This window comes from Paraburkholderia sp. NMBU_R16 (assembly GCF_013282575.1).
GTDB lineage: Bacteria > Pseudomonadota > Gammaproteobacteria > Burkholderiales > Burkholderiaceae > Trinickia.
In genome coordinates this window covers 1-56790 of sequence record NZ_JAAAYE010000013.1, presented here as the reverse complement: position 1 = coordinate 56790, position 56790 = coordinate 1, and the positions used below count along the sequence as shown (strand labels likewise).

The following is a 56790-nucleotide window of genomic DNA, read 5'->3' as shown; positions in this document are numbered from 1 at the left end:
CAATATGCCGAAGGACAACATCAACCGTGCGATCCAGCGCGGCGTGGGTGGTGTCGATGGCGCCAGCTACGAGGAAATTCGCTACGAGGGCTATGGTATCGGCGGCGCCGCGATCATCGTCGATACGATGACCGACAATCGCACACGTACGGTCGCCGAAGTGCGGCACGCGTTCTCGAAGTTCGGCGGCAACATGGGCACGGACGGTTCGGTGGCGTTTCTCTTCGATCATGTCGGCCAGTTTCTGTTCGCGCCCGGCACGCCCGAGGACAAACTGATGGAAGCGGCACTCGAGGCCGGCGCGAACGACGTCGTCACGAACGACGACGGCAGCATCGAAGTGCTGTGCGCGCCGAACGACTTCTCGAAGGTCAAGGCGGCGCTCGAAACGGCCGGTTTCAAGGCCGAACTCGCGGAAGTCACCATGAAGCCTCAGACGGAAGTCGAATTCACGGGCGAAGACGCAGTGAAGATGCAAAAACTGCTCGACGCGCTCGAGAACCTCGACGACGTGCAAGAGGTGTACACGAACGCGTCGATTGCCGAGGAATAACGCGCGCGCTCGAAGCATGCGGCGCAAGGCTGCGCCCATGCGTTCGGGCCAGCGCGCATCGAATGCCGATATTGCGGCCGGCGCCCTGCGCCGGCCGTCCCTTTTAGGTTCTCGGGGATTGATATGAAACTACTCGTCGTCGGTTCGGGCGGCCGCGAACATGCGCTGGCCTGGAAGCTTGCGCAATCGCCGCGCGTCCAGCTCGTCTATGTCGCGCCCGGCAATGGCGGCACGGCCCAGGACGAACGTCTGCGCAATGTGCCGATCACCGATCTCGATGCCCTCGCCGACTTCGCGCAGAAGGAGCAGATCGCGCTGACCGTCGTCGGTCCCGAGGCGCCGCTTGCCGCGGGCATCGTCAACCTCTTTCGCCGTCGTGGCCTCAAGGTCTTCGGGCCATCCAAGGAAGCCGCCCAGCTCGAGAGCTCGAAGGACTTCGCCAAAGCGTTCATGAAGCGCAATGGCATTCCGACGGCCGAATACGAAACGTTCTCCGACGCGGCAGCGGCCCACGCCTATCTCGACAAGCAAGGGGCGCCGATCGTCATCAAGGCCGACGGCCTCGCCGCGGGCAAGGGCGTCGTCGTCGCCACCACGCTCGACGAGGCACATGCGGCCGTCGACATGATGCTCGCCGACAACAAACTCGGCGATGCCGGCGCGCGTGTCGTCATCGAGGAGTTCTTGCAAGGCGAGGAAGCGAGCTTCATCGTCATGGTCGACGGCAAGCATGTCCTGCCGCTCGCGTCGAGCCAGGATCACAAACGTCTGGGCGATGGCGATGCCGGCCCCAATACCGGCGGCATGGGCGCCTATTCGCCTGCGCCGATCGTCACGCCGCAGCTGCACGCGCGCGTGATGCGCGAGATCATTCTGCCGACCGTGCGCGGGATGGAAAAGGAAGGCATCCGCTATACGGGCTTCCTCTATGCGGGTCTCATGATCGATTCCGAGGGCAACCCGAAGACGCTCGAATTCAACTGCCGTATGGGCGACCCCGAAACGCAACCGATCATGGCGCGTTTGAAGGGCGATTTTTCGAAAGTGCTCGAACAGGCCGTGGCCGGCACGCTCGACACGGTCGAGCTGACGTGGGACCGGCGTACGGCGCTCGGTGTCGTGCTCGCCGCGCACGGCTATCCGGATGCGCCGCGCAAGGGCGATACGATCGGCGATATTCCCGCGGAAACCGAAAACGCGGTAACGTTCCATGCCGGAACGACGCTCGCCGACGGCAAGCTCGTCACCTCGGGCGGGCGCGTACTATGCGTCGTCGGCCTGGCGGATTCCGTGCGCGGCGCGCAATCGGCCGCCTACGATGTGGTCAATCGTATTTCGTTCGACGGCATGCAGTATCGCCGCGATATCGGCTACCGCGCCCTGAACCGGAAATCGTGACCATGGACGCAACGAACTTCGATCCGGCGGCCGTTCGCCGCTACCTGCAGGGCTTGCAAACGAGCCTGGCGGACGCCATTGGCGCGCTCGACGGCGCGTCCTTTGTGGCGGACGCCTGGCAGCGCCCGGCTGGCGGATCGCTGCGCGGCGAAGGCGTCACGAAAATCCTCGAAGGGGGCGAACTGATCGAGCGCGGGGGCATCGGCTTTTCCGATGTAGCCGGCGATGCGCTGCCCCCCTCGGCGAGCGCGGCCCGGCCACAACTCGCCGGCCGCGGCTTCGAAGCGATGGGCGTATCGCTCGTCATGCACCCACGCAATCCGCACTGCCCCACCGCGCACATGAACGTGCGCCTGCTCGTGGCGACCAAGGCCGGCGAGGCGCCGGTGTTCTGGTTCGGCGGCGGCATGGACCTCACGCCCTATTACGGCTATGAGGAAGATGCGAAGCACTTTCACCGCGTTTGCCGCGACGCGCTCGCGCCGTTCGGCGACGATCTCTATCCCCGCTTCAAGCACTGGTGCGACGAGTACTTCTTCCTCAAGCATCGAAACGAAACGCGCGGCGTGGGCGGGATATTCTTCGACGACTTCGATGCGCTCGGCTTCGAGCGCTCGTTCGCGATGATGCGCAGCGTGGGCGACGCCTTCGTGAACGCGTATTTGCCGATCCTGCGCAAGCGCCGGGCGACACCCTACGGCGAGCGCGAGCGTGCATTCCAGAACTACCGGCGCGGCCGTTACGTCGAATTCAATCTCGTCTTCGACCGCGGCACCCATTTCGGCTTGCAAAGTGGCGGGCGGGCCGAATCGATTCTGCTGTCGATGCCTCCCGTCGCGAACTGGCGTTATGGCTGGCAGCCGGAGCCCGGCACGCCCGAGGCGAAGCTTTATACCGATTTCCTGCGGCCGCGCGCATGGCTCGACGAACCCAACGAAGGGACCGCACCCTGAATCCGCCCGTCGCCCACCCCTCAGTCGACGCCTCAACCGATGGCGCGCGCGAGCTGCCACGCCGTGTAGGATTGCTCGGCGGCACGTTCGATCCTATCCATAACGGCCATCTGGCATTGGCCCGGCGCTTTGCCGAGTTGCTGAAGCTGACCGAACTCGTCCTGCTGCCGGCGGGGCAGCCCTGGCAGAAGGCCGACGTCAGCGCCGCTGCGCACCGCCTCGCCATGACACGCGCCGCCGCGGCAACGCTCGTGCTGCCCGGTACCGCCGTGAGCGTGGCCACCGATGAAATCGAACAGGCCGGTCCCACCTACACGGTCGAAACGCTCGAGCGCTGGCGCCTGCGCGAGGGCGCCGACGTCTCGATCTCGCTTTTGATCGGCGCCGATCAATTATTGCGGCTCGATACCTGGCGCGACTGGCGGCGCTTGTTCGACTTCGCGCACATCGCGGCGGCTACGCGGCCCGGATTCGAGCTGACGAGCGCATCGCCCGCGCTGGCCCGCGAACTGGCCGCGCGCCAAGCCGATGCGACGGTGCTGCGTGCGCGGCCTGCCGGCCACCTGTTGATCGACGCGACACTCGCACTGGACGTATCGGCAACCGATATTCGCGCGCACATGCGGGAGCGGCTCGCCGCGCGGGGCAACGACGATGCCGTCCCACCCCGCGCGCCCGCCTCGGTTCCCGAGCCCGTCTGGCGCTACATTCTCCAACATCACCTGTACCATCGGTAACCATGGATATTCGCAAACTGCAACGCGCGATCGTCGACGGCCTCGAAGACGTCAAGGCGCAAGACATACGTGTCTTCAATACGACCCATCTGACCGAGCTCTTCGATCGCGTCATCGTGGCGAGCGGCACCTCGAACCGGCAGACGAAGGCGCTGGCCTCGAGCGTTCGCGACAAGGTGAAGGAAGCCGGCGGTGAAATCGTCAGCACGGAGGGTGAGGACATCGGCGAATGGGTGCTCGTCGATTGCGGCGACGCCGTCGTCCATATCCTTCAACCCGCGCTGCGGCAGTACTACAACCTCGAAGAGATCTGGGGTGACAAGCCTGTGCGCGTGAAGCTCTCGAGCCCGAACCCGTTCGCCGGCGCGCGTGCGAGCGAGCCGCTCGGAGACGAGGAGGACGAAGGCGACGACGAGGACCCGACCGACACCCGGCCAGCGCCTGCTCGCAAAACGACGGCAAAGCGACGCGGCAAGCCGTCGTAATCCCTTTCGCGCGCTTCGGGATGAAACTGCAGATACTCGCGGTCGGACACAAGATGCCGGGGTGGATAACCAGCGGCTTCGACGAATATGCGAAGCGGATGCCGCCCGAGTTGCGTATCGAGTTGCGCGAGATCAAGCCCGAACCGCGCACGGGCGGGCGAACGGCGCAAAGCGTCATGGCGGCCGAGCGTCAGCGGATCGAGGCGGCCCTGCCGAAAGGGGCGCGCATCGTCGCCCTCGACGAACGCGGGCAGGACTGGACTACGATGCAACTGGCCGCAGCCCTTCCGGGCTGGCAGCAGGAAGGCCGCGACGTGGCGTTCGTGATCGGGGGCGCCGACGGTCTCGCGCCGGAGCTGAAGGCGCGAGCCGAACTGATGCTGCGCATATCCAGTTTGACGTTGCCGCACGGCATGGTGCGCGTGCTGTTGGCCGAACAGCTTTACCGCGCGTGGAGCATCACGCAGAATCATCCCTATCACCGCGTCTGACGCGCCGTCTCGGGAGCGCGCCGGCGCATCACGAGAACGACAAATGCCTCCATCGACGTCCGGCTCTTCGCTGTACCCCTTCATCTATCTCGCTTCGCAAAGTCCGCGCCGACAGGAACTGCTCGGTCAGCTCGGCGTGCGCTTCGAACTCTTGCTACCGCGGCCCGACGAAGACGCCGAAGCGCTCGAAGCCGAACGCGAAGGCGAGCCGGCCGAGCAATACGTGCGCCGCGTGACCGTCGCGAAAGCCGAAGCGGCCCACGCGCGCCGCGTCGCCGGCGGCCACCGCACCGCGCCCATCCTCGTGGCCGATACCACCGTGGCAATCGACGGCAGGATTCTCGGCAAGCCGACCGACGTCGAGCATGCGGTGACGATGCTTACACGCCTCGCCGGGCGCGATCACGAGGTGTTGACTGCGATCGCGATCGTCGACGGTACCGGTGAATTGCTGCCCCCCGCGCTTTCGCGCTCGGTCGTGCGTTTCGCCTCGACCACCCTCGATGCGCTACGCCGCTATGCGAGCACGGGCGAGCCGCTCGGCAAAGCCGGTGCGTACGGCATTCAAGGCCGCGCAGCCGAGTTCATCGAGCATATCGACGGATCCTATTCGGGTATTATGGGTCTGCCCCTTTTTGAGACGGCTGCGTTGCTGCGCGCGGCACGTGTCGACTTCTAAGGCGTCCGAAGGCTTCCGATGAACGAAGAGATTCTGATCAATGTCACTCCGCAGGAAACGCGCGTCGCGCTCGTCCAGCAAGGCGCCGTGCAGGAACTTCACGTCGAGCGCACGGCATCGCGCGGGCGCGTCGGGAACGTTTATCTCGGTAAGGTCGTGCGGGTGTTGCCAGGGATGCAATCCGCGTTCATCGATATCGGTCTCGAACGCGCGGCGTTCCTGCATGTTGCCGATATCTGGCAGCCGCGCGCCGCGGGCGAACACGGGGGGCCGCTGCAGCCGATAGAAAAGACGGTGTTCGAGGGCCAGACGCTGATGGTCCAAGTGATCAAGGACCCGATCGGCACGAAGGGGGCACGCCTGTCGACGCAGGTCAGCATCGCGGGCCGCACGCTCGTCTATCTGCCGCAAGAGCCGCATATCGGCATTTCGCAGAAGATCGAAGACGAAGCGGAGCGCGAGGCCATTCGCGCGCGCTTGACCGCAGTGCTGCCCGCCGACGAAAAAGGCGGCTATATCGTGCGCACGATCGCCGAAGATGCCACGAGCGAAGAGCTGGCCGGCGACGTGGCCTATCTGCGCAAGACCTGGGCGACGATCGTGGCCCAGGCCCAACGCCTGCCGCCCACGAGTCTGCTCTATCAGGACCTCAATCTCGCACAGCGCGTATTACGCGATTTCGTCAACGACGAGACGACGCGGATTCAAGTCGATTCGCGCGAGACTTATCAAATGCTCGTGGAATTCGCGACCGAATTCACGCCGGCCGTCAGTGCGAAGCTCAATCACTATGTCGGCGAGCGGCCTTTGTTCGATCTTTATAACGTCGAAACGGAAATTCAACGGGCGCTGTCGCGGCGCGTCGATCTGAAGTCCGGCGGCTATCTGATGATCGATCAGACCGAAGCGATGACAACGATCGACGTGAACACCGGCGGCTATGTCGGTGCGCGCAATTTCGACGATACGATCTTCAAGACCAATCTCGAAGCCGCGCACACGATCGCGCGGCAACTGCGGCTGCGCAATCTTGGCGGCATCATCATCATCGACTTCATCGACATGGAAAACGCCGAACATCGCGATGCCGTGCTCGGCGAGCTGAAGAAGGCGCTGTCGCGCGACCGCACGCGTTCGACGGTCAACGGCTTTTCGCAACTCGGGCTCGTCGAGATGACGCGCAAGCGCACGCGCGAATCGCTGGCGCACGTGTTGTGCGAACCGTGCCCCGTGTGTCAGGGCAAAGGGCAAGTCAAGACCGCGCGCACCGTCTGCTACGACGTGCTGCGTGAAATCCTGCGCGAGTCCCGGCAGTTCAATCCGCGCGAGTTCCGCGTCATCGCCTCACAGCAAGTCATCGATCTTTTTCTCGATGAGGAATCGCAACATCTCGCGATGCTGATCGATTTCATCGGCAAGCCTGTGTCGCTGCAGGTCGAGTCGAACTTGAGCCAGGAACAGTACGACATCGTTCTGATGTAGCTCCATGGAGAGCCATTGAGTTCCGGAAGGCTGATCTCGGCGGCGCAGGTCGAAAACGTGGGCACCGTTGAGCGGCCGTCTGGAGTGCTTTCGGCAACCGATGTCCACGTAGGCGCTTATTGCTCTTTGCGATATACCTCGGTGCTCAGGTATCGAAGTCCGGAATCGATCATGATCGTTGCGACCGTCGCGCCGGGACCGAGGCGCTCTGCCACGCGTAGCGCGGCGATGACATTGAGTCCCGACGATATGCCGGCGAAGATGCCCTCCTCACGGGCCAGGCGGCGGCACATTTGGGCCGCTTCCTCGGTGGTCGCAGACTCGATGGCATTCACTTTGTCCGGCCGCCAATGCGGCGGAATAAAGCCGATGCCAATGCCTTCAATCCTGTGAGAACCTTTCGATCTACCGGACAATATGGCTGATTCGGCAGGCTCGACAGCAGCAACGTAAAGATCGGAATTCCGTTTGCGCAGGGCGTCCATCACGCCGTTGAGTGAGTGAGCAGAACCTACCGACTGGACGAGCGCATCGACCTTGCCCTCAGTCTGATTCCAGATCTCCTCCCCCATCGAATGATAGCCACTCGCCGCGTCCCGATTGTTAAGTTGATCAAACCACCAATGCTGCGGCTCCTGGCTGATCCGCTGAGCGGTGTCGATCATCTTTCTGATCAATTCCTCGGTGATTTGCCTGTTGACGCTTGGGATGGAGATGATCTGTGCACCGAAAGCCAAGGTGGTTCGGGTCTTTTCTTCGCTAAACGCATCCGAGGTCACGATCTTGAGTCGATACCCCTTGGCAGCACAGACCAACGCCAGCGAAGCTCCGGTGGAACCTCCCGTGTACTCGACGACGGTGCTTCCCGGCTGCAGTCTTCCATCCGCTTGTGCTGCTTCGATTGCGGCCCGGGCCATCCTGTCCTTCATATTACCGGTCGGATTTGCGCCTTCCAGTTTGACGACAACACGACCACAGCCGCGCGGCACCACTCTCCGGAGCTCGACCAGTGGCGTGTTACCGATAGCTTCGAGTACATTCGTGGCGATTTTCATGAACTGCCTCATTTCAGAGTGCAACAAGATGAAGGACTATCCCTCGTCACATGCAGCGACGGTCCCGCCACCTCAGTCTGCGAATACGGTCTGCTTCACCCCGAGCACCTCCATTGCCTCGATGGTGGGCGGCACGGCCAATAGTTCGGCAGTCTTGGCCATCAGGGCCCGCGCGATCGGTCCTTGCAGATGCGTCTGCCGGCCAGCCTCATCGGCAAACGCATCAAAAATCGCAAAGGTGGTCGACGATATCCGCAGCGCGAACCACAGCGGTGTGGTGTGCTCCTGGTTGGCCAGCGCCAGTCCCGTAGCGAGAAATTCGGCAACCGCCTCCTCCTTGCCCGGCTTGGCTTCCAGCCTGGCGAACTACGCATACTTCAGCATGACTGCGCTCCGATAAAAGTCTTCCGGGCCCCGACCGCTCGCGCAGCGATGCGATGAGCGCCGGGGAACGTGAGCACTTTACAGGCGCCCCGAGCTACTCGAAACTGTCACGATTGACATTTTTAATAGCGATCGCGCCATGAATATCGCCATCCTCGCGCTAGATGGGTGCTTCGATACCGGACTCAGCAGCGTTCTTGATGCCCTGGCTACGGCCAACGAACTGGCGCAGTTGATGGACATTCAAACTACCGGCTATCAGGTGAGCGTCGTGGGCATGCGCCGCGAGGTCCGTACCGCACAAGGCCTGCGTATCCCCGCGACGCCTTACCGCCAAAGCACTGAGCCGGACTGGGTGATCGTCCCCGCGTTGGGCTACAAGATGCCGGACACGCTGGTGCCGGCACTCGATCGCCCCGACGTGTGCGATGCCGTGGTCGCGCTGCGCGATTGGGCTCGGGGCGGGGCAAGAATCGCTGCGGCCTGCATCGGCACCTTTGTGCTGGCGGAAAGCGGCCTGCTCGACGGCGGTGAGGCGACTACAACCTGGTGGCTCACACCGCTGTTCCGTCAACGCTATCCGCGCGTGCGCCTCGATGCGCACCGCATGATCATCCCTAGCGGCAAGATGTTGACGGCCGGTGCGGGTTTTAGCCACGTCGACCTGGCGCTCTGGCTGATCCGCCAGAACAATCCCGAACTGGCCAGTTTGGTGGCGCGCTATCTAATCGTCGATAACCGCCCCTCCCAGGGCGCCTATATGATCTCGGAACATCTCGCGCACGCCGATCCACTGATCGAGCGCTTCGACCACTGGGTGCGCGACCGTCTTGATCAGCCGTTGACGCTGGACGCTGCCGCGACGGCCCTTGCGATCAGCAAGCGCACCCTGACGCGCCGCATGCGCGACACAATTGGCAAGACCCCGATCTCGTACATTCAGGACTTGCGCATCGAACGTGCCGTACATCTGCTGAGGACCAGCGTCCACAGCGTGGAGCGCATCGCTGGGATGGTCGGTTACGCAGATGGCACAACCCTGCGCACCCTGCTGCGGCGTCGCCTGGGGCGGGGTGTACGGGAATTGCGGCGATAGCCGGGTCACTCATCGTTCGAAGAGACTAGAGAACTGTACGACATCGTGCTGACGTAGCGCCGCCGGGGTTGCCCGCTTGCGGGCTCAATGGCGTCCGTGCCAGCCGCCGTGACGATGGTGGCCGCCGCCGCCGAACACGCCAACGATGCCGACCGACGGTCCGGCGTAGTAACCGGGCGCATAGTAGCCCGGCGCGTAATACCCCGGTGCGTAGTAATACCCCGGATCGTAGCCGTAGTAGGCCGGCCCCGGATCGACCACGCAACCGGCCAGCCCGGCGGCGAGCAAGACGGCAACGATTGATCTGACCATGATATGTCCCCTTCGTACAGCTTAGAGCGCGTCGTCGCGCATAGCGTTCGAGAGGACTTGTGTCATCCCGTTACAGACGTAACGCGGCCAGTCCCTCAGCCCCCCGTTCGCAAATCACCTAGAATTGACTGACGCAGGTGAGTCATCGGGAGGTCCTCATGGCCCAATCGATCGAAAGCATCGTGACCGGCCTCGTCTTACTGATTGCCGCCGTCGTCATCGTGGCGTCGCACTATCAACGCGAGCACCGCCGTGAACGATGGCTCGGCCGCACGAGCGGTCATCGCCTATGGGATAGGGTTCGGCATCGGCACTGAGACCCGCGCGGCAACGCAACATTTGCGGCCGGCGCGGCAACCGCGCTGTCGCCCGACCGCTCCTTGCAGGGAGACGGTGCCATGTCTGATGAAACCCTCGCGTGGCGGATGACCGAATACGAAGGCTTCGAAATCCATGTCGCCACGCCACTGAAGGAACCGGAAGCTGCGCCGGCTGCAGGCCGGTCATCCGTGGCCTCGTCACCTTATACGTACATCGGTTACGTCTGCCATCCGGGCGCCGACCCGAAATTACCCGGTCACGCCGTTCCGTTTCATGCCGATGGCGAGGAAGCCTTCGAGAGCGAAGCCGCGGCGTGGGAAGAGGCGGTGCACATCGGGCGCAGCATCGTCGACGGCACCCATCCCGATCTCACCGTCTTACCGCTCGTGACCGGTGGTGTCTGAGCGTGGGCGGGAGGGTATGAGCGTTTCGAGCGAGCGGTCATACCCCGCTCAGGCGGCCTGCTGCTGGTACTGGATGCGATGCAGATGCGCGTAAAGGCCATCGCGTCGCAGCAGATCCGCATGGCTGCCCTCTTCCGCGATGCGGCCCGCTTCCATGACGAGAATGCGATCGGCCCGCTCGATCGTCGAAAGCCGATGCGCAATCACGAGCGTCGTACGGCCTTCCATCAGCGTCTCCAATGCGGCCTGCACATGGCGCTCGGACTCGGAATCGAGCGCTGAGGTCGCTTCGTCGAGAATCAGGATCGGCGCATCTTTGTAGATCGCCCGCGCAATCGCGAGACGCTGCCGCTGTCCGCCCGAAAGCCGCATGCCATTGCCGCCGATGACGGTATCGATGCCGTTCGGCATGGCTGCGACGGCATCCGCCAGGTTGGCCGCCCGCAGCGCCGCGTCGACGCGCTCGCGATCGGGCGTCTCGCCGTACGCAACGTTAGCCGCGATGGAGTCGTTGAACAGCACGACGTCCTGGCTCACCATCGCCATCTGCGCGCGCAAGGCGTGAATGTCGTATTCGGCAATCGGCACACCGTCGACGAGAATCGTTCCGGCGGTCGGATCGAAAAAGCGCGGCAACAGGTTGACGAGCGTCGTCTTGCCGCTGCCCGACGGCCCGGCGAGCGCCACCATCTCGCCCGGCGCCACTTTGATCGAGACGTTTTTAAGAATCGGCTGATCGGTGGTGCCGTAGGAGAAAGATACGTCGCGGAACTCGATCTCGCCGCGCGAGGTCGGCAGCTCGCGGGTACCGCCGTGGGGCTCGGCCGGCTCGTCGATGAGGCCGAAGATCAGCTCGGCTGCGGTCATACCGCGCTGCAGCGGCTGATTGACGTCGATCAGATGCTTGAGCGGCGAAATGACGAGCAGCATGGAAGTGACGAATGCGACGAAGCCGCCCACCGTCGTCTGGTCGTTTGCCGATTGCACGACTGCAATCGTAATGACGATGGCAAGCGCGATCGACGCGAGGAACTGCGTGAGCGGCTGCGCGAGACCGCCGGAGACCGTCATCCGCATGGCATAGCCCCTCAGGCGTTTGCTCATTTCGGTGAAACGATCGATTTCGTAAGGCTCGCCGTTATGGACCTTGACGACTTTATAGCCGCCCACCGTCTCTTCGACGATATAGGAGAGTTCGTTGGTGAGCGTTTGTTGCTCGCGTCCGAGACGGCGCAAACGCCGGTTGATCTTGCTGACGATCCAGCCGATGCCGGGCAGGATCACCGCCACGATGAGCGTGAGCCGCCAGTTCAGATAAAACAGGTAGCCGAGCAGGAAGACGACCGTCAGCGTATCGCGCACGAGCGTCACCATCACGCCGGTCAGCACGCTCAGGATCTGATTGACCTCGAAGACGATCGCGTTGATGACGGTGCTTGCCGTCTCCCGCTGAAAGAACGATGCGCTCGTGTGGATCATCCGCTCGAACATCGTGAGCCGCAATTGCAGCAAGATGCGGTTCGACACATACGAGAGCAGATACCCGGACGCATATTGCGACACGCCGCGTACGAGCGCGAGCCCGATGACGGCCAGGGGCACGAGCCATTTCGCGCTCACACTCGCCTTCGCGCCGAAACCGTGGTCGAGCAGCGGCTTGAGCAGCGCGGGGATGCCCGCGTCGGTCGCGGAGCTCACGCCCATTGTGACGACCGCCAGCAGCACGACCCACACGTTCGGTTTGATGTACGGCCAAAGCCGTTTGAGCACGGATGCGGGCGACGTTCCGCTCTCGCCTATCGCCTTGCGCAGGGTGTTTTCGGTTTCCAACTGATTCCTTCGCCCGTTCCTTCGTTGCCGTGCCCGTATGCGCGCGAGAGCGCGTGCAGCCTTCAAAACCGGTGCATTATAGCTGCCCGGCCGCCGGCGCGCGGCCGCGGGGCGCCGACACCCGAAGCATGCGGGACCTTCGAGACACGCTCCGGACTGTATACTCCGCTCACTTTCCACGACGCGACCCATGCCCGCCGTGTCCGCCACGAACCCGCCCCCAGCCCGTCCGACGCTCGGCGTCGCCATCATCGCGCTCGACAGCGAGGCGCGCCTCGCGCAATGCCTTGATGCCGTGGCATTCGCCGACGACATCGTCGTCGTCGACGGCGGCAGCCGCGACGCCACGGTCGCCATCGCGCGAGCGCGCGGCGCGCGCGTGCTCGTCGAGACGGATTGGCCCGGCTTCGGGCCGCAGAAAAACCGTGCCGTCGCAGCGCTCGACACCGACTGGGTGCTATCGATCGATACCGACGAGATCGTGTCGCCCGAGTTGGCCCGTTCGATCGACGAAGCGCTTCGCGCGCCGCGCGCGAGCGTCTATGCGGTGGACCGGCTCTCGAGCTTTTGCGGCGACTGGATCCGCCACAGCGGCTGGTATCCGGACTGGATACCGCGCTTGTTCAGGCGTGATGCCGCTCGCTTTTCCGACGATCTCGTTCATGAGCGCCTCGTCTTCGATGGGCAGGCCGAACGGCTCGAAGGCAAGCTGCTGCATTACTCGTACGAAGACTTCGAGACGGTGCTGCGCAAGCTCGATGCCTACTCGAGCGCCGGAGCACGCCAGCGTTTCGCCGCAGGCGAGCGCGGAGGGCTGGGCGTGGCACTCGCGCGCGGACTGTGGGCCTTCGTGCGCACGTATGTGCTGCGCCGCGGCTATAGCGACGGGCGCGCGGGCTTCATGATCGCGGTGTTCAACGCGCAGACGGTTTATTACCGGTTCGTCAAACTCGCGTGGCTGGCGCGGCAAAACGAGCGGCGCTGAGGTTCAGCCGCGTTCGACCGGGAGGCGAACCAGCGGCTGTGTGTCGCCAGCGGCTGATGCAGTCGGAAGACCGAGCATGAGCTTCGCCGCATCGATTACCCGCTTCGCGTCGAGTTCGGTCAGACAGCGGCTCTCGCTCGCGAGGTGCCGCTCGCACCCTTCCGCCTTGCATGGCACACAATCTCCCTCGCCTTGCAACAGGAACACGTTGCCGCGGCGGCCCGACCCGCGCAGCGGCCAGGGTTCGTTGCCGGCAGGCCAGTCGCGCGGCCACGGCCCCCAACGACAAGGATTTGACGGCCCGAACAGCGCCACCGTCGGTGTACCGCACGCGGCGGCGATATGCGTGACACCGGTGTCCGGCCCAACGAAAAGTACGGCGCGCCTGATCATTTCGGCGGTCTCGCCAAGGCTCAATTGGCCGACGAAGTTCATGACCGGCTCGCCCGCCGACTCGGCAATGCGTCGCGCGTACTCGACCTCGGCGGACGCCGGCCCGCCGCTCAGCGCAACGACAAAGCCCTGGGTGCGCAGCCAGTCGATCAGTTGCAACCATCCTTGCGCATGCCACTGCTTGTAGGCAAACATCGGATAGGGATGGACGACGACAAGCGGACGCGGCGGCGTGCCACGGCCTGCCGCGAACCGGGCGTCGAATGCGGCCCGGCGGATAGGATCGTCGCCGATCCCCGGAGCCACCACCTCGCCCACCGGTGCGACGCCGAGAACCGGCGCCAGGGCAAGATAGCTCGTCACCGTATGAACGCGCCGATGCTCGTCCGGCGCCAGACGATGCAACAAAAACCGGGTCGCGCGTTTTGGACGATCGGGATCGAAGAGTCCGACACGCCACCGCCCGGCTGCCCAGGCATAAAAACGGCAACGGCTCGAGTCGAGCGTGGCGCAGGCGATATCGTAGCTGCGCCAAAGACGCGCCGCGCTCGCGAGCCGCTCGCGCCACGACGCGCGGCGCGCAACCGTAACGATCTTTCTGAGGTCGGGATTGTGCTCGAGTACACCCTCGGTACCGCGATAGACGATCATATCGATCTCGGCGTTGGGCCACTGTCGCTTGATCGATCGCACCAACGCCGTGGCGAGCAAAACGTCGCCGATGCGCTGGGTGCACACGACGGCGACCGTGCGCGGAGGATTGGGAGGGGCAGCCGACTCGTTCACGACGCGAAGAATGAATTACGCCGGTTCAACCGGCGATTGCGGCCGAACTGCGGCCCGATGCCTCGAAGATACCCGGACAGAATCGCTGCGCGAGCGCGAGCATGCGCGCGTTCGCACTCGACGGCGAAAATGTCCGGACCTTGTCTTGCGCGCGTCGTCTCACGGTATCGCGCAACTGCCCATCGACACTCAAGCGAATCATCGCCTCGCACATGCCGTCCGCGTCGCCCGGCTTCACCAGCAGCCCGGCTTCGCCGCCTTCGAGCAAATCGCGCGGCCCCGTCGGGCAATCGGCCGAGATGACCGGGGTGCCGAGCGCCATGGCCTCGCCGAGAACCATACCGAAGCCTTCGTACCGGCTGCTCAGCACCAGCATCTCCGCAGCGCGAATGTAAGGGAATGGGTTACTGCAAAAACCGAGAAAGCGAACCGCATCGTGAACACCGAGTTCCCTAGCCAATGCCTCGAGCGAGGCACGGTCAGGGCCTTCGCCGATCAGCAGCAGTTGGCCGATCCCCGGCAATCGCTCACGCGCTTTCGCGTATGCACGCAACAGCGTCCGATGATCCTTTTGCCCTTCGTCGAGGCGCGCAACGGATACGATAAACGGCGAGTCGGGCTTGGGCACGGGTTCCTCGGCGCGCCGACGGATCGAGTCGATCTGAATTACGTTCGGCAGTTCCTCTGCACGCGCCCCGGTGCCGCGGAAAAGGCCGCGCGCTTCCCTCAACATATCCGGCGTGAGCACCGCCACGGCGGCATAACGCTCGAATTGCCGGATACGCCGGGTCCGGTGGCCTACCGACTTGTTTCCGAGTCGGGCGGCAAAGCTGTAATGACTGACGCCGATCCACGGTACGCCCGCCCGTCCGGCAATGTGCCGCAACGAAAGGTCGAAATCGCAAACGATGTCATGCCGGCTCGCGAGCTGCAGGAAACGCCTCGCGACCAGGGGGCGGATCGCGGCATGCGTACTCAGCTTATGCACGAGCTTCTCGAATTTACCAAGCTTGCGATACCGCTGCGCCTGATGCAATACATGGCTCCAGCGCGACCGCGCGAGGACATGCACCTTTACGTCCGGGGGCAACGAATGCCCGCGCCAGAAATCGAGATCGTCAGTCGGGTACGCCACCGACACCGCCGGGACGAAGCATCGCCTGTCCAATGCATTGATCCATGCGAGAAGCGCCGTCTCGGTGCCTCCCCGCCCGAAATCGTTGATATGGAAGAGAATGCGTACCGGACGCACGGGGCGGGCGGCATCGCCCCGTGCGTCGCTCCCTCCCAATGCGCCGGCGCTAGTTCGATTCATGGCGTCCGCGTTCGCCTGCGCCCAACAGCAGACCAGCGAACGCCCAAAAAGCAAGCATCGTCGTCTTCCACATGAAGTCGTCGGTGAAATTCTTCGTGACCATGCCAACGACGAGCGCGATACCAGCCGCGGCGATACACGGATCGGCTCGCCGCAGCCGCCAGTAGCGCAGCATCAACGCCACGAGCAGCACACTTTGCAACACCACCCCGACCACCCCGCTCTGCAGCCAGGTATTCAGGAACAGATTGTGGGCATGCGTGGGAGCCTGGGGCTCGAGAGCGAGCAGCTCCGGCGGCATGTCTGAACGCAGCGCCAAGCCCGGCAACGGTTTGCCGAATCCTACACCGAGCCAGGCATGACGAAGCGCCTCGCGGCCGTAAAAGGCCCAGAGTTTGGGCCGCGTATCGGAGCGGACCGCATCGTCGAACGCCACGAGCGACGGCGGCACCTCGTGCGGCTGCGCGGCCGCTCCGGCCTGACTCGATGCTGCTGCCGCTGCCTGCTCGCCAAAGCGTAACGCGCCACCGTAGATCGCCAGCATCCCGCCAATTGCGGACAAGGCTATCAAAACGGCCAGCGCGTATTGGAGACGTCGCCGATAAATCGGAAAAGCCGCGACGAAAAGCGTCGCTGCAACAGCCGGCCAAAAAAACCGATTCAACGTGGCAAAACCGATAAACACACACAATGCCACGCCCACCAGCCCGAAGGGCCGGGTGCGCTCGCCCATCATGAGCCCCGCGAACAACGGAATCGCAAAAATCGCTAGCGTGCTCGTATGGCCGACGCGCGCGTAGAAATGCAGCGGGAAAGTCTCGGGCGTGGGAGGCTGTAAATGCCCGAGATAGATAGCGCTGATCGCCGCGAGCAGCAGGCAGGCGGCCCAGCACGCCCACGCTGCCCAGACGGGCCGGCCAACGCGTTGCGCGAACAACCAAAAGCCCCAAAACGTGACGAGCGGATACAAAACCTCGTCGAACCATGCGTGCCGGCTCAACGCAGGATAGGCAGACCATGCGACAGCCGCGAGGCTCCATGCCGCCCACAAGCCGATCGGCAAGGCGAGCGGCCATCGAGCCAACGATCGAGGCTCCGACCCGGCAGCGACGGCCACGCCCAGGCCGGTCAGCGCGAGACCCGTATTGATGATTCCCGTCATATGGCCGAACATCGCCGCGAACGCAATGAGCGGACAAGAAAGCCACAGCGAGCGGACAAGCGCCGCGCGGATGTTCGTCATGCCGCCTCCAGTGCGGCTTTCAATGCCTCGTTCACCGCGTCGACGCTGAGCCGTCCCATGCAGCCCGCGTGGTCGCCGCGCCAATCGAGGCAAGTCGTCGTATCGCGATCGCAGCGCCGCACCCAGGCGAGTTCGCGGCGAAAGATACCCGGCTGATTGCGGCACGGCATGTCCGCAATCGTCACCGGCACGAAGGGCGCGGCGCTCCAATAACGTCCGGCCCCATGAATCTGCGCGTTGCCAGGACCGAAAAGCGTGATGGCCGGCGTGCCGATCAGGCGGGCGAGATGCGCCGTTCCCGTGTCCGGGCAGACTAGCGCCCTGGCCCCGGCAAACAAATGCCACAGATCGGCCAGGCCGAGACGCCCTGCGAAATTCAACCGCGACGAATCGGGATCGATTTGCCGGACGAGTTCGGCTTCGCTCGCCCCTCCGCTCCAGACGACACGATAGCCGAGCGCTTCGACACGCGACGCGAGTTCGCGCCAGCGCTCGATCGGCCACCGCTTGACCGCCGTACTCGCCCCGGGGTGCAGCACGACATAGGGCGTATGCGGCCGCAATGAATCGTCGAATATCACGGGCGCGGGCGCAGGCCAGAATTCGGGGCGGTAAAGGGGCGGAGCCTCGCCCGGCACGAGATCGGCCGCGAGATCGGCCCACGCCGCCGGTTGCTCCGGATAGGCGATCAGTTCGTCGACGGGCCAGTTCTTCCATGCCGGTCTGTCGCCGGCATGCGCGACGATCCAGCGGCAGCGCGCAGCGTACGCAAGCCAACTATGACGATTGTCCCCGGTGACGATGCCGAGATCGTAGGGGCCCGAGCGCAACACGTTACTGACGGTACGCGGGTCGCGCGGATCGAACGGCAGGGCATCGAGGCCGAACGGGCGGCCCGCGTAGAGCGGCACGATCGCCTTCGGACAAGCGAGCGCGATTTGCGCGTCCGGATAAAGACCGCGCAGCTTCGCGAGCAACGGCGTGAGCAAAAGCGTATCGCCGAGCAAGAGATGATGCGCAATCAAGATTCGGCGAGGCCGCAGGCACTTGCGGCGAAAAGGCTTGAGCGCGAGCCGCGGCAATGCACGCGCAAAGATCTGAATACGTCCTAACAGTCGACTCATTGGCTAACTAATCCCGCCCCGCCATTCGTTGTGTAGTCCTCGAGGCGAGACACACCGTCGCACCGCAACCAGCGGTCCGTACTGTCGCGGCGTCACTCCTTTATGGGATACGCTCGATGCTCAGGACCCGGCATGGCCGCCGTCGGCCCCGTTCGGAAGCTTGCCAGTATACCGTACGCCGATAGGCCGGATCCCGTCCAACCGCACGGTGCACAACCACCGCCCTCCGGCCTCGGCCAGACGGCGTAACGAGGCACGCGATCAGACCTCGATGCTCGAGGCGGCGATGCGTGGCGTTTGTCCGGTTTCGGCCGGCCGCCATACGGAAGCGACGGCGTCGGCAACTGCGCCGACGGATGGCACGTCGCCCTCGTCTCCGACCGACACCGCGGTACCGGGCAGGCTGACACCGAAATGGCGGCGCGAAGTCGCCGTAAAGATCATGACCGTAGGCTGACGGAGCGCGGCGGCAAGGTGCACGAAGCCGGTATCGGTGCCGACGATGAGCGACGCGAGTTCGATGTGCTGCGCGATTTCGAGCACCGACAGTCGCGGCAGCACGAGCGCATCGGGGATGCCCTCCGCAATGGCGAGGGCTTCGGCATATTCGGCCTGCGAGCCCCAAGGGAGCAGAGCCCGAAGACCCTGGGCCCGCAACTGAATCCCGAGCCGCTGCCAGTGCTGAAGCGGCCACTTCTTGTCATCGCACGAGGTCGCGTGAAAAAACATCGCGAACGCCCCATGCCGGACGGCAGCGGGAATCGCAGCGGGAGCCGGTATCTTCAGGCCGAACCGAGGCGGCGTGTCGATCGAATAGCCGAAAGCCTGCCCGACGCTCTCGCGCAAGCCTTCCCACGCGTTGCGCTCGGCAGGCCGAGCGAATCGCCTCGAATAAGCGAACGCCGCACCTTTTTCGCCCAGGTCCGCCGACCGGTAGCCGTATCGTGCGCGGGCGCGGGCGAGAAACGCAATGATGGCGCTCTTGTAGACGCCGTGCACGTCGATGACCGCGTCATACCGGACGCGCCGTAATTCCGCAATCGATGCGGCGATGCGCTTGAAGTCAGTCAAACCGCGCTGCGACTTGAAACGACGCAAAGGCGCGCAAAGCACACGATCGATCCCCGGATTCCATCGCAAAACCTCTGCGAACGCGGCGTCGGCGGCCCAGTCGATGCTCAGCCCGGGAAAGTTGCGGCGCAAATCGTCCACGAGCGGCTGCGCGTGCACGATATCGCCGAGCGATGTGACCTTCACGATGAGAACGCGATCCATGGCGCTTTCCGGTGGTTTGGGATTGACGGTGCGGATCCGGCCCGCTAGATGAGCGCATGCTCTGCTCTGCTCGCGCATCCTGCCGCCATGCGCGCAACCGCAAAAGTATACTGGATCGGCGAAACGGCGCGCGCAGGCTCCAATAAGCAAGCCGCTAAGTCGATGGCCGGTGGGCATCCGCCGCGCGCGTCGCCGGTTGGCGGCGCCGTGCGTCGATCTGCCATGCCAGTCCGAGCAGCGCATTGATATGGGCCGCCACATCGGGGTCGTAGGCCAGGGCGGCTCGGCCACCCGTCGTCCAGGCACGCTGCGCGCCCGTGCGAGCGAGACGGGTCGCGCGCTCGAGCACGGCATGCAAGTCCGCGGCATCGTCCGGTGCGAAGACGAACCGCTGCTCCGGTGCAATGGCATCGCAGCAACCGATGTTCCCTGCCAGAATCGCGGGCGTGCCGCACATCGCCGATTCGATGGCGACGAGGCCGAACGGCTCGTACTTCGAAGCAAGAATGGTGAAATCCGCAGCCCGGTAACCGTCTTCCAGGTCCTTGAGGTAGCCAATGTAGCGTATCCGGTCGCTCGTGCGCGCGGGCGGCCGCCCGGCCACCGCAACCACGACCGGCAGCGGCGTGTGCCGCACGACCGCCTCGATGATCGGCAAGCCTTTGCGCGCGTGAGAGCTCGAAGCGAACAGCAGAACGACCTCATCGTCGGCAAAGCCGAAGCGCCGACGTAGGTTACGACGCGCGTCCATGTCGACGGCGTGAAACCGGGTGGCGTCGACGGGCGGGTAGACGAGGCGGATCTTGTCGTCGGGCAAGCCATAAAGCGAACGCAACTCGTCTCGCATCAGCTCGGAGTGAGCGACGACGATTTCGGCGTTGGCGTATTGCCGTGCTTCGAGCGAGATCTGCCAATGATCCGCGCGCGTCGGCGCGCGGCCCATCGCGCGCAAAAAGCCGCGGTGCGTGCCGCCGCAAACGGCGATTTCGGACGAGTCCACGCGATTGCAGCCAATCAGCACGTCCACGCCTGCCGCACGCTTGGCACTACGCAGCCTCCAGGAAAACCAGTGGTCGCGCAGTTTTCCCGGCAGCCACGAAACGCCGATCCTGTGGGGCTCGACAAGCGCGAACTCGGGCAACCCCGTATCGAATCGACGCGCGAAAAAATCGGGCTCGATGCCACGTGCTGCGAAGCCTCGAGCCAAATCCATGGCATAGCGCTCGAAACCGCCTCCATGTTTGAGCGCATTGGCGGAAATGCCGATATGGATCGATCGCCCCGCTTCGCCGGATGTCGGAGGGGGCATATCAATAGACGATTTCGACAGTGCTCGATGCGAATTCGCTGCGTAGTGCGCTCAGCAGGTCGTCGCTGGGACGCACACGCCACGCGTCGCCGAGCCTCACTTCGCCTTGCGCGTGCTCGTTGCAGTAAGCGATCTGCACGGCAAGTCCGTTCGGCGTCGCCGTCGTACGTGTACGCGCGCCGTCTCCACCGCCGCGCGGCCCGAACCGCCCGGCCGCTGACGGCGCCGCTGCGGGCGCATTCGCCTGCGCCTCGGCCGGCGGCGCGCAATGCGCCTCGAGCACGCGCCGCAAGGTCACCGCATCCGCATTGCCGTTCATGCTGACCTTCACCGCCTGCGCGTACCGGCTGCGGGCACGCTCGAGATCCATGACCGAATCCACGGTGAAACGAATGCCGCCCGTGAACGCATCGTTGCGCGCCTGCCCTTGCACGACGAGCAACTCATCCTCCTTGAACACGGCCTTGTTCGCCTCGTATTGCTCGTTGAAGACCGTCACTTCGCACTGCCCCGAGCCATCGTCGATGAGCGCGATCAACATCTTGCCGCGCTGAGTCATCTGCGTGCGCAGCGAAACGATGATCCCCGCCACGAGCTTGTCGCGCCCTTCCTTGAGTTCGCCGAGCTTTTGACGCACGAACCGGCGCACCTCGTCCTTGTAGGCATCGAAAAGATGGCCCGATAGGTAAAAACCGAGCGCTGTCTTCTCTTCCTGCAGCTTGCGCTTTTCGGGCCAGGCCGGCTCGTCGACGAGCTCATGCCCTTGCGAAGGGCCATCGTCCATTTCGAACAGCCCCGCCTGCATCGCGTTGGCGCTCGCCTGATCGGCCGCCTCCATCGCGAGCGGCACCGACGCGATCAGCTGAGCCCGATTGGCGTGCAGCGTGTCGAACGCGCCGGCACGGATCAGCGCTTCCACGGTGCGCCGATTGACGACGCGTCGGTCGATGCGGGCACAGAAATCGAACAAATCGACGAACGGCCCCGCCTCGCGCGCGCGCAAGATTTCCTCGATCGCATTCTGGCCGCTGCCCTTCACGGCGCCCAGACCGTAGCGAATCGTGCGGGCGCGCTTGCCATCGGGCTCGGCGACCGGCTCGAAACGGTAGGCCGAGCAATTGATGTCGGGCGGCAGCACGCTCATGCCGTTCGCCTTGCAATCCTCGTAGAGGATCTTCACCTTGTCGGTATCGTCCATGGCCAAGCTCATGTTGGCTGCCATGAATTCGGCCGGATGATGCGCCTTCAGCCACGCGGTGTAGTACGCGAGCAGCGCGTACGCAGCGGCGTGCGACTTGTTGAATCCGTAGCCGGCGAACTTCTCCATCAAGTCGAAGATCTCGTCGGCCTTCGCTGCGCTGAGCCCGTTTTTCGCGGCGCCCTCGCGAAAGAGCTCGCGATGCTTCGCCATCTCCTCGGCCTTTTTCTTGCCCATCGCCCGGCGCAGCAAATCTGCGCCGCCGAGCGAATAGCCGCCGATGATCTGGGCCATCTGCATCACCTGCTCCTGATAGACCATGATGCCGTAGGTCTCTTTCAGAACAGGTTCGACGCGCGGATCCGGATAGTCCACCGTCTCGCGACCGTGCTTGCGCGCGCAAAAGCTCGGAATCAGATCCATCGGGCCCGGACGGTACAGCGCCACGAGCGCGATGATGTCCTCGAAGCGATCGGGCTGCGCGTCCTTCAGCATGCCTTGCATGCCGCGGCTTTCCAACTGGAACACGGCGACTGTGTTCGCTTTTTTGAGGATCGAGAACGATGCTTGATCGTCGAGCGGTACTTGCGCGAGCGACCAGTCCGCTTTGGTGGGATCCAGCCGGCGGATGTAGCGCTCGGCCCAATCCAGGATCGTCAGCGTCGTCAGCCCGAGAAAGTCGAACTTCACGAGGCCGACCGCTTCGACATCGTCCTTGTCGTACTGGCTCACGACGCCGCCGTCGTCGCCCTGCGTGTAGAGCGGACAGAAGTCGGTCAGCTTGCCGGGCGCGATCAGGACGCCGCCCGCGTGCATGCCCACGTTGCGTGTCAGGCCCTCGACGCGCTGCGCGAGATCGAGCAGTTGGCGGACCTCGTCCTCGTTGTCGTAGCGCTCTTGCAGGAGCGGCTCTTCCTTCATCGCGTCGGCGATCGTGACATGCTTGCCCGGCTTGAACGGGATCAGCTTCGCCACGCCGTCCGTGAACGTGTAGCCGAGATCGAGCACGCGGCCGATGTCGCGCACGGCGGCCTTCGCCGCCATCGTGCCGAACGTCGCGATCTGCGACACGGCGTCCGCGCCGTACTTGCCCTTCACGTACTGAATGACGCGATCGCGTCCTTCCTGGCAAAAGTCGATGTCGAAGTCCGGCATCGACACGCGTTCAGGGTTCAGGAAGCGCTCGAACAGCAGGTTGTAGCGCAGCGGATCGAGATCCGTGATGCCCAGCGCATAGGCGACGAGCGAGCCCGCGCCGGAGCCGCGCCCGGGACCCACCGGCACGCCGTTGTTCTTCGCCCAGTTGATGAAGTCCGCGACGATCAGGAAGTAGCCCGGGAAGCCCATCTTGACGATCGTGCCGCACTCGAACTCGAGCCGCTCGAAATAGCTTTCGCGCGCTTCGTTGCGTTTCGCTTCGTCGGGATAGAGTTCGACGAGCCGGCTCTCGAGCCCTTCTTTAGAGAGCTGCACGAGGTACTCGTCGAGCGACATGCCATCGGGTGTCGGGAAGAGCGGCAGCTTGGGCTTGCCGAGTTCGAGCGTGAGGTTGCAGCGCTTCGCGATTTCAACCGTGTTCGCGATGGCGGACGGGATGTCGGCATAAAGCCGCGCCATCTCGTCCTGAGTCAGAAAATGCTGAGCCGTCGTAAAACGCTTTTGCCGGCGCGGATTCGCCAGCATATCGCCTTCCGAAATACAGACGCGCGCCTCGTGCGCGGTGAAATCGTCCGCTGTCATGAACTGCACGGGATGCGTCGCGACGACGGGCAATTGCAGCGCCGATGCGAGCTCGACCGCTTCGTGCACGTACGTCTCGCCGCCCGGCTGGCCGCAGCGCTGCAGTTCGATGTAAAACGCGTTCGGAAAGCGCTCGGCCCAGTGCATGGCGTGGCGTCGCGCGGCTTCCTTGTTGCCCGCTGCCAGTGCGAGGCCTATGTCGCCCTGCTGCGCCCCCGAGAGCGCAATGAGCCCAACGGCCAGCGGCGTGTCGAACCACGCGGGATCGACTTCGGCACGCCCCCGGTATTGATTCGTGAGCCACGCCCGCGTCAGCAGCTCGCAAAGATTCAGATACCCGCGGCGATCCTTGACGAGCAGCAGCAGGCGCGACGGCTTGTCGCGATCGGCGGCATTGGTGACCCACACGTCGCAGCCGGCGATCGGCTTGACGCCCCTGCCGCGCGCTTCCTTGTAGAAACGAACGAGCCCGAAAGCGTTGGCGAGGTCGGTCAGCGCAAGCGCACCCTGCCCGTCCTCGGCGGCGGCTTTGACGATGTCGTCGAGGCGCACGATGCCGTCGGCGATCGAGAATTCGGAATGAACGCGGAGATGGACGAAACGTGGATCTGGCATGGGCGGTATTGTACATCCGAGCAGCCCCGGCTTTGCCCGTCCGGTTCGCCCCGGTCGGCGTCGAATCGACCGCATTCGAGCTTCGTGCAGGGCGCTCGCTCACGTCCCGCGCGCGAGCCGGCGCCCGTTTGCGGGATAATACGCGTTTTCCGTGTTTACGCGCCCTCGCGCCCGCTCCTATGCGCGCGCCCTCGCGCTCGCCCCAGTTCGCATTGCCATCATGAGCATCGTCAATCTCGCCGCCTATCGGTTCGTCACACTCAACGCCATCCAGGCCTGGCGCCCGCTCGTCGCGGAACGCTGCGCAGCACTCGGTCTGCGCGGCACCATCCTGCTCGCGCCCGAAGGCATCAATCTGTTCGTCGCGGGCACACGCGAAGCCGCCGATGCCTTCATCGATTACCTCCGTCACGACGCCCTGTTCGAGGGCAAATTCTCGTCGCTGACGTTCAAGGAGAGTCTGTCGCCCGCGCAGCCGTTCCGGCGCATGCTCGTCAAGCTCAAGCGCGAAATCATCACGATGAAGAAGCCGGCAATCCAGCCCGAGCTCGGCCGCGCCCCCGCGGTCGACGCGCCCACGCTCAAGCGCTGGCTCGATAGCGGACACGACGATACGGGCCGGCCCGTCGTCATGCTCGATACGCGCAACGCGTTCGAAGTCGACGTCGGCACGTTCGACAACGCGATCGACTACCGCATCGCGAAGTTCAGCGAGTTCCCGGAAGCGGTGGCCGCGCATCGCGACGCATTGGCCGACAAGACCGTCGTCTCGTTCTGCACGGGCGGGATTCGCTGCGAGAAGGCGGCCATTCACATGAAGGAGATCGGCCTCGGGCATGTGTACCAGCTCGAGGGCGGCATTCTGAAATACTTCGAGGAAGTCGGCGGCGCCCATTACCACGGTGAATGTTTCGTCTTCGACTATCGGACCGCGCTCGATCCGCGGCTCGAGCCGACGCCGACGACCCAGTGCTTCGGCTGCCGTGCCGTGGTGACGCAAGAAGCGCAGCGTTCGCCGCTTTACGAAGCCGGCAAGTACTGCCCGGCCTGCCATCCGCGGCGCGAGTCGGCGCGGGCTGCCTGAGCCGTTCGATCATGACCGCTCAGGCCGGGCAAACCGCCGCGGCCACCGCCGGCCGCGCTGCGTCGCGAGCCCCCTATCGCGGCCGGTTCGCCCCTTCGCCGACCGGTCCCCTGCACTTCGGCTCGCTCGTGGGCGCACTCGCGAGCTGGCTCGATGCCCGCGCACACGGCGGCGCCTGGCTCGTTCGGATCGAAGATATCGATGGTCCGCGCACGGTGCCGGGCGCCGATCGGGAGATCCTCGCGACGCTCGAACGCTTCGGCATGCGGCCCGACGAGCCGCCAGTGTGGCAAAGCACGCGCACCGCCCTTTACGCCCGCGCATTCGCGCAGCTCAGCGCGACAGGACTCGTCTACCCGTGCGGTTGCACGCGCAAGGAAATCGCCGATTCGCTGGCAAACCGCAACGCGCGCCATGCGACGCTGGCCTACCCTGGCACCTGCCGAGGCGGGCTCGCCGGCAAGCCGGCGCGCGCGTGGCGCGTGCGCGTGCCCGATGGGCCTGCGGCGATCGTTTCGTTCGAGGACCGCTGGCAAGGCGTCCAGCAGCAGGATCTCGCCACGGAAGTCGGCGACTTCGTCGTGAAGCGCGCCGATGGGCAATGGGCCTACCAACTCGCCGTCGTCGTCGACGATGCCGATCAGGGGATCACGCATGTGGTGCGCGGTGCCGACCTTCTGGACTCGACCGCGCGCCAGATCTATCTGCAACGGTGTCTTGGCCTGCCCGAGCCCACCTACCTGCACGTACCGCTCGTCACGGACGCGAATGGCGAAAAGCTCAGCAAGCAAACGGGCGCCGCCCCGCTCGATGCCGGCCGGCCGCTGTCCGCGCTGCAAGATGCGGCGCGTCATCTCGGTCTCGTACCCGCGAGCGGCAACTGGAACGCGACGACACTCGCGGCGTTTCAGGAGGAAGCCACCACGCTATGGGCTGGGCGTTTCGGAGTGCCGCGGCGATGACAGCCGCGACGTCGACGTCAGGAAGAGGAAGAGTTACGGCGGGGCATGCCGAAGCCGCCCAGCAGCGCGGCGAGCGGCTGCTTGGGTGCCGTCTTCGACGGTGTTGCCGGTTCGGCGGCGCGCGCTTCGTCGTGCTGGAGTGCCGACGGGGAAGGCTCGTAGGGTTTGAAAAAGAAATCGTCGACCGGCGCGTGCGAATGCCGGTGCACCGGCCGATCGTGGGCCGGTGCGGCGCGGCGACGGCCGGGACGATCGTCGCGCTCGCGCCGCGCGCGCTCCTCGCGCGGATGACGGGGAGGCGTATCGACCGCGAGCGCTTGAACGACGAGCGGACGTTTGATGAGCTTCTCGATATCCGCGAGCTGCTTGCGTTCGTTAGGACTGCATAGCGATAGCGCATCGCCCGATGCGCCAGCTCGCCCCGTACGACCGATGCGGTGGACATAGTCCTCGGCGTTGAACGGCAGATCGAAATTGATGACGGCGGGCAGCTCCACGATATCGAGGCCACGCGCGGCCACATCGGTGGCGACCAGCGCTTCGATCTCGCCGCGCTTGAATGCGTCGAGCGCCTGCATCCGCTCGTTTTGCGACTTGTCGCCATGAATCGCGGAAGCCACGACACCATCGCGCTCGAGCTGCCGGGCGAGCCGCCCAGCGCCGATCTTGCTGTTGCAAAACACGATGACCTGCTTGAGTCCGCGCTCGCGAATCAACTGCACGACGGCGCCTTGCTTGTCGCCTTCGGCCACTTCGTAGACGATTTGCGTGACATTGGTCGCCGTCGAGTTGCTGCGAGCGACTTCGATCGTTTGCGGGTTGCGCAGATAGGTCGCCGCGAGCTTCTTGATCTCGGGCGAAAACGTGGCTGAAAAGAGCAGCGTCTGGCGCTCCTTCGGCAACAAATTCAGGATGCGCTGCAGATCGGGCAGAAATCCCATGTCGAGCATGCGATCCGCTTCGTCGAGCACGAGCATCTGCACCTGGCCAAGATTGACCGTCTTTTGTTGCACGTGATCGAGCAACCGTCCGGGCGTCGCGATCAGAATTTCGACACCGCGCCGCAACTCGGCGGACTGCGGGTTCATATCGACACCGCCGAACACCACCGCGCTTCTGATCGGCGTGTGCTTGGCGTAAGCATGCACATTGGCGGCAACCTGATCGGCGAGTTCGCGCGTCGGCGTGAGGATCAACGCGCGGACCGGATGCCGCGCGGGCGAGGCACTCGTGCTCGCCTGCGGCAGCAGCCGCTGGATGATCGGCAGCGAAAAACTCGCCGTCTTGCCGGTGCCGGTCTGGGCGGCGCCCATCACGTCGCGGCCGGCGAGGACGACCGGAATCGCCTGCGCCTGAATCGGCGTGGGTGTGGTGTAGCCCTGCTCGACGATCGCTTTGAGGATGTCGGCGGCAAGGCCGAATTGATCAAAGGTCGCGACGGTGGACTGGGCAGCGGGATCTGACATAGTGGCGTTCGCTAAAAGTGCGCCGCTCAGGCGCCGCGCGTCGGTCGCGCGCGGCAGGCGGCCATGGGCCACGGGGGCGGCTCGGCGGCATCGACGCCGGCTAGGGGCCGCGCCAATGGGCGTGGCCGTACCCGGCTGCAGACATGTGCCGCCGGAAAGGCCGGTATTGTAGCACCGCGCGGTGACGCGAACCGCAATCGCATATTGCGGCGATTCAGCGGCCCGGATAGCGCCCTACCGCGTCGACACGGGCCGCACGGCCGAAGCCACTGCCTGCGCACGCTCGCGCGCCTCGCGGATGTCGGCACCCGTTGCGACCGCCACACCCATGCGGCGCTTTTTGAAGCTTTCGGGTTTGCCGAAAAGACGCAAGTCGGAATCGGGAATGGCCAACGCTTCGCGCACACCCTCGAATGCAATGCCGGCTTCGTCGAGTCCGCCGTAGATCACCGCCGATGCGCCGGGCGCCACGAGCGCGGTATCGACAGGCAGGCCGAGAATCGCGCGCGCGTGCAACTCGAACTCCGACAGGCGCTGCGAGCGCAGCGTGACGAGCCCGGTGTCATGCGGACGCGGACTGACTTCGGAGAACCAGACGTCGTCGCCGCGCACGAACAGTTCGACGCCGAAAACGCCGCGGCCGCCGAGCGCGCCGGTGATCTTCTGCGCGATCTCGCGCGAGCGGGCGAGCGCGGCTGCCGACATCGGCTGCGGTTGCCACGATTCGACATAGTCTCCCGCCACCTGCAGGTGCCCGATCGGCTGGCAAAACGATGTTTCGACGGTGCCCGTTCGCGGATCGACGGCGCGCACCGTGAGCAGCGTGATCTCGTAGTCGAATGTGACGAAGCCTTCGACGATGACGCGCCCCACGTTCACGCGCGCGCCCGCCGTCGCGTATTGCCACGCGGGCTCGACGTCGGCCTCGCTCTCGAGCACCGACTGCCCCTTGCCCGAAGACGACATCACGGGCTTGACCACGCACGGATAGCCGATACGGGCCACCGCTGCCTTGAAGGCGTCGAACGATTCAGCGAACGCATAGGGCGACGTCGGCAGCCCGAGCGTCTCGGCGGCCAGCCGGCGAATGCCCTCGCGGTTCATCGTGAGCTGCGTCGCACGCGCGGTCGGGATCACCTCGGCAAGACCGGCTGCTTCGATTTCGGCGAGCGCATCGGTGGCGATGGCCTCGATCTCGGGCACGATCAGATGCGGCCGCTCGGCGCGCACGAGCTCGGCGATGGCAGCGGGATCCGTCATGTCGATGACATGCGCGCGGTGCGCGACTTGATGGCCCGGCGCGTTCGGATAGCGGTCCACGGCGATGGTTTCGGCACCGAGCCGCTGCAAGGCGATGATGACTTCCTTGCCCAGCTCGCCGGCGCCCAGCAGCATGACGCGCGTGGCGCCGGGCGTGAGCGGCGTGCCGATTCGTTGACCGATCTGCATGGCGAAACCTCGTTCGTGAAGCGGGTGAGCGGTAATACGGAAAAACGCGATGCTAGCATGCGCGCTTTTCCGCGTGACGCTCGCCGGAGTGCGTTACCCTTACGCCTTCGCCAGCACACCGAAGGAAAAACGCCAGTCATGCCGAGTTCGTTCATCGCGCCGCAGCGGGCGGCAAGATACGCTTTCCGGGTGGCGCTCGCGCTCATGGCTGCCGCGCTTGCGGGCTGCGCAATGCCGACGCACCCCGATTCGGCCGCGCCGCCGAGCGATCCCTTCAATCGCGCCGCGGTTCAGTTGCTCGACGACACGAGTTGGACGCTCGCCGCCTGGAAAACGGCCGACGGCCGCGAGCGCGACTTGGCCGCACTCGGCCTCGACGTGCGCCCCACCCTCGTCCTGTCGACGGCCACCGGTCAGCGCCGCGCGAAAGGCTTCGCCGGCTGCAACCGGTTCAATGGCGTTTATACACTCAAGGACGGTCAGATCTCGTTCGGTACATTCGTGACGACGCGCATGGCATGCGGCAGCTCGCGCGACGCGCTCGAACGCGACTATCTCGATGCATTGACGCACGTCGGCAAAACCGGCGTGCAATGGCAGTCCCCGCCTCAATTGCAAATCGTCACCGCCGACGGGGCGACACTCACGTTCCACGCAGCCGGCCGCTGAGCATCGGGCCGGCAACCGAAGCGTTGCGGCCTGCTAACGGTTAAACTCGCCGGGTTTGGCGCTTCCTCGTCTCGTTCTCGCTCTCGCATGCATACGGTCGTTCTGGGCTGGTTCGGCGTCTCTGCCTTCTGGTTTCTTCCCTTTTTGTGGCGCCTGATCAAGGCGGCGCTACCCGGCGGCGATGGCTTGCGCGGCCCCGGGACGATTCGCCTATGGCTCGGCTTCGTGTGCGTGCTCGCCGCGAGTTGCGCGCTCGAAGCCGCGCTCTTCTCGCCTGTCGGCGATGCCCTCGGGCACTGGGTGATGAGCGGCGCGGGCCGCCTCGCCGGGCGCATCGGCGCGCCGCTGCTGATGCTCGCGCTGCTGGTCGTCGCACTGCCCTGGCTGCTTGGTTTTCGCTGGCTCGAGACGCTCGCCGCGGCCGATCGAGCGTTCGGCCTAGGCCTGGGCCTTCGCCTCGGCCGCGCGGGGCAACGCGCTCAGCCCTCGCGCATGCCAAGCGTCGCGCGCGACGAAGCGCCCCGTTCACGCGCGACGAGCAACTCCGCGCGCCTCGCGACGGTGAATCCGATGGCGCCGAAACCGACTGGGCGATACGCGCGACCGACCGCATGGCAGCCTCCCGCCACGTCGACGATTCGCCCGAGCGCCGCCGCGGCATCGCCCGCGGCGGCAAAAACCCTATCGGCCGGGCGCAAAGCGTCGGCCACCGACGCAGTACCGAGACGACCTGCAATTCGACCGCAAACGCTGACGGGCGCCCCTGCGAGCGCATCGACGGGCTTCTCGCGTGCCGGTAAATCGGCTCAGACGCTGCCGGCCCGCGGACCGGCAGCCGCTTTGGCAAATGCAGGTCCACGTCCTGCGCGTGCGCCCATCGACTTCGATATCGCCAACGTCGCACCCGAGCATGCCGCGACGCCCGCGCCATCGCCCGGTGCGCTCGAAACGCTGCGCGCAATCGAAGCAAACGCCGCGCAATGGACGGCGCTTGCCGGCGTCAGTCTTGCGCGGCGCGGAGCGTCGGCCGCTCGCGATGACGCTTCCGAGCGGGCGCCGGAGGCGCCGAGCGCGTCGCAGGCCGCATCGCCAGAGGCGCCCGTCAACGCGCCGCAGCCGATGACGCCCGAACCGCCGACCGAATGCGAAACGGCGCGCGAACCGGTTCCCGCGCCGCCGTTCGATAGCGCCGAGCGCCATGTCGGAACAACGGCCGACGACCCGCCCTTCCGTGACGTCCCGCCAGCCAGCGCACCGCACGTCGAAGCACTAGATGACGATGCGCTCCCCCCGGAAACACCATCCGTGCCAGCATCGCGCGCCGAGGCACCTGCAGCGGAAATGCCGTTCGCCGAGACATCGTCTGCCGAAGCCGCTCCATCCGATGCGTCCTCCGAGGACCTAACTTCGCCAGACGCCCCTTGGGCAGAGCTATCGTTCGCTGAAACAGCTTCCGCCGAAAGAGCGTCTGCCGAAACGCGCGCTACCGAGACGCCACCAGCCGGACGCTTACCCGAGCGCACGCCCGTGATCGCAGAAGCCAGCGCGCCGGCGGCTTCCGGCTCGCGCGCATCTCTGCGTGGCCACGGCGCAGCCGAATTCGCGTTCCACGCGCCTGCTGCAACGCCGACCGAGTTACCCCCGCTCGAGCTGCTCGCGCGCGCCACGGCTCAGGCCGAGCCCGTCTCCGACGAGCGCCTCGCCCAGACCGGCCAATTGATCGAGCAACGGCTGCAGGAGTTCAAGGTGCCTGTGACCGTCGTCGGTGCCACAGCGGGCCCCGTCATCACGCGCTTCGAGGTCGAGCCGGCGCTCGGCGTGCGCGGCAGTCAGATCGTCGGCCTCATGAAGGACCTGTCGCGCGGGCTCGGCCTCACATCGGTGCGGGTCGTCGAAACCATCCCCGGCAAGACTTGCATGGGGCTCGAACTGCCGAACGCGAAGCGCCAGACGATCCGCCTCTCGGAGATTCTCGAGGCCGACGCCTATCGCGGCTCGGGTTCGAAGCTGACGATCGCGATGGGCAAGGACATCACGGGCCACCCCGTGGTCACCGATCTGGCGAAAGCGCCGCACATGCTCGTTGCGGGCACGACCGGTTCCGGAAAATCGGTGGCGATCAACGCGATGATTCTTTCGCTGCTCTACCAGGCGACACCCGAAGAAGTGCGGCTCATCATGATCGACCCGAAGATGCTCGAGCTGTCGGTCTACGAAGGCATCCCGCACCTGCTCGCGCCCGTGGTCACGGACATGAAGCTCGCCGCCAACGCGCTCAACTGGTGCGTCGGCGAAATGGAAAAGCGCTATCGGCTGATGTCGGCCGTCGGCGTGCGCAATCTCGCGGGGTTCAACCAGAAGGTGCGCGACGCGGACGCAGCCGGGAAAAAGTTGACGAACCCGTTCTCGCTGACACCGGACGCCCCCGAGCCGCTTTCGACGCTGCCGCTCATCGTCGTCGTCATCGACGAGCTGGCCGACCTCATGATGGTGGCCGGCAAGAAGATCGAAGAGCTGATCGCGCGTCTCGCGCAAAAGGCCCGTGCAGCGGGCATCCATCTGATTCTCGCCACGCAGCGTCCGTCCGTCGACGTCATTACCGGGCTCATCAAGGCCAATATTCCTACCCGCGTGGCCTTCCAGGTTTCGTCGAAAATCGATTCCCGTACGATTCTCGACCAGATGGGCGCCGAATCGCTGCTCGGGCAAGGCGATATGCTGTTTCTGCCGCCCGGTACGGGCTACCCGCAGCGCGTCCATGGGGCATTCGTCGCCGACGAGGAAGTCCACCGCGTCGTCGAGCATCTGAAGCAATTCGGCGAGCCGCAGTACGAAGACGGGATACTCGACGGTCCGGCGACCGAAGGCGCGCCTCAAGACCTTTTCGGCGATGCGCCCGACGCCGAGGCCGATCCGCTTTACGACGAGGCGGTGGCCTTCGTCGTGCGTACGCGCCGCGCCTCGATTTCTTCAGTGCAGCGGCAGCTGCGCATCGGCTACAACCGGGCTGCGCGGCTGGTCGAACAGATGGAGGCCGCGGGCCTCGTCTCTTCGATGAGCGTCAACGGCAGCCGCGAAGTCCTGGCCCCGCCGGGACCGGAGCAATGATGGACGCCTTGCGGTAAAAGCTGCGCGCGGGTTGCAAGAACTAGCGGGTCGTGCCACCTCGCGGCAGGCGCATCGGAAGTGAGCGCCGCTGCGACCCGCGATGCGGCGCGCTTGCGGCGTCCGCATGTATGAGCCGGCATGGGCATTGCATACCCAACGCAGGCCGGAATGGCTGGCGCACAGCGATCCGGCGCCGTTTCATCCCCTGCCGCCCCGCCCCCCGTGAGGCGGTAGCTTCGAGCCTGCGCGTGTGCTCTGATGCGCAGGCTCTCTTTGTATGCGCGCCGCTCGAGCGATTCGTCACGCCATCATGACGCAGGGGTGAACTTGAAATCCACGGGTGCCCCGATATCGAGCCGCGCCGGGTTCGGCTCGAGCTTCCCGGTCTGCGGGTCGCGCCGAAAAACATACGCGGTATCGCTTTCCTGGTTACCGACGATGAGCCAATGACCGCTCGGGTCGATCGCGAACTCCCGCGGCGTCCGTCCGAGCGTCGACTGGCGGCCGACGGGCGTCAGCCTCCCATCGCCCGAATTCACTGCAAAAATCACGATTTCATTCGCGTCCCCGCGATTCGACGCGTAGAGAAAGCGTCCATCGGGTGACAGGTGAACTGCAGCCGCGCCTTGCTTGCCCTTGAAACCGGGCGCGGCGAGCGGCAGCGTCTGCAGCGTTTCCAGTGTGCCATCGCGGTATCGCAGCACCGTCACGGTTGCGGCGAGCTCGCTCGTCAGATAGGCATATTTACCGAGCGCGTCGAAGACGAGGTGCCGCGGGCCCGAACCGGCTCCCATTTGCACGTATCGCGGCTCGGTGGGGCTCAGCAGGCCGCGGCTGCCATCCGGCGTGTATCGGTAGACGTAGAGTTTGTCGGTGCCGAGGTCTTGCGCGAAGAGGTAGCGCCCGTCGGGCGACATGACCGTCGAATGGACATGCGCGCTGTCCTGCCTCCCCTTCACCGGGCCGCGACCGTCGTGATGGACGCTCAGCACCGCGTTGCCGAGGCTGCCGTCACCCTTTACCGGAAGCACGCCGAAGCTGCCGCCCGGATCGGAGGCGACCGAGTAATTCGCCACGAACAGATACCTGCCGTCGGGCGAGAGGCTCAGATAACAAGGATCGTTGCCTTGCGACGAAACCTGGTCGAGCAGCTTCAACTGCCCGCTCGCCGCATCGAACGAGAACGCACTGACGCCGCCGTGCTCAGTGGCCGGGCCGCTGTCTCCGGGCAGTTCGTTCACCGCATAGACAGTCCGGTTGCCGCGACCGACGACCAGATACGATGGATTGACCGTTTGTACGGACGACAGCGGCGACACGGAGCCGCTTTGCGGATCGAACCGATAGACGTGGATGCCGTTGCTCTTACCGGTATTCGTGTAGGTGCCGACGAGCAGGTCATAGCTGGTGGCCCCTTGCGCGTCACCGCCGGCACGCGCCGCCGAGGACACCACCGCGAGCACCGCCGCGGCCGCCAGGGCCGAAGTGAGCGCGAAACCTTTTCGGCCCGACACGGCTCTGAGGGTACGGGCACGCGAATCGCTGTCTGACCCTCGAGTGCCGGCCCGCACCTGCGCCAGGCCGAACGAAAGGCACGACAAAACGCAGGGCAAGGCCGGCCGCCCTGGCGGTCGGACCGAGGAAAGCTGACTCGGCATCGAAGCTCCTTCGTCGAGAGGCTCACCATCGCCGCGAGCGCAAAGCGCCCATCCGATCAATCTGTGCGAGGCTTCGCCATGAATATTTCAGTCAGTCTGGGACCGCTTGCCGCGCTGATCGCCGGCATCCTGATTCTGATCGTGCCGCGACTCCTGAACTACATCGTTGCGCTTTACCTCATCATCATCGGATTACTGGGGTTGTTCGGCCCGGCATCGCAGCACTTGCGGTTCTGACGCGGCCCGGGCGTCGGCGGGCCGCCGGTTCGGTCGACTTCATCCGTTGGCAAGTTGCTCGAGCCGCAGCTTTCCCTGCAGCGAAAGCGCGCCGACCGCATAATGACCATCGGCTTGCTGGTGCGACGTGAAGCAGGCGCGCTCGAGCAGAAACGCCATGGCGGTATCCATGCCGTTGCGCGACAAGCCGAGCGCCTGTGGATCGAGGGAAATCAAGCTGCCGTCGCGAAGTTCGCGAGCGGCGGACAGAATAGCGATGCAATCGGTTTTGGACGGGTTCTGCATGGCGTCAATCCTTGTAGTGAATGAGCGTCACAGAAGCATGACTGGCCAAAGCGCGCCGCGCACGCGGTGTTATTCCCGCTTGCATCTTCGTTCGACAGCGCACTTTCAGCCTTGATCCCCGGAGTTCGATTGTAGCCAGCAGCCGGGAACGATGGCAATGACCCATGGCCGCATCGGCGCCTATCGCTTACGACACGACATGCCCGCACTCATCGAAGACTATGCGCTCGTCGGCGACGGCCACACGGCCGCGCTCATTTCCCGCGACGGTTCGGTCGACTGGCTCTGCTGGCCGCGCTTCGACAGCGCCGCCTGCTTCGCCGCGCTGCTCGGCGCGCCCGAACACGGCTCCTGGCAACTCGCCCCGGCAGGCGAGGTGCAGGCAAGCCGCCGACGCTACCGTGACGGCACGTTGGTCCTTGAAACCGACTACGAAACGGCCGAAGGCGCCGTCACCGTGGTCGATTTCATGCCGCCCGGCAACGGCTGGTCCGAGCTCGTGCGCATCGTCATCGGCCGGCGCGGCCGCGTGCCGATGCGCCTGTCGCTCACACTGCGATTCGATTACGGGTTCTCGGTACCCTGGGTGACGCGACTCACGCATGGCAACGGCATACGCGCCGTCGTGGGACCGGACATGGCCGTCTTGCGCACCGATGTCGAATTGCATGGCGAGAACATGCACACGGTCGCCGATTTCACGGTGTCCGAGGGCGAGCGCATACCGTTTACGCTCGCGTATTCGTCATCGCATGAGCGCATGCCCCCGGCAACCGATCCGTTCTCGGCACTCGCGCGTACGGAGAATCATTGGCACGACTGGACGGCGCGCTGCCAGGTAACGGGCCGCTACGCTGCGCCGATCACGCGCTCATTGATCACGCTCAAGGCGCTCGCCTACGCGCCGACGGGCGGAATCGTCGCCGCGCCGACGACATCGCTGCCCGAGCTGTTGGGCGGCACGCGCAATTGGGACTACCGCTACTGCTGGTTGCGCGATGCAACGATCACGTTGCTCGCGCTCATGCGCTGCGGTTATTACGACGAAGCGCGCGCGTGGCGATCCTGGCTCGAACGCGCGTTGGCCGGCTCGCCGGCGCAGGTCCAGATCATGTATGGGCTCGCCGGGGAACGGCGGCTGCCGGAATCCGAGATCGACTGGCTGCCGGGCTATCTCGGCGCGAAACCAGTGCGCATCGGCAACAAGGCGGTCGGCCAACTGCAGCTCGACGTGTACGGCGAAGTGATGAATGCGCTGCATCTGGCGCGCGTCGGCGGCTTGCACACGAACGAATCGGTGTGGGCCCTGCAGCGCGTCATGCTCGACCATCTGGAAACGATCTGGCAAGAACCGGACGAAGGGCTCTGGGAGGTGCGCAGCGGCCGGCGCCATTTCACCTTCTCCAAGGTCATGACGTGGGTTGCCTTCGATCGCGCGATCAAATCGGCGGAAAAGTTCGAGCTGGACGGGCCCGTGGCGCATTGGCGCGAACTCCGGGACACCATCCATGCCGATGTCTGCCGCCACGGCTTCAACCCGGAGCGCAATGCATTCACGCAGGTCTACGGCGGCGACGACCTCGACGCCAGCCTGCTGCTGATCCCGCTCATCGGATTCTTACCGCCGGGCGACCCGCGCGTCGCCTCGACGGTCGATGCCATCGAGCGCACGCTGCTGCGCGACGGGCTCGTCGTGCGCTATCACACGTCCGATGTCGATGACGGTTTGCCGCCGGGCGAAGGCACGTTCCTGGCCTGCAGTTTCTGGTTCGTCGACAATTTGATGCTGCAGGGCCGGGGCGACGAAGCGCATGCCATGTATGAGCGCCTCGTGGCCCTCGCGAACGATGTCGGCCTGCTCGCCGAGGAATACGATCCTCGCGTCAAGCGCTTCACAGGCAATTTTCCGCAAGCTTTCTCGCATGTTGCGCTCGTGCACACGGGCTTGAATCTCATGCGGCACGAGCAGGAAATGACGCATGCCACCGGCCATCCGCGAAACGGCTCGCAATCGAAGGAAAGCAGCAATGCCGCATGAACGCCGGCAAGGCGCCCGCCGCGCGTGCCGCGCCAGCGCCGTGCCGCTCATGCGGCATTCGGTGAAATCTTTCAATCGGCCTTCGGTCATAACGCATGTCGGCCCCTAGTGCAATACTGCATACGGGAAAATCCCGGGCCTGGTTGAGAATTTGCTGCGTTGCAGCTAGTCATGTTTGTCCTATATCATCGACGAGCCGCTTCGGAATTAGGCAGACTTTTTCAGCAACGGCATGCCGCGACGCCGAAACGCCGCGTAATACCTCAGTCACCACACGCGGGAGCCTTTCACCATGCTTTACCAGCTCTACGAATTTCAGCGCGCGCTCTTGTATCCGTTGACGGCCTGGGCCCAGGCCGCCTCACGCTCATTCGCGAACCCGGCGAGCCCGATGGCCTATGTGCCGGGTGCCACCCGGTTTTCCGCCGCCTACGAGTTGCTCTATCGGCTCGGAAAAGATTACGAAAAGCCGGAGTTCAACATTCGCCAGATCGTCAAGGACGGCCACAACATCCCGATCATCGAACAGACGATCGTCGAGAAGCCGTTTTGCCGTCTGCTGCGTTTCAAGCGGTTCGCCGACGATAGCGAGGCTGTCGCACAGTTGAAGGACGAACCGGTCGTGCTCGTATGCGCACCGCTGTCGGGCCATCATTCGACGCTGCTGCGCGATACGGTCCGCACGTTGTTGCAGGACCACAAGGTCTACATCACGGACTGGATCGATGCACGAATGGTCCCGATCGAGAACGGTCCGTTCCATCTGGACGACTACGTCGCCTACATTCAGGAGTTCATCCGCTATATCGGCGCGAAGGATCTGCACGTGCTGTCGGTCTGTCAGCCGACCGTGCCGGTGCTGGCTGCCATCTCGTTGATGGCGAGCCGCGGCGAGGACACACCGCGCACGATGACGATGATGGGCGGACCGATCGATGCGCGCAGCAGCCCCACGTCGGTGAACTCGCTGGCGATGCAGCACTCGTATGAGTGGTTCGAGAACAACGTGATCCACACGGTGCCGCAAAACTACCCCGGCGTCGGGCGTCACGTCTATCCCGGCTTCCTTCAGCATTCGGGCTTCGTGGCGATGAACCCCGAGCGCCATGCCGCCTCGCATTGGGATTTCTATCAAAGCCTGCTGCGCGGCGACGAGGAAGACGCGGAAGCGCATCGCAGCTTTTACGATGAGTACAACGCTGTCCTCGATATGGCGGCCGAGTATTACCTCGACACCATCCGCATCGTGTTCCAGGAATTCCGCCTGGCCGAGGGCACATGGGAAATCGATGGCGAGCTGGTGCGCCCCCAGGACATCAAGCGCACGGCCCTCTTCACGATCGAAGGTGAGCTCGACGACATCTCGGGCTGCGGACAGACGCGCGCCGCGCATCAACTGTGCAAGGGGATTCCGGCAGCACGCAAACGCCATTTCACGGCGGAAAAGTGCGGCCACTACGGCATTTTCTCGGGCCGGCGCTGGCGCACGATCATCTATCCGCAACTGCGCGATTTCATCCTCGAGCACAACAAGGAGTCCAGACACAAAGCCGAGCCTGTAGAGGCTTGAGCCGACGCCATCGCTTTTACCGGTGCTTCGTCGAACGGGCGGCCTAGGCCGCCCGTTGCCATTATTCGGCGCCTTTGCCGTTTCAACGCCGCATCAGGTATGCGAGCAGCAGTTCGGTATTCATGCGCACGATTTCGCTGCGCTCCGCGGGCGTATCGAAATCGCGGCCTAGCGTGGCCTGCAGCGTGAAACGGTTGGAGACGATGTAATAGCCGAGGCCCGAGAGCGTCACGTAAAAGCGCAGCGGGTCCACGTTCGCGCGAAAGAGTCCAGCCCGCTGGCCCCGCTCGAGAATCGACGACAGCGTTGCGACGATCGGCGAGATCATGTCGCGAATCTGCGTCGATTTCTGCAGATAGCGCGCCTCGTGGAGATTTTCGTTGTTGACGAGACGCAACAACTCCGGATGATCGCGGTAGTAGTCCCAGACGAAGTGGGCAAGGCGCGTCATGGCTTCCACGGGGGCGATGCCGGACAGATCGAGGGCCTTTTCGGCCTCCGTCAGTGCGCTGAACGCGTGCTCCAAAACAGCCGTGAAAAGCTGCTCCTTACTGCCGAAGTAGTAATAGAGCATGCGCTCGTTGGTTTCCGCGCGACGGGCGATCTGATCGACACGGGCGCCGAACAAGCCACCATTTGCGAATTCCTCAGCCGCCGCCAGCAGAATCCGGCGCCGGGTGCCCTCGGGATCACGTTTGATTTTGAGCTGGTTCATGGTGGCCTTTGCTTCGTGCGCCGCGGTGTCCGCGTCACGCCGCCGGCTCCTCCTGGCACCCTACACCGGCTGCATGCGATGGACGCGCCTTTTCGTGGGAGATACCCCTTATTAAGCGGTCATGCGAAAAGCGCTTCGATTATGGCACATGGCTTGCCGATGGCAACCCGGGAAATCGGCGATAATGCCGGCTTTGCGCGCACCGTGAGAACGCGTGCCACCCTGGTGCGCCGGGCGCACACGCTCATATGCGTAAAGCCGCTTCACGCCGCGGCGAGAATCTCCCCACCGTGACCGACCGAAAGACCCTCGCGGATCGCATCGAAGATCTGCTTCCTCAAACGCAGTGCACGAAGTGCGGCTATGCGGGCTGCCGCCCCTATGCCGAAGCCGTCGCGCGCGGCGAGGCGGGCTACAACCAATGCCCGCCCGGCGGCGCAGAAGGCGTGGCTCGGCTCGCCGCTTTGCTAGGCAAGCCCGTCGTTGCGCTGAACCCGGCCAACGGCGCGGAACGCCCGCGGCCGGTTGCCTTCATCGACGAGTCCGTTTGCATCGGCTGCACGCTCTGCATGCAGGCTTGCCCGGTCGATGCGATCGTCGGCGCACCGAAGCTGATGCACACCGTCGTCTCCGCGCTGTGCACGGGATGCGACTTGTGCGTCGCGCCCTGCCCGGTCGATTGCATCTCGATGCTGCCGGTCACCGGCGATGCGACGGGCTGGCAGGCATGGAGCGCGGACCAGGCCGACGCCGCGCGCAAGCGGCACGATCGCCGCACCGCACGGATCGCGCGGGAGCGCGAAGCCGCCGAGGCGCGCGCCGCCGCCCGGCGAGCCGCGGCATCGCCCGCTGCTGCGGCATCGCCCGCAAGCGCCAGCGCGGAAGACGAAGCGGCCGCGAAAAAGCGCGCCATCATCGCAGCCGCGCTCGAACGCGCGCGTCAGAAGAAAGCCGCCCTCGAAGCCGAAGGCGTCGCGCCGAAGAACGTCAGCAACGTCAGTCCGGCCGTGCAGGCGCAAATCGATGCGGCCGAAGCACGGCGCCAGCGCCTGCGCACGACATCGGACGAGCCGGGCAAAGACGTACCGCGCGAAGACGCGTCCGGCGAATCCGATACGCCCTCTTCCCGTTGAAGCGAACCGCATGAACGCCACCAAACGTCGCGCCATTTACGAAGCGCTGCAAAGTCTGAATCCGCATCCGACCACCGAGCTCGAATACACGACACCGTTCGAGCTGCTGATCGCGGTCATGCTTTCGGCGCAGGCGACCGACGTGGGCGTCAACAAGGCGACGCGCAAGCTTTTTCCGGTCGCCAATACGCCGCAGCAGTTCGTCGATTTGGGCGAAGCGCGTCTTGCCGACTACATCAAGACGATCGGCCTTTATCGGACCAAGGCAAAAAACGTCATTGCCACATGCCGTCTGCTGCTCGAAAAACACGGCGGCGAAGTCCCCGCCGAGCGCGAAGCACTCGAGAGCCTGCCGGGCGTCGGCCGCAAGACGGCCAACGTCGTGCTCAATACGGCATTCGGCCAACCGACCATCGCTGTCGATACGCATATCTTCCGGGTGGCGAATCGCACCGGACTCGCGCCGGGCAAGGATGTGCGCGCCGTCGAAGCGGCCCTCGAGAAGTTCACGCCGCCCGAGTTCAGGCACGACGCGCATCACTGGCTCATCCTTCATGGCCGTTACGTCTGCAAGGCACGCCGGCCCGAATGCTGGCACTGCGTCATCGAGCCGCTTTGCGAGTACAGGCCGAAAACGCCCCCGCCAGAACTCTGAGCGGCGAGCGAGCGCCCGGCCGCTCGGTCGACCGATTGCGCGCCTACTGGTTCGCCTCCAGCGCGACCGCCTCCTCCGGCGCTCCACCGCCGGCACGCACGAGCCAGAGGACGCCACCGAGCACCGATGCGCCGCCGACCCATTGCATGGCGGTCAACGATTCGCCGAGCAGCAGCGACGCGAGCGTCACGGTGACGACGGGTTCGAGCGTCGAAAGCATCGACGTTCGCGCCGCACCGAGCCGCGCCAGGCCCGCGAAGAACGCGAGCATGGCGACCACCGTGGAAATGAGCGCGATGGCGATGACAGCGGCCCAGCCCCCGACCGTCGCGGGCCAGTGGGGCGGCATCCCCGCTGCCGTACGAACGAGCGACAGCGCGCCGAATACGACAGCGGCTACGAGGCAGATAACGCTCGTCGTCACATGGGGGTCGATGCCACGCGTCGCCCGCGTACCGGCGACGATATAGATCGAATAGATCACCGCTGCACCGAGCCCGAGCGCAATGCCGAGCGGCTCGCCGCGACCGCCTCCCACCATCAGCGCCGTACCCGCGAGGCAGAGTACGAGCGCCGCGCATTTGACCGGGGTGAGCTTCTCATGCAGCCACCATGCCGCGAGAACGGTGACGAACGCGGGGTACAGATAAAGCAGTAGCGCGACGAGACTCGCTTGTGCGTGCTGCAGCGCAATGAAATAGCAGAGCGACTGTCCCACGTAGCCTATGGCCCCCATCGCCGCGATCGCGGCAAGCGCACGCCCTTTGGGCCACACCATACCGCGGCGGCGCGCCGTCCAGCCGAGGACGGCGCCGCCGATGGCAAAGCGCAACGTGAGCAGACCCAGCACGTCGGTGCCGCCGGCATAGGCGTAGCGGCCGAAGATGGCCATCGCGCCAAATGCCGCGGCGGACAGCGCGACGAACGCCGCGCCGTAAAGCGTATCGATACGGGAGGTCATGGAAACCGGGAATTCGAAATGAGGGAATCTCTCGCGCGACGTAGAATACCGGTTTCAGCCATCCGCCGTCGGCACGAATGCGCCATCGCCCGCGCTCGCGCGACGGGCACCTTGCCCCTTTCGACGATGTTCAATCCCAGCCGCGACGAAGTCCGACGCTTTTTCACCGACACCTGGCGCAAACAGCGCGCAGGTGAAATCCTCACGCCGCTCGAAGCGATTGCGGCTGACTGGATCGTCGAGCACCCGGAATATCACGAAGAACTCGCCGACGAAGCAGCCGCGTCGTCGGCCGAATATTCGCCCGAAAGCGGGCGCACCAATCCTTATCTGCATCTGTCGATGCATCTCGCGATCAGCGAGCAGCTTTCGATCGATCAGCCGCCGGGCATCCGTGCGGCGCATGAGCGGCTCGTCGCGCGGCTCGGCTCGACGCACGAAGCACACCACGCGATCATGGACTGCCTGGGCGAAACGATCTGGGAGGCGCAACGCAATAACGCGCCGCTCGATACGGACGCCTATCTCGCTCGCATCGAGCGGCGCGCATCGCGCGACTGAGCCGCTCTCGCGTGCCCGTGCCTCCGCAACGACACGTAGCCTGTTTGCCTCGCGCGCCAAAAGCAAACACCCCGCTCACGGCGGGGTGTTTGCTTGATCGCGGCGTCGCTCCCGGTGAACGGGGACGACTCGCGCCGGACGAACGCCGCCCTTACTTCTTCTGGACGAGATCTCCGTCGAGCGATTCGATATAAGCGGCGATATCCTTCATATCGCTTTGCGACAAGCTTTGCACCTGCGCCTGCATGATCGCGTTGTTGCGGCCGAGCTTCGGGTTGCTGGTGCCCATCTGGTACTGCTTCAAAGCCCAGTAGACGTAGGTCGAGTGCTGACCGGCAAGCTTCGGGTACTCCGGCGTGACAGGCTTGTTCAGATTCGCACCGTGACACGCTGCGCAGTTATGGCTCTCGACGAGCGCCTTGCCATTCGATGCGCTCGCAGCGGCCGCCGGATTCGATACGGCAAGCGCGCCGATGGCCATCGCCGCCCCCGCAATCATGGCGATGGTCCGAAGTGCCTGATCGGGCTTGTACATGAATTCTCCTATCCCGCGAAATGAGAGTGCCTGAAAGAGCTGGAAGCGACCGCGCGGTTACTTTTCGGGATTGTTCGGCGACGAGGCCGTCTGCACCGCGTAATAAGCGGCGATATCGGCGATGTCCTGATCGGTGAGCGAACTCGCGATTGCATGCATCGTATCGAAGTGGCGATCGCCCTTCTTGTACCCGTGCAATGCGTTCGCCAGGTATTGCGCATTCTGGCCGCCCAGCATCGGCACCTTGTAGACCTCGGGATAAGCCGTGCGGTAATCGGGAATGCCGTGGCAGCCGATACACATCGCGACCTTGCCCTGACCCGCCTTCGCATTGCCGACGATATCGGCCGCCTGGGCGTTCAGCGCGAACCCCGCGAGCGCGGCAAGCGCTGCGGTCACGACATGTTTGCCGACGAAAGAGTTCATAGCTTGTAACCTGGCTGAGGGGAAACGAGCGCCCGCACACCTGCTGCCGGGCGGCGGCACAGATCGTATCGCGCCGCGCTTCATTATGGAATGGCCAAGAGACCAAAAAATCGCGGCAATTGTACCGCGACGGTTGGCCGCGGTCCACATCGGCAATGCCCCTCGCCGGCCCCACCCTGAAAGGCTCGGCCATAGGCCTGCGACATCGTGCCGCAGGCCGTGGTGCCTTCTGGCATATACTGGATTCTTTTAGCGAGAGCGGTCCGCCATGCGTTTCGAAGGTTCGTCGCAATACGTCGCCACAGACGATCTCAAGCTCGCCGTCAACGCCGCCATGACGCTCAAAAGGCCGCTGCTGATCAAGGGCGAGCCCGGCACGGGCAAGACGATGCTCGCGGAAGAGGTCGCCGCCTCGCTCGGCATGCCGCTCTTCCAGTGGCACATCAAATCGACGACGAAAGCCCAGCAAGGCCTGTACGAGTACGACGCGGTCTCGCGTCTGCGCGATTCGCAGCTCGGCGACGCGCGCGTGCGCGACATCGCCAATTACATCGTCAAAGGCGTGCTCTGGCAGACCTTCGAATCGGATGAGCCGGCCGTGCTGCTCATCGACGAAATCGACAAGGCCGACATCGAATTTCCGAACGACTTGCTGCGCGAGCTCGATCGCATGGAGTTCCACGTCTATGAAACGCGCAGGATCGTGCATGCCCGCCATCGTCCGCTCGTCGTCATCACCTCGAACAACGAAAAGGAGCTGCCCGACGCATTCCTGCGCCGCTGCTTCTTCCACTACATCCAGTTCCCCGATCCGGCGACGATGCAAAAGATCGTCGAAGTGCACTATCCGAACGTCCGCGAGGATCTGCTGCATGCCGCGCTCGAAAGCTTCTTTTCGCTGCGCAGCGTCTCGGGCTTGAAGAAAAAACCGTCCACCTCGGAGCTGCTCGACTGGCTCAAACTGCTACTCGCCGAAGACATCGCCCCCGAGGCGCTGCACGCACCCGACGGTAAGCAAGTCGTGCCGCCGCTTGCCGGCGCGCTGCTGAAAAACGAACAGGATGTGAGCCTTCTGGAGCGGCTCGTCTTCATGAACCGGCATAACCGTTGAGCCGCGAGTTCGGCCGCGTTTTTCGGATCAGCCCGCCATGCTCATCGACTTCTTCTATACGTTGCGCGCGGCGCGCCTGCCCGTTTCGGTCAAGGAGTATCTGACGCTCGTCGAGGCGTTGCGCGCGCGTGTGATTGCGCCGTCGCTCGATGAGTTTTACTTCCTGGCCCGCCTCACACTCGTGAAAGACGAGCGTTACTTCGACAAGTTCGATCAGGCATTCGCCGCCTATTTCCGCGGCGCCGAGAAGCTTGCCGAGGCGATGGTCGCGGTGCCGCCGGAATGGCTGAAACGACGCCTCGAACGCGAGTTCACGCCCGAGGAAAAGGCGGCAGTCGAAGCGATGGGCGGCCTCGACAAGCTGATGGAGCGCCTGAAGGCGCTCTTCGATGAACAAAAAGCGCGCCACGAAGGCGGCAACAAGTGGATCGGCACGGGCGGCACCTCGCCGTTCGGCAATGGCGGCTATCACCCCGAAGGTATTCGCATCGGTGGAGAATCAGCCGGCAACCGCACAGCGGTCAAGGTTTGGGAAGCGCGCGGCTATCGCGACTACGACGATCAGGTGGAGATCGGCACGCGCAATATCAAAGTGGCGCTGCGCCGGCTGCGCCGCTTCGCGCGCGAGGGCGCGGCTGAAGAGCTCGACCTGCCCGACACGATCCGCAGCACGGCAGCCAACGCCGGCTGGCTCGACCTCAAGATGGTGCCGGAGCGGCACAACACGGTGAAGGTGCTGATGCTGCTCGACGTCGGCGGCTCGATGGACGATCACATCTTGCGCACCGAGGAGCTTTTTTCGGCGGCGAAGGCCGAATTCAAGCATCTCGAGTTCTACTACTTCCACAATTGCGTCTATGACTTCCTGTGGAAAAACAATCGCCGCCGGCATCTCGAACGCATCGCCACATGGGACGTGCTGCACAAGTTCACGCCCGACTACAAGCTCGTCTTCGTCGGCGACGCCACGATGAGCCCCTACGAGGTGCTGCAAGCGGGCGGCTCCGTCGAATACAACAATCCCGAGGCAGGGGCCGTCTGGCTGCGCCGCCTGGCCGACCAGTTCCCGCACCACGCCTGGCTGAACCCCGAACCGCAGGGACTGTGGGAGTACCGCCAGTCGGTCGCGATCATCAGGCAACTGCTCGGCGAGCGCATGTACCCGCTGACGCTGGCCGGGCTCGAGACGGCCATGCGTGCGCTCAGTAAGTAGCCGTACCGGCGGGCCTGGCCGCGCACGAAACACCGCGACTCGCCGCTGCCGCTAAAATAGGGTTGTCGTCGGCGCGCCGGACGCGGTGGCCGACCCTTTCACCGTCTTCCAGCACGGGCTATGGGCCCGTTCATCCGCCATGACCACTGCCCTCGACCAACTGAAGCAATACACGACCGTCGTCGCCGACACGGGCGACTTCCAGCAGCTCGCGCAGTACAAGCCGCGCGACGCGACCACGAACCCGTCGCTGGTGCTCAAGGCCGTGCAAAAAGACGCCTACAAGCCGCTGCTCGAAAAAACCGTGCGCGACCACACCGACAGGCCTGCCGCAGCAATCATCGACAATCTGCTCATCGCGTTCGGCACCGAGATCCTCAAAATCATTCCCGGGCGCGTATCGACGGAAGTCGATGCCCGGCTCTCCTTCGACACGCAAGCTTCGATCGACAAAGCGCACGAGCTCATCGCGCTGTATAAAGCCGCCGGCGTCGACCGCGAGCGCGTCCTGATCAAGCTCGCTTCGACCTGGGAAGGCGTGCGCGCGGCCGAGGTGCTGCAAAAAGAAGGCGTGAACTGCAACATGACGCTGCTCTTTTCGCCCGTGCAGGCAGCGGCCTGCGCCGAGGCCGGGGCGAAGCTGATCTCGCCGTTCGTCGGTCGCATCTATGACTGGTACAAGAAACAAGCCGGCAGCGACTGGAACGAAGCGACGATGGGCGGCGCCAACGATCCGGGCGTTCAATCGGTACGGCGAATCTACGCTTATTACAAGAAGTTCGGCTTTCCGACGGAAGTCATGGGCGCGAGCTTCCGCACGACGAGCCAGATCCTAGAACTCGCCGGCTGCGACCTTTTGACGATCAGCCCGGATCTGCTGCAAAAACTGCAGGACAGCAAGGAGCCGGTCGAGCGCAAGCTGTCGCCGCAGATGGAAACGGACGGGTCGATCGAGCGTATCGCAGTTGACGAGCCGTCGTTCCGCTTTCAGCTCAATGACGACGCGATGGCGACCGAAAAGCTCGCCGAAGGCATCCGCGTCTTCGCAGCCGACGCGATCAAACTCGAAAAGCTGATCGAGACGCTGCGCTGAAGACCGGCCGCGCGGCAGCCCCGGGATTGCCCCACCGGACATCACTCAAGGAGACGATCATGCAGGTCCAGAGCTATCTCTTCTTTTACGGTCGCTGCGAGGAGGCACTTGCGTTCTATCGGGACAAGCTTGGCGCCGAAGTGCTGTTCATGTTGCGCAACAAGGAGGCCCCCGGCGCCGATGCGGCTCAGGGAGAACACGGCGATCAGATCATGCACACGAGTTTCCGGGTCGGCGACGCGGTGCTGATGGCAAGCGACGGCCACCCCGGCCAACAGGCCGAGTCGCACACGGGGTTCAGCCTGTCGCTTTCGCTCGACGATCCGGCCGAAGCGAGGGCGCGCTTCGATGCGCTCGCCGAAGGCGGCCAAATCAGGCTCGAATGGCAACCGACTTTCTTTGCCAATGGCTTCGGCATGCTGACCGACAAGTTCGGGATCCCGTGGATGGTCATGGCGGCAAAGCCGATGACCGAAGGCGCGGCGGCCTGACGCTCCCGGCCCGGCAGCGGCCAGCGGCGCCGCGTCCGGGCATCGGCGGCATGTCAGCGCTGAGCCGCCACGGCGGATCGCCGCTCGATATTCCAGTGGCTCTCGGTGCGCGCGAGCAGCACACGCAGTTCGTCCACCTGGGCGGCGAAACGCTCGGCGAGCCACTGCGGGCCGTTTAGCGCTTCGGAACCGCTCACCACGATAGGCAACGCGTCAGGCGGCCACGCGCCGGTGACCGGCAGCCACTTCCCGGTATTCGAGCCGAAACGCAACGCGCGGGCGATCGCGATCAACGTCGCGCGGACCGCGTAGATATTGGGGATGCGCCGATCGTCGCGCGCGGTCATTGCCGGGCCGCGCGGCTCGGCGCGCATCGCCGTCGCCATCATTTCCAGTGCGCTCAAAATCGAACGGTGCAGCCGCTGGATCGATTCGAGCTCCTTGAGCGGCACATCGATCTCCTTGGCCACCGACGGCATCAGCGAGCGCAGCTTGACGAGCCGCTGCCCCAGCGCGGCGAACGCGGCCAGTTGCTCGCCAGAATCGACAGACGCACCGGTAACGACACGCGTGTAAAGACGCGCGCATTCGCGCAGATTGCGCGCGAGCAGATAGCGCCACGAGTAAGTCGCGTAAAGCGGCAGCGCGAACGAGAACGCGAGTGCGACGGCGATGCCGATCAACACGTTGAGCGTGCGCCACAGACCGGTATCGATGGTGCTCTCGCCATGACCGGCGACGATGCAGATCGTGATCGCCGCCAGTAGCGCGATATAGCCGGGCCGTCCGATCGCGAAATAGCCGCAGATGCCGGCCGCGAGCGACATGAGCACATACATGAGCGGCATCGAGCCGATCAGGTGCAACTGAACCAGCAGCAAGAGGCCGACACCGGCCCCGAGCACGGTGCCCAGCGCGCGTTCGACCGCACGCTTGCGGATGTTGCCGTGATGCTGAAGCCCGCCGATCACGACGAGCACGGTCACCGACGCCCAGATCCCATTCGGGATATCAATGCCTGTCGTGACGAGAATGGAGGCGAGCATCGCCAGCCCCACGCGCACCGCGTGCAGAGCACGCGCATAGCGATAGCGGTAGTACGGAGACGAGACGGCGCGCGCGAGGCGCGCGACGAGCGTGCGCGGACGGAGGTGAGTGAGCATGGCGCCACATTGTAGCGCCCCGCGCGCGCCGCTCACCCCTGCGGCGCGCGCGGGATCGTGCTCAGCTTTCGATGGCGTCGAGGTAGTCTTCGGGACGCGTGCGATCCTCGGCGAGACTCATCCCGATCGCGCGAACGATGACGCTGACGACCACGGCGACGACGACATTGACGATCAGCGACCAGAGTGCGGCGTAGCCCGGAATCGCCATTCCGCCCAGGTGCAGCGTGAAGATCGAGCTCTTGAGGCTCTGCGAGGCCGCCATCCAGGTACCGATGCCGATGCCGACCGCCCAGCCCGCGAGCAGGCCCCGGTGGTCGAGCTTACGTGTGTAAAGGCCGAGCACGATGGCCGGCAGCGTCTGGATGATCCAGATTCCGCCGAGCAACTGCAGTTGGATCGCGTAAGTCAGCGGCAAGCCCAGGATAAATGCCACGGCGCCGACCTTGACGATCAGCGAAACCAGCTTCGCGACATTCGTCTCCTGGTCGTGCGTCATGTTGCGGTTGACGAACTCGCGGTGGATGTTGCGCGTGTACAGATTGGCGGCCGCAATCGACATGATCGCCGCCGGCACCAGTGCCCCGATGCCGATCGCCGCGAACGCGACGCCGACGAACCACGACGGGAAGAAATGCAGGAAGAGCGCCGGAACCGCGAAGTTCGGACCGAAAGCCTTGAAGTAAGGCGCGAATTCCGGCATATCCTTCACGCCCGATGCCAGCGCCATGAAGCCCAGCAGCGCGAGCAGCCCGAGCACGAGCGAGTACGCCGGCAGCATCGCCATGTTGCGGCGAATCGTGTTGCCGGAGGACGACGACAGAATCGCCGTGATCGAGTGCGGGTAAAGAAAGAGCGCGAGCGCCGAGCCGACCGCGAGCGACGCGTAGGCGCTGTAGCCGTTCAAGCTCGCGGTATCCGGTGCCTTGAGCAGCAGTTTCGCCGGAGGCACAGCGCTGAAGATGTGGGAGAAGCCACCCAACTGCATCGGAATCACGACGATGGCGACCGCGATCGTGATGTAGATCAGCAAATCCTTCACGACGGCGATCATCGCGGGCGCGCGCAAGCCAGACGTGTACGTATAGGCGGCGAGGATCGCGAATGCGATGATGAGCGGCAAATCGCCCACGAAGCCCGACGTATTGAAGCCGAGCGCACCGATCACGACCTCGATACCGACGAGCTGCAGCGCGATGTAGGGCATCGTCGCGAGAATGCCGGTCACCGCGATTGCAAGCGCGAGCATCCGGCTGCCGTAGCGCGCACTCACGAAGTCAGCCGAGGTCACGTAGCCATGGCGCTTGGCGACGGCCCAGAGCTTCGGGAACACGACGAAGGCGAACGGGTAGATGAGAATCGTATAGGGCAGCGCAAAAAAGCCCATCGCGCCGGCGCCGAACACGAGCGCCGGGACGGCGACGAACGTATAGGCCGTGTAGAGATCGCCGCCCAGCAGGAACCAGGTGACGATCGTGCCGAAGCGCCGGCCGCCCAGGCCCCACTCCTCGAGGTGGGCGAGGTCGCCGCGACGCCAGTTCGCCGCGAAGAAACCGAGAATCGTGACACCGACGAAAAACAGAACGAAGACGATAGTTGCGGTGGCGTTCATCGCGCGCCCCCATTTCCGGCGCTCGCCTTCGAGATATTCTTGGTTTTCAGATAAACGAAGGCCGTGATGACAGCGCTCACGAGCACCCAGAAGAGCTGATACCAGTAAAAGAACGGGAAACCCCACAGCTGCGGGTCGACCTTGTTGTACGACGGCACCCAGATCATGGCGATCCAGGGGATGACTAACAGCCAGAGCCAGTGTTTGGCGGCTCGATTGGCGTCGGCATTGTGAGCCATGACGTCTCCTCTTTTACTCTTTATCGAAGCTGCTACCCGTATCGTGACCGGTCCGCCTCCCCCGCGGGTGCGTTTCCGGGCATCTTATAAAGCTTCGCAAGAGTATAGGAGCGCCGCGCAGCCGGTCAAGCGGGGCGGACCCTGGCAGGCGGCGCCCCACGCGGGCTCAGATGGAGAAGACGGGCGTGCGCTCCGGCTGGACGGCTTCGAGCGCGCTCACCCACTTGCGCGCCGGCAGACCCAGCTTGTCTTCGATCAGCCGGGCACGGGATTTGAGCGCCGCGAACGGCACGGCGAGCTCCGGCCCCGAGAAAGCGAGCGCGATGCGGTTACCTTCGTGGACCTCGGGCAAAGCGACGACGCGGCCGTCGAAGGCAGCCTTCAAGTGCTTCATATTGCGCACGAAGCTCGGATGATCGCCAAAGAGGTTGATCGTCGCCATGCCGGCGTCCGTCAGGCAGGCCCGCACGGCGCGATAGAACGCCACACTGTCGAGCACCGGACCGCGAGCCGTCGCGTCGTAAAGATCGATTTGCATGACGCCGACGGTGCCGCGGTTCGCACGATCGTGGACGAAATCCCAGGCGTCGGCTTCATGGACCGAGAGGCGGGCATCGTCGGACGGCAGCGCGAACATCGTGCGGGCCGCAACCACGACGGCGGGATTCAGTTCGACCGCGTCGACCCGCGCGCGCGGCAAGAAGCGATAGGCGAATTTCGTGAGCGCGCCGGTACCGAGACCGAGCTGGACGATGCGCTTCGGCGTTTCGAGAAAAAGCAGCCACGCCATCATCTGCTGCGCGTATTCGAGCTCGATGCGATCGGGCTTGCGGATACGCATTGCGCCTTGCACCCACTCAGTACCGAAATGCAGATAACGGACGCCACCCTCTTCCGAGAACGTAACGGGGGCGAATCGCGGTTTGCGCGGCACATCGATGCGGGGGGCGTCGTCGAGTGCTGCCGCGCGGCGGGCCGCGGCGCGCTTGCCATTGATGCCCGCGCTTTCGCGTTCGAGACGGGATGAACGGGCGGATTTGCCACGGAAAGCGCGCGCCTCGGCCGAAGCGCGCTTAATGAGATCGGTCATGGATGATGTCGCGCGACACGCGCGCCGGGTTGAATCGGACGAGAGGATAGCACCGCGCGCCATCCAAGCTGGGCAATCGCGCGCCGCCGCTGTTCGCCCTGTTCTCCGCCGTTTCGCCGCAGGCATAGGGCAGCGGGCGCGGCGGTTCGTATTCTCGAAGACTTTTTTCGCGGCGGCATGCTCAGCGGCGGCGCTTATGGCGGGGCTATCCGTTCGCGTTTTCCAAGGAGGCTTGCTTGTATGTTGAAGTCCATCGCGTCATCCAGCCCAGCATCTCCGCCGTCCTCGCCCGAGCATATCGCGATCGATATCGACCCGCCGAACGCCGAGTCCCGCACCGACAGGCGCCTCGTCGACTCGCCGCTCGTGCCGTTCGCATCCAGCAGCCCCGCCGATAAAGCCGGTGTCTCGACGACGGCGCCGAGAAACGCCACAACGGCGAAATTGCAAGGCCTGCAGACAGGTGGCTCGCAGGACGAGATTGCGTCGGATGGAAGTCGGGGCAACGCCAGCACACGATCTTCGCAAGCCTCCTCGCCCGACCATATTGCGATCGATATCGAGCAGTTGGCCGCCGCCCACGGAATCGACAAGGCGCACGTGCTTGGCGAGACGTCCCCATCGGTGGACGACCTGCGGCTGCCGAGCGTGATGGGCGGGACTGTCGCACGCGGCAGCGACACCAAGCTGCGATCCAGCGATCGTTTCGTCAACGCGGTGCTGAAATTCGTCGATGCCAAGTTCCCCGGCGAGCTCGATAAGCTGGACTTGCCCAAGGGAACGAGACTTTCGCTGCCGCTCGAGAAATCGATCCTGCTCAACGCGCGCCAGTTCGAGCAAGGCTGCAAAGTTCAGCACATCGATGTGTTGGGGGCCGAAGAGCCGCTGCCCGTCAATATCGATCTGTCCACCTATAGCGCCCGACAGGCGATCAGAAAAGGCGCGAGCGGCTTTGCCGACGGCGCTCGTCTGAACCTCGATGCCCGCCAACTGCGAAGCGGATCTGCACAAACCGGCGAAGCGTCGATATCTGGCCGCGCCGCAAGCGATGGACGTTCAGGCGATCTGCATCCTTTCGAATTCCTCAAGGGCACGAAGTACGAGGTCGAGACCGATCATCCCGGGCTGAAGGCGTTGATCGAAAAGGCGCTCAGCGACGAAGAGCCCGCTACGCTCGAACTTCGTGCCCGCCTGGGCGCGCATTCGATCAACACCGTACTCAATCAGAAGACACTCGACTGGAAACTTCTTGCCGCCATGGCACTGAGCCTCGGAGGCAGCACACTCATCGCGTATCTGCTGGACGTGAAAGCCGTCACGGCGATCGTCAAGAAGGTCGGCAAAAAGCTGGGCAAGGACAGCACGCCGACGCGCTTCGTCGAAGCATTCGCGGCTTCCACGGTTCCCTCTCCCGCGGAGTTCGCCGACTCGATGTTCGTCAAGCGAATCATCGAGCGGTTCCGAGGCAACAGCCTGCTGCCCGAATCGATGGATGAGGTCAAGGACGACGTAAAAGACTCCGCCGTTTCCGGCTTGATCGCCGCGCTCGGATCGATTCCGTCGAACCTCGTGCAGGTCACCCGCAAGGGGGGAGCAATCGCGGGCAACGTCGTCACTAATGTGCTCGCCACGGCCACCTCCGCGGCGATGGCCCCGATGGAGGTGGCCAAAGCGCGCGAACAGATGATCGCCGCTGTCATTCAACAGCGCTCGGCCGGCTTCTTTCCCGCATCCGAGGCGAGCGCCGCGTCTTCGCCGGACGTCACGCCGGCTCAGGCGCTGGTCAAGGAAGTCGGGCACGAGATTCAGGGAGCGCTCGAAGTGACTCGCGGTGTCGGGGACACGATCAGCTCGATGGGCATCGGTCAGGTACTGAGTCTGGCAGCCTTCGCTCCAGTGACCGCGCTGGCACGCGCACACATGATCTCCGAGATGATGCAAAAGGTCGCAATGATCGCGGTGAATACGCCAACCGAGGTTCTGAGCCTTGGCACAGGTATTTTGACGGGCAGGTACGTTGGCGGTCTGGGCGGATTATTGACGACGGATCAGGAGAAAAACCGCCGCATCGCCGAGTTGATCGTCAACAAGACGATCGAGCGGCTGCACAACGCCGCGGCTGGCAATGGCGATGCTACGGTCCCGATCAGCGAGGCAGAGTTGCGTGCGATCGAACATCCTCCGCTGGAGCTGACGTTTCCTGTCGGCAAGGGCATCGTTCACGCCATGAACGGCGCGATCGACTTCTTTGCCGAGATCGCCGCCAAGACCCGAGGCACGCCGCGCGAGCCGAGCCTCGCTGAGAAAGCGGCCCAGGCCGCCACTCGGCCAGCCCTGGACGAATAGCCATCGATGCTGTGCCGGCCGGGTCCCGCGGAACGAAGCTTGCTTCGTCGATGAAGCGTTCGAATCCGCGGGGAAGACGATGCACACGCGAACATTGCAAAAGGTGGCATTGAACGGCCGGACATCGCTCGTCGCGGTTTCCGTACTACTCGGCGCGCTGTATGCGGGCAGCACGATCGTCACGCCGCTCTATCCGCTTTATCAGCGCGAGTTCGGTCTGTCCGAACTGTCGATCACGTTCGTGTATGCCACTTACGTGGTCGGCAATCTTGCTGCACTGTTCGTGTTCGGGCGGATATCGGACCAGGCCGGTCGCCGGCCCGTCAGCTTGACCGTGCTGGCGGTGAGCGGAGTCAGCGCACTGTTGTTCCTCTTTGCCGTGCACCCGGCTCTGCTGTTTCTCGGGCGTGCGGCAAGCGGTCTCGCAATCGGCGTGGGCGCGGCCACGGCGACGGCCTGGATCGCCGACCTGTATGGGGCTGCCGACAAGGCCAACGCGAGTCGTCTCGCTGCTGCCGTCAATCTCGTAGGGCTTGCCGTCGGCGTGTTGGCAGCCGGGCTGCTCGCGCAATTCGCGCCTTGGCCGTTGCATACGGTCTATGCGGTCTATCTGCTCGTGCTTGTCGTTACGGCCGTGCTCACCGCACGAACTCGCGAGACGGTCGACTCTTCGGCGCACTCGGGCGGCGAGGTCTCCTACAAGCCTCGGATCGGGATCCCTCCGGAGTCGCGCGCGGCGTTCATCCCCCCTGCCGTTACGGCGTTCGCGACGCTTGCGTTGCTTGGATTCTATGCCGCGCTTTTGCCCAATCTGCTGGCCAACAGCATGCAGCAACACAGTCCCGCGTTGAGCGGGGCGGTTGTCGCCGAGGTCTTCCTAGTCGGTGCAGCGACGGTGGCGCTCGCGCCGATGCTGGCTTCCCGCACCACCATGTTCATCGGTTTGTGGCTGCTGCCGCCCAGCCTCGCGTTGCTGTTGTGGGCGCAGTTCGCCGGATCGATGGTTCTGTTGATATCGGCGACGGCGCTATGCGGAATCGCATCGGCCTTCGGGTTTCGGGGGAGCCTGCAAGAGGCCAACCGGATCGCGCCCCCTGAACGCCGCGCGGAGCTGCTGTCGGCCTACCTGCTGTGCTGCTATGCCGGCAACTCCCTGCCGGCGGTCGGCGTCGCGGTACTCGCGCGCTTCGTCGGGCGCCTATGGGCGGACGTCGTCTTCGCGGCCATTTTGGTCCTGCTTGCGTTCATCGCATTGGCCATCGGCCTGCGCCACGCGCGCCGGTCGGACCGAGCGCGTTGACGGTCCCATTGCCGCCCGATGGCGGGCCCTGCGTCGCTGCGGATAGGACGAGATTTCGGTCAATTCATCCAAGTTCGCGTAAACTGCGCCCAATGCCCGTTCGCCATGGCATTGCTTTTGGCGATGCCCGGAGGCTCCCCTCATGGAAGGAGGTGTCACGCATGCATGCAGTGCCTTTGCAGGATGGCAGTGCGATCGAACCGCCCGTAACCGCTCCGGTGCGCGATCTGCGCCGTGTCCCGATCCATCCCGATCACTGGTATCCGCTCGCGTGGTCGAGCGAACTGAAGCGAGGTAAAACACTCGGCGTGCGGTTCGCGGGCGACCCGATCGTTCTGGCGCGCACGAAATCCGGTACGCTGTTCGCGCTCGAAGATCGTTGTGCACATCGGCAAGTCCCGCTGCATGCGGGCGTGGTGGATGGCGAATCCATCCGCTGCGGATATCACGGTTGGACCTACGACTGCACGGGCCGCTGCGTCGACGTGCCGTATCTCGGGCGCGAGCGGCTGCCCAACGGCGTACGCGCCTATCCTTGCCGCGAGGCGCACGGCCTGATCTTCGTGTTTCCCGGCGATGCCGCGCTGGCCGACGAACGGCCGCTGCCTGATCTGCCGTCCGCGGGGGACAAGGCGTACAAAACGCGCCGCTTCGGCCGCGAGGTGAAGTGCCACTACTCGTTCATGCATGAAAACCTGATGGATATGAATCATCAGTTTCTGCACCGGCGGCAGATGGGGCAGATGCGCGCGCGCTCGTTGGGCCGCCGTCGCGGCGACGACTGGGTGGAAGTGGACTATACGTTTGCGCGCATGGAAGGCAAGCAGCCCGTGGGCGAAGCGCTCGTGTTCGGCGCCAGCAAGAAGGAGACCGAGCGCAATCACAAGGACGTGATGACGGTTCGGACGCTCTATCCGTATCAAACGCTGCAGATACGCTCGAGCGACGGTACGTTGGTGATGGATCTGTGGATCGTCTATGTGCCGCTGGATGCGGCGCAGCGCACCAATCGAACGTTTGGCCTGCTTTCGATTCGCAAGCCCAGCATTCCGTTTGCATTGGATCTGGCGTGGCCGCTACTGGTCTGGTTCACGGAACGCATTTTCAAGGAAGACCGCTGGATCGTCGAGCGCGAACAAGAGGCGCATGACCAGCAGGGAGCCGATTGGAACCATGAAGTCTTCCCTGTCATCAATGAATTGCGCGATTTGCTGCGCAATTGCGGCGGCCGGACGGTGATTCCGATCCGGGAGGTGGGTGACGGGGGCTGAGGGGCGAGCGCGCTTCCTAGTCCAGCGTGGCTCACGCCCCCTGCCACATCACATACGATGGGTCTGTCAGAAATTTCGTGTTCAAGGCATATGATGCTCCCCAGGAGAAAATATGCCTCGCAAACCCAAGACCCCACCGGTAGAGCTGCCGGCGATTCCTGCTGAACTTCTTGAGCAGTTCGGCAA

General features: G+C 64.5%; 52 protein-coding genes (1 of these 52 only partly in view). 29 read left to right on the top strand and 23 right to left on the bottom strand.

Annotation, left to right across the window (positions count from 1 at the left end; all coding sequences use genetic code 11):
• The 8 genes from GWC77_RS08895 to rng form a co-directional block, all read left to right on the top strand.
• Window positions 1-553: the 3' portion of a YebC/PmpR family DNA-binding transcriptional regulator gene (locus tag GWC77_RS08895; protein WP_173256542.1), read on the top strand. Its footprint begins 176 nt before the window's first position; the window shows 553 of its 729 coding nt (coding positions 177-729); the start codon falls outside the window, past its left edge; its stop codon occupies window positions 551-553.
• A gap of 123 nt (window positions 554-676) precedes the next feature.
• Window positions 677-1951, top strand: coding sequence for a phosphoribosylamine--glycine ligase (gene purD, locus GWC77_RS08890; RefSeq protein ID WP_173256541.1), 1275 nt, complete (start codon window positions 677-679; stop codon window positions 1949-1951).
• Between the two features lie 2 nt (window positions 1952-1953).
• A complete protein-coding gene (hemF, locus tag GWC77_RS08885; RefSeq protein ID WP_173256540.1) occupies window positions 1954-2904 on the top strand; it encodes an oxygen-dependent coproporphyrinogen oxidase in 951 nt (316 codons plus the stop codon).
• Window positions 2868-3641: a nicotinate-nucleotide adenylyltransferase gene (locus GWC77_RS08880; protein ID WP_173256539.1), complete on the top strand. Its 774-nt coding sequence runs from the start codon at window positions 2868-2870 to the stop codon at window positions 3639-3641. The genes hemF and GWC77_RS08880 overlap by 37 nt, the downstream gene beginning before the upstream one ends.
• Before the next feature lie 2 nt (window positions 3642-3643).
• Window positions 3644-4126, top strand: coding sequence for a ribosome silencing factor (gene rsfS / locus GWC77_RS08875; protein WP_173256538.1), 483 nt, complete (start codon window positions 3644-3646; stop codon window positions 4124-4126).
• Between the two features lie 20 nt (window positions 4127-4146).
• Window positions 4147-4617 (top strand): 23S rRNA (pseudouridine(1915)-N(3))-methyltransferase RlmH, encoded by a 471-nt coding sequence (gene rlmH / locus GWC77_RS08870; RefSeq protein WP_173256537.1) that lies wholly within the window; start codon window positions 4147-4149, stop codon window positions 4615-4617.
• Window positions 4618-4660: 43 nt separating this feature from the next.
• Window positions 4661-5296 carry a nucleoside triphosphate pyrophosphatase gene (locus tag GWC77_RS08865; protein WP_173256536.1) on the top strand — a complete coding sequence of 212 codons (636 nt, stop codon included), beginning with the start codon at window positions 4661-4663 and terminating at the stop codon, window positions 5294-5296.
• 18 nt (window positions 5297-5314) lie between these two features.
• Window positions 5315-6778 carry a ribonuclease G gene (gene rng, locus GWC77_RS08860; protein WP_173256535.1) on the top strand — a complete coding sequence of 488 codons (1464 nt, stop codon included), beginning with the start codon at window positions 5315-5317 and terminating at the stop codon, window positions 6776-6778.
• Between the two features lie 116 nt (window positions 6779-6894).
• Here rng and GWC77_RS08855 read toward each other — a convergent pair whose 3' ends face one another.
• A complete protein-coding gene (locus GWC77_RS08855) occupies window positions 6895-7833 on the bottom strand; it encodes a PLP-dependent cysteine synthase family protein (protein ID WP_173256534.1) in 939 nt (312 codons plus the stop codon).
• A gap of 72 nt (window positions 7834-7905) precedes the next feature.
• On the bottom strand, window positions 7906-8190 hold the full coding sequence (locus tag GWC77_RS08850) for a putative quinol monooxygenase (RefSeq protein ID WP_254366887.1): 285 nt from the start codon (window positions 8188-8190) through the stop codon (window positions 7906-7908).
• A gap of 166 nt (window positions 8191-8356) precedes the next feature.
• Here GWC77_RS08850 and GWC77_RS08845 point away from each other — a divergent pair, with 166 nt between their 5' ends.
• Entirely contained in the window at window positions 8357-9313 is a 957-nt protein-coding gene (locus GWC77_RS08845; RefSeq protein WP_173256533.1) for a GlxA family transcriptional regulator, read from the top strand.
• Between the two features lie 84 nt (window positions 9314-9397).
• Here GWC77_RS08845 and GWC77_RS08840 read toward each other — a convergent pair whose 3' ends face one another.
• Window positions 9398-9625: a hypothetical protein gene (locus GWC77_RS08840; RefSeq protein WP_173256532.1), complete on the bottom strand. Its 228-nt coding sequence runs from the start codon at window positions 9623-9625 to the stop codon at window positions 9398-9400.
• 158 nt (window positions 9626-9783) lie between these two features.
• Here GWC77_RS08840 and GWC77_RS08835 point away from each other — a divergent pair, with 158 nt between their 5' ends.
• Window positions 9784-9942, top strand: a complete 159-nt coding sequence (locus tag GWC77_RS08835) for a hypothetical protein (RefSeq protein ID WP_173256531.1) — start codon at window positions 9784-9786, stop codon at window positions 9940-9942.
• Window positions 9943-10023: 81 nt separating this feature from the next.
• Window positions 10024-10350 carry a hypothetical protein gene (locus GWC77_RS08830; RefSeq protein WP_173256530.1) on the top strand — a complete coding sequence of 109 codons (327 nt, stop codon included), beginning with the start codon at window positions 10024-10026 and terminating at the stop codon, window positions 10348-10350.
• 48 nt (window positions 10351-10398) lie between these two features.
• Here the strand turns inward: GWC77_RS08830 and msbA are convergent, their stop codons facing one another.
• On the bottom strand, window positions 10399-12180 hold the full coding sequence (gene msbA, locus GWC77_RS08825) for a lipid A export permease/ATP-binding protein MsbA (protein ID WP_173256529.1): 1782 nt from the start codon (window positions 12178-12180) through the stop codon (window positions 10399-10401).
• Window positions 12181-12370: 190 nt separating this feature from the next.
• Here msbA and GWC77_RS08820 point away from each other — a divergent pair, with 190 nt between their 5' ends.
• A complete protein-coding gene (locus tag GWC77_RS08820; protein WP_173256528.1) occupies window positions 12371-13165 on the top strand; it encodes a glycosyltransferase family 2 protein in 795 nt (264 codons plus the stop codon).
• 3 nt (window positions 13166-13168) lie between these two features.
• Here GWC77_RS08820 and GWC77_RS08815 read toward each other — a convergent pair whose 3' ends face one another.
• From GWC77_RS08815 to dnaE, 7 genes are all read right to left on the bottom strand, one after another.
• On the bottom strand, window positions 13169-14344 hold the full coding sequence (locus tag GWC77_RS08815; RefSeq protein WP_173256527.1) for a glycosyltransferase family 9 protein: 1176 nt from the start codon (window positions 14342-14344) through the stop codon (window positions 13169-13171).
• Between the two features lie 25 nt (window positions 14345-14369).
• Complete coding sequence (locus GWC77_RS08810) at window positions 14370-15659, bottom strand: glycosyltransferase (protein WP_173256526.1); 1290 nt, start codon at window positions 15657-15659, stop codon at window positions 14370-14372.
• Window positions 15646-16902, bottom strand: coding sequence for an O-antigen ligase (locus GWC77_RS08805; RefSeq protein WP_173256525.1), 1257 nt, complete (start codon window positions 16900-16902; stop codon window positions 15646-15648). The genes GWC77_RS08810 and GWC77_RS08805 overlap by 14 nt, the downstream gene beginning before the upstream one ends.
• Window positions 16899-18026: a glycosyltransferase family 9 protein gene (locus tag GWC77_RS08800; protein WP_173256524.1), complete on the bottom strand. Its 1128-nt coding sequence runs from the start codon at window positions 18024-18026 to the stop codon at window positions 16899-16901. The genes GWC77_RS08805 and GWC77_RS08800 overlap by 4 nt, the downstream gene beginning before the upstream one ends.
• A gap of 261 nt (window positions 18027-18287) precedes the next feature.
• Window positions 18288-19301 carry a lipopolysaccharide heptosyltransferase I gene (waaC, locus tag GWC77_RS08795; protein WP_173256523.1) on the bottom strand — a complete coding sequence of 338 codons (1014 nt, stop codon included), beginning with the start codon at window positions 19299-19301 and terminating at the stop codon, window positions 18288-18290.
• 154 nt (window positions 19302-19455) lie between these two features.
• Complete coding sequence (locus tag GWC77_RS08790) at window positions 19456-20574, bottom strand: glycosyltransferase family 4 protein (protein ID WP_173256610.1); 1119 nt, start codon at window positions 20572-20574, stop codon at window positions 19456-19458.
• Between the two features lie 37 nt (window positions 20575-20611).
• Window positions 20612-24172: a DNA polymerase III subunit alpha gene (dnaE, locus tag GWC77_RS08785; RefSeq protein WP_173256609.1), complete on the bottom strand. Its 3561-nt coding sequence runs from the start codon at window positions 24170-24172 to the stop codon at window positions 20612-20614.
• Between the two features lie 211 nt (window positions 24173-24383).
• Here dnaE and GWC77_RS08780 point away from each other — a divergent pair, with 211 nt between their 5' ends.
• Together GWC77_RS08780 and gluQRS are read left to right on the top strand one after the other, a co-directional pair.
• On the top strand, window positions 24384-25247 hold the full coding sequence (locus tag GWC77_RS08780) for a sulfurtransferase (RefSeq protein WP_173256522.1): 864 nt from the start codon (window positions 24384-24386) through the stop codon (window positions 25245-25247).
• 11 nt (window positions 25248-25258) lie between these two features.
• Window positions 25259-26209 (top strand): tRNA glutamyl-Q(34) synthetase GluQRS, encoded by a 951-nt coding sequence (gluQRS, locus tag GWC77_RS08775; protein ID WP_173256521.1) that lies wholly within the window; start codon window positions 25259-25261, stop codon window positions 26207-26209.
• A gap of 17 nt (window positions 26210-26226) precedes the next feature.
• Here gluQRS and GWC77_RS08770 read toward each other — a convergent pair whose 3' ends face one another.
• On the bottom strand, window positions 26227-27675 hold the full coding sequence (locus GWC77_RS08770; protein ID WP_173256520.1) for a DEAD/DEAH box helicase: 1449 nt from the start codon (window positions 27673-27675) through the stop codon (window positions 26227-26229).
• 234 nt (window positions 27676-27909) lie between these two features.
• Complete coding sequence (gene purT, locus GWC77_RS08765) at window positions 27910-29124, bottom strand: formate-dependent phosphoribosylglycinamide formyltransferase (RefSeq protein ID WP_173256519.1); 1215 nt, start codon at window positions 29122-29124, stop codon at window positions 27910-27912.
• A 138-nt stretch (window positions 29125-29262) separates the two neighbouring features.
• Here purT and GWC77_RS08760 point away from each other — a divergent pair, with 138 nt between their 5' ends.
• Together GWC77_RS08760 and GWC77_RS08755 are read left to right on the top strand one after the other, a co-directional pair.
• A complete protein-coding gene (locus tag GWC77_RS08760; protein ID WP_173256518.1) occupies window positions 29263-29793 on the top strand; it encodes an META domain-containing protein in 531 nt (176 codons plus the stop codon).
• A gap of 87 nt (window positions 29794-29880) precedes the next feature.
• A complete protein-coding gene (locus GWC77_RS08755) occupies window positions 29881-32901 on the top strand; it encodes a DNA translocase FtsK (protein WP_254366885.1) in 3021 nt (1006 codons plus the stop codon).
• Between the two features lie 308 nt (window positions 32902-33209).
• On the opposite strand, the gene GWC77_RS08750 is transcribed toward GWC77_RS08755, so the two are convergent.
• Window positions 33210-34364 carry a lactonase family protein gene (locus tag GWC77_RS08750; RefSeq protein ID WP_367949027.1) on the bottom strand — a complete coding sequence of 385 codons (1155 nt, stop codon included), beginning with the start codon at window positions 34362-34364 and terminating at the stop codon, window positions 33210-33212.
• A 273-nt stretch (window positions 34365-34637) separates the two neighbouring features.
• Between GWC77_RS08750 and GWC77_RS08745 the strand changes: the two genes are divergently transcribed.
• On the top strand, window positions 34638-34796 hold the full coding sequence (locus GWC77_RS08745; protein ID WP_173256516.1) for a DUF3096 domain-containing protein: 159 nt from the start codon (window positions 34638-34640) through the stop codon (window positions 34794-34796).
• A 39-nt stretch (window positions 34797-34835) separates the two neighbouring features.
• Here GWC77_RS08745 and GWC77_RS08740 read toward each other — a convergent pair whose 3' ends face one another.
• Entirely contained in the window at window positions 34836-35081 is a 246-nt protein-coding gene (locus GWC77_RS08740) for a hypothetical protein (RefSeq protein WP_173256515.1), read from the bottom strand.
• 199 nt (window positions 35082-35280) lie between these two features.
• Here GWC77_RS08740 and GWC77_RS08735 point away from each other — a divergent pair, with 199 nt between their 5' ends.
• Window positions 35281-37119, top strand: coding sequence for a glycoside hydrolase family 15 protein (locus GWC77_RS08735; protein ID WP_173256607.1), 1839 nt, complete (start codon window positions 35281-35283; stop codon window positions 37117-37119).
• Between the two features lie 292 nt (window positions 37120-37411).
• Window positions 37412-38689 carry a polyhydroxyalkanoate depolymerase gene (locus GWC77_RS08730; RefSeq protein ID WP_173256514.1) on the top strand — a complete coding sequence of 426 codons (1278 nt, stop codon included), beginning with the start codon at window positions 37412-37414 and terminating at the stop codon, window positions 38687-38689.
• 82 nt (window positions 38690-38771) lie between these two features.
• Here the strand turns inward: GWC77_RS08730 and GWC77_RS08725 are convergent, their stop codons facing one another.
• The gene (locus GWC77_RS08725) at window positions 38772-39404 is read right to left on the bottom strand and encodes a TetR/AcrR family transcriptional regulator (RefSeq protein ID WP_173256513.1); all 633 of its coding nucleotides are present in this window, start codon (window positions 39402-39404) and stop codon (window positions 38772-38774) included.
• Window positions 39405-39694: 290 nt separating this feature from the next.
• On the opposite strand from GWC77_RS08725, the gene rsxB reads away from it, so the two are divergent.
• Window positions 39695-40537, top strand: a complete 843-nt coding sequence (gene rsxB, locus GWC77_RS08720; protein ID WP_173256512.1) for an electron transport complex subunit RsxB — start codon at window positions 39695-39697, stop codon at window positions 40535-40537.
• Between the two features lie 10 nt (window positions 40538-40547).
• Window positions 40548-41192, top strand: coding sequence for an endonuclease III (gene nth, locus GWC77_RS08715; protein WP_173256511.1), 645 nt, complete (start codon window positions 40548-40550; stop codon window positions 41190-41192).
• Between the two features lie 43 nt (window positions 41193-41235).
• On the opposite strand, the gene GWC77_RS08710 is transcribed toward nth, so the two are convergent.
• The gene (locus GWC77_RS08710) at window positions 41236-42153 is read right to left on the bottom strand and encodes a DMT family transporter (protein ID WP_173256510.1); all 918 of its coding nucleotides are present in this window, start codon (window positions 42151-42153) and stop codon (window positions 41236-41238) included.
• Between the two features lie 126 nt (window positions 42154-42279).
• Here GWC77_RS08710 and GWC77_RS08705 point away from each other — a divergent pair, with 126 nt between their 5' ends.
• Window positions 42280-42714, top strand: coding sequence for a DUF1841 family protein (locus GWC77_RS08705; RefSeq protein ID WP_173256509.1), 435 nt, complete (start codon window positions 42280-42282; stop codon window positions 42712-42714).
• 151 nt (window positions 42715-42865) lie between these two features.
• Here the strand turns inward: GWC77_RS08705 and GWC77_RS08700 are convergent, their stop codons facing one another.
• Together GWC77_RS08700 and GWC77_RS08695 are read right to left on the bottom strand one after the other, a co-directional pair.
• On the bottom strand, window positions 42866-43249 hold the full coding sequence (locus GWC77_RS08700) for a c-type cytochrome (RefSeq protein WP_173256508.1): 384 nt from the start codon (window positions 43247-43249) through the stop codon (window positions 42866-42868).
• 57 nt (window positions 43250-43306) lie between these two features.
• The gene (locus GWC77_RS08695; protein ID WP_173256507.1) at window positions 43307-43675 is read right to left on the bottom strand and encodes a cytochrome c; all 369 of its coding nucleotides are present in this window, start codon (window positions 43673-43675) and stop codon (window positions 43307-43309) included.
• Between the two features lie 268 nt (window positions 43676-43943).
• Between GWC77_RS08695 and GWC77_RS08690 the strand changes: the two genes are divergently transcribed.
• The 4 genes from GWC77_RS08690 (at window position 43944) to GWC77_RS08675 (ending at window position 47583) form a co-directional block, all read left to right on the top strand.
• Window positions 43944-44786: a MoxR family ATPase gene (locus GWC77_RS08690; protein ID WP_173256506.1), complete on the top strand. Its 843-nt coding sequence runs from the start codon at window positions 43944-43946 to the stop codon at window positions 44784-44786.
• Window positions 44787-44823: 37 nt separating this feature from the next.
• Entirely contained in the window at window positions 44824-45999 is a 1176-nt protein-coding gene (locus tag GWC77_RS08685; protein WP_173256505.1) for a VWA domain-containing protein, read from the top strand.
• Window positions 46000-46138: 139 nt separating this feature from the next.
• Complete coding sequence (gene tal, locus GWC77_RS08680) at window positions 46139-47092, top strand: transaldolase (RefSeq protein ID WP_173256504.1); 954 nt, start codon at window positions 46139-46141, stop codon at window positions 47090-47092.
• Between the two features lie 59 nt (window positions 47093-47151).
• On the top strand, window positions 47152-47583 hold the full coding sequence (locus GWC77_RS08675; protein ID WP_173256503.1) for a VOC family protein: 432 nt from the start codon (window positions 47152-47154) through the stop codon (window positions 47581-47583).
• Window positions 47584-47636: 53 nt separating this feature from the next.
• On the opposite strand, the gene GWC77_RS08670 is transcribed toward GWC77_RS08675, so the two are convergent.
• The 4 genes from GWC77_RS08670 to GWC77_RS08655 all read right to left on the bottom strand — a co-directional run bounded on the left by GWC77_RS08670 (window position 47637) and on the right by GWC77_RS08655 (window position 51687).
• Window positions 47637-48746 (bottom strand): FUSC family protein, encoded by a 1110-nt coding sequence (locus GWC77_RS08670; protein ID WP_173256502.1) that lies wholly within the window; start codon window positions 48744-48746, stop codon window positions 47637-47639.
• Window positions 48747-48807: 61 nt separating this feature from the next.
• Entirely contained in the window at window positions 48808-50358 is a 1551-nt protein-coding gene (gene mctP, locus GWC77_RS08665; RefSeq protein ID WP_173256501.1) for a monocarboxylate uptake permease MctP, read from the bottom strand.
• Window positions 50355-50597, bottom strand: a complete 243-nt coding sequence (locus tag GWC77_RS08660) for a DUF3311 domain-containing protein (protein WP_173256500.1) — start codon at window positions 50595-50597, stop codon at window positions 50355-50357. The genes mctP and GWC77_RS08660 overlap by 4 nt, the downstream gene beginning before the upstream one ends.
• A 166-nt stretch (window positions 50598-50763) precedes the next feature.
• Window positions 50764-51687: a spermidine synthase gene (locus GWC77_RS08655; RefSeq protein ID WP_173256499.1), complete on the bottom strand. Its 924-nt coding sequence runs from the start codon at window positions 51685-51687 to the stop codon at window positions 50764-50766.
• A gap of 240 nt (window positions 51688-51927) precedes the next feature.
• Here GWC77_RS08655 and GWC77_RS08650 point away from each other — a divergent pair, with 240 nt between their 5' ends.
• The 3 genes from GWC77_RS08650 to GWC77_RS08640 all read left to right on the top strand — a co-directional run bounded on the left by GWC77_RS08650 (window position 51928) and on the right by GWC77_RS08640 (window position 56604).
• Complete coding sequence (locus GWC77_RS08650) at window positions 51928-54033, top strand: hypothetical protein (protein WP_173256498.1); 2106 nt, start codon at window positions 51928-51930, stop codon at window positions 54031-54033.
• Between the two features lie 79 nt (window positions 54034-54112).
• Complete coding sequence (locus tag GWC77_RS08645) at window positions 54113-55333, top strand: MFS transporter (protein ID WP_173256497.1); 1221 nt, start codon at window positions 54113-54115, stop codon at window positions 55331-55333.
• 161 nt (window positions 55334-55494) lie between these two features.
• On the top strand, window positions 55495-56604 hold the full coding sequence (locus GWC77_RS08640) for an aromatic ring-hydroxylating dioxygenase subunit alpha (protein WP_173256496.1): 1110 nt from the start codon (window positions 55495-55497) through the stop codon (window positions 56602-56604).
• The last annotated feature ends 186 nt before the right edge of the window (window positions 56605-56790 follow it).

What these genes read in the sequence shown, in the direction of transcription:
- purD (WP_173256541.1), top strand. Translation starts at nt 677, where the DNA reads ATGAAACTACTCGTCGTCGGTTCGGGCGGCCGCGAACATGCGCTGGCC.
- hemF (WP_173256540.1), top strand. Translation starts at nt 1,954, where the DNA reads ATGGACGCAACGAACTTCGATCCGGCGGCCGTTCGCCGCTACCTGCAG.
- GWC77_RS08880 (WP_173256539.1), top strand. Translation starts at nt 2,868, where the DNA reads ATGGCTCGACGAACCCAACGAAGGGACCGCACCCTGAATCCGCCCGTC.
- rsfS (WP_173256538.1), top strand. Translation starts at nt 3,644, where the DNA reads ATGGATATTCGCAAACTGCAACGCGCGATCGTCGACGGCCTCGAAGAC.
- rlmH (WP_173256537.1), top strand. Translation starts at nt 4,147, where the DNA reads ATGAAACTGCAGATACTCGCGGTCGGACACAAGATGCCGGGGTGGATA.
- GWC77_RS08865 (WP_173256536.1), top strand. Translation starts at nt 4,661, where the DNA reads ATGCCTCCATCGACGTCCGGCTCTTCGCTGTACCCCTTCATCTATCTC.
- rng (WP_173256535.1), top strand. Translation starts at nt 5,315, where the DNA reads ATGAACGAAGAGATTCTGATCAATGTCACTCCGCAGGAAACGCGCGTC.
- GWC77_RS08855 (WP_173256534.1), bottom strand. Translation starts at nt 7,833, where the DNA reads ATGAAAATCGCCACGAATGTACTCGAAGCTATCGGTAACACGCCACTG.
- GWC77_RS08845 (WP_173256533.1), top strand. Translation starts at nt 8,357, where the DNA reads ATGAATATCGCCATCCTCGCGCTAGATGGGTGCTTCGATACCGGACTC.
- GWC77_RS08840 (WP_173256532.1), bottom strand. Translation starts at nt 9,625, where the DNA reads ATGGTCAGATCAATCGTTGCCGTCTTGCTCGCCGCCGGGCTGGCCGGT.
- GWC77_RS08835 (WP_173256531.1), top strand. Translation starts at nt 9,784, where the DNA reads ATGGCCCAATCGATCGAAAGCATCGTGACCGGCCTCGTCTTACTGATT.
- GWC77_RS08830 (WP_173256530.1), top strand. Translation starts at nt 10,024, where the DNA reads ATGTCTGATGAAACCCTCGCGTGGCGGATGACCGAATACGAAGGCTTC.
- GWC77_RS08820 (WP_173256528.1), top strand. Translation starts at nt 12,371, where the DNA reads ATGCCCGCCGTGTCCGCCACGAACCCGCCCCCAGCCCGTCCGACGCTC.
- GWC77_RS08810 (WP_173256526.1), bottom strand. Translation starts at nt 15,659, where the DNA reads ATGAATCGAACTAGCGCCGGCGCATTGGGAGGGAGCGACGCACGGGGC.
- GWC77_RS08805 (WP_173256525.1), bottom strand. Translation starts at nt 16,902, where the DNA reads ATGACGAACATCCGCGCGGCGCTTGTCCGCTCGCTGTGGCTTTCTTGT.
- GWC77_RS08800 (WP_173256524.1), bottom strand. Translation starts at nt 18,026, where the DNA reads ATGAGTCGACTGTTAGGACGTATTCAGATCTTTGCGCGTGCATTGCCG.
- waaC (WP_173256523.1), bottom strand. Translation starts at nt 19,301, where the DNA reads ATGGATCGCGTTCTCATCGTGAAGGTCACATCGCTCGGCGATATCGTG.
- GWC77_RS08780 (WP_173256522.1), top strand. Translation starts at nt 24,384, where the DNA reads ATGAGCATCGTCAATCTCGCCGCCTATCGGTTCGTCACACTCAACGCC.
- gluQRS (WP_173256521.1), top strand. Translation starts at nt 25,259, where the DNA reads ATGACCGCTCAGGCCGGGCAAACCGCCGCGGCCACCGCCGGCCGCGCT.
- GWC77_RS08770 (WP_173256520.1), bottom strand. Translation starts at nt 27,675, where the DNA reads ATGTCAGATCCCGCTGCCCAGTCCACCGTCGCGACCTTTGATCAATTC.
- purT (WP_173256519.1), bottom strand. Translation starts at nt 29,124, where the DNA reads ATGCAGATCGGTCAACGAATCGGCACGCCGCTCACGCCCGGCGCCACG.
- GWC77_RS08760 (WP_173256518.1), top strand. Translation starts at nt 29,263, where the DNA reads ATGCCGAGTTCGTTCATCGCGCCGCAGCGGGCGGCAAGATACGCTTTC.
- GWC77_RS08755 (WP_254366885.1), top strand. Translation starts at nt 29,881, where the DNA reads ATGCATACGGTCGTTCTGGGCTGGTTCGGCGTCTCTGCCTTCTGGTTT.
- GWC77_RS08745 (WP_173256516.1), top strand. Translation starts at nt 34,638, where the DNA reads ATGAATATTTCAGTCAGTCTGGGACCGCTTGCCGCGCTGATCGCCGGC.
- GWC77_RS08740 (WP_173256515.1), bottom strand. Translation starts at nt 35,081, where the DNA reads ATGCAGAACCCGTCCAAAACCGATTGCATCGCTATTCTGTCCGCCGCT.
- GWC77_RS08735 (WP_173256607.1), top strand. Translation starts at nt 35,281, where the DNA reads ATGCCCGCACTCATCGAAGACTATGCGCTCGTCGGCGACGGCCACACG.
- GWC77_RS08730 (WP_173256514.1), top strand. Translation starts at nt 37,412, where the DNA reads ATGCTTTACCAGCTCTACGAATTTCAGCGCGCGCTCTTGTATCCGTTG.
- GWC77_RS08725 (WP_173256513.1), bottom strand. Translation starts at nt 39,404, where the DNA reads ATGAACCAGCTCAAAATCAAACGTGATCCCGAGGGCACCCGGCGCCGG.
- nth (WP_173256511.1), top strand. Translation starts at nt 40,548, where the DNA reads ATGAACGCCACCAAACGTCGCGCCATTTACGAAGCGCTGCAAAGTCTG.
- GWC77_RS08710 (WP_173256510.1), bottom strand. Translation starts at nt 42,153, where the DNA reads ATGACCTCCCGTATCGATACGCTTTACGGCGCGGCGTTCGTCGCGCTG.
- GWC77_RS08705 (WP_173256509.1), top strand. Translation starts at nt 42,280, where the DNA reads ATGTTCAATCCCAGCCGCGACGAAGTCCGACGCTTTTTCACCGACACC.
- GWC77_RS08700 (WP_173256508.1), bottom strand. Translation starts at nt 43,249, where the DNA reads ATGTACAAGCCCGATCAGGCACTTCGGACCATCGCCATGATTGCGGGG.
- GWC77_RS08695 (WP_173256507.1), bottom strand. Translation starts at nt 43,675, where the DNA reads ATGAACTCTTTCGTCGGCAAACATGTCGTGACCGCAGCGCTTGCCGCG.
- GWC77_RS08690 (WP_173256506.1), top strand. Translation starts at nt 43,944, where the DNA reads ATGCGTTTCGAAGGTTCGTCGCAATACGTCGCCACAGACGATCTCAAG.
- GWC77_RS08685 (WP_173256505.1), top strand. Translation starts at nt 44,824, where the DNA reads ATGCTCATCGACTTCTTCTATACGTTGCGCGCGGCGCGCCTGCCCGTT.
- tal (WP_173256504.1), top strand. Translation starts at nt 46,139, where the DNA reads ATGACCACTGCCCTCGACCAACTGAAGCAATACACGACCGTCGTCGCC.
- GWC77_RS08675 (WP_173256503.1), top strand. Translation starts at nt 47,152, where the DNA reads ATGCAGGTCCAGAGCTATCTCTTCTTTTACGGTCGCTGCGAGGAGGCA.
- GWC77_RS08670 (WP_173256502.1), bottom strand. Translation starts at nt 48,746, where the DNA reads ATGCTCACTCACCTCCGTCCGCGCACGCTCGTCGCGCGCCTCGCGCGC.
- mctP (WP_173256501.1), bottom strand. Translation starts at nt 50,358, where the DNA reads ATGAACGCCACCGCAACTATCGTCTTCGTTCTGTTTTTCGTCGGTGTC.
- GWC77_RS08660 (WP_173256500.1), bottom strand. Translation starts at nt 50,597, where the DNA reads ATGGCTCACAATGCCGACGCCAATCGAGCCGCCAAACACTGGCTCTGG.
- GWC77_RS08655 (WP_173256499.1), bottom strand. Translation starts at nt 51,687, where the DNA reads ATGACCGATCTCATTAAGCGCGCTTCGGCCGAGGCGCGCGCTTTCCGT.
- GWC77_RS08650 (WP_173256498.1), top strand. Translation starts at nt 51,928, where the DNA reads ATGTTGAAGTCCATCGCGTCATCCAGCCCAGCATCTCCGCCGTCCTCG.
- GWC77_RS08645 (WP_173256497.1), top strand. Translation starts at nt 54,113, where the DNA reads ATGCACACGCGAACATTGCAAAAGGTGGCATTGAACGGCCGGACATCG.
- GWC77_RS08640 (WP_173256496.1), top strand. Translation starts at nt 55,495, where the DNA reads ATGCATGCAGTGCCTTTGCAGGATGGCAGTGCGATCGAACCGCCCGTA.